The following is a 57,671-nucleotide window of genomic DNA, read 5'->3' on the forward strand; positions in this document are numbered from 1 at the left end:
AGGATTTAGCTTATACCCGACTACCATTGGCTTTTTATATAGCATCGCCTCAAGTGTGGCAGTTCCTGAGGCCAGTAAAACGGTATCCGCAGCTTGCATTGCCAGTGCTGACTGGCCGTCAAGCATAATTGGATTCAATTCCGGCGCGACTTCATTCAAGGCTTCCAAAAACTGTGCTCTGCGCTTTTCGTTTACCAAAGGCACGACTATTTTTAAGTTAGGTATTTTATCGACTAATTTTTTTGCAGTGGCAAGGTAAGTGCGGCTCAATAAGCCAACTTCAGAGCCCCGGCTACCAGGAAGCAGTGCTAAAACCGTATCATCTTGACTTAAGTTCAGCTGTGCACGCGCACCTGCGGTATCCGGCTCAAGTGGAATTTCATCCGCTAGCGTATGACCCACAAATGTACAAGGCACTTCATGTTTATCATAAAAGGCTTTTTCGAACGGCAGCAAAGACAGCACTAGGTTAGTCGCCTCGGCAATCTTATGGATGCGTTTTTGACGCCACGCCCACACACTCGGGCTTACATACTGAATGGTTTTAATTCCTGCCGCTTTCAACGGTTTTTCAACACGCAAATTAAAATCCGGCGCATCGATACCGATGAATACATCGGGTGGATTATCAATAAAGTAATTCACCAACTGCTTTTTAATTTTTAGCAAGCGAGGTAAGCGACCAAGCACTTCGACTAGTCCCATAACAGCGAGTTCATCCATGTCAAACAGGCTTTTACAACCCGCTTGTTGCATTTTAGGACCACCGATCCCGACAAAATTGGCATTGGGGTAATGAAGTTTTAGCGCGTTTATGAGGCCAGCACCGAGTATATCGCCCGATAACTCTCCTGCGACCACGCCAATGGTGATATTTTTTTCGTTAGCCATTGTTATTTTTCAGTATAAAAAAACGCCATACAAAATGTATGGCGTAAGTATAACCTGTATTGCGGTTCAAGTTTAGCGGATCAAACCACGATTAGAAGTCGCAATAAAATCAATCATTTGCTGAACTGCTGCGAACTCAGAAGCATCTTCTTTTAGCGCTTCTAACGCATCTTCTAAACGCAGCCCCTTACGGAACAACGTTTTGTATGCACGTCTTGTTGCCATGATTTCATCAGACTCAAAGCCGCGACGCTTTAAACCTTCAGTATTAATTGCAACGGGTCTCGCTGGCGTGCCAGTCGTTGTAACAAAAGGCGGCACGTCTTGGTTCACACCCGAGTACATACCAATAAAGGCATGTGAACCCACTTTACAAAATTGATGTACACCTGAATTACCCGCAAGGATAACCCAGTCACCAATATGTACATGTCCGGCTACACTTGCATTGTTAGCGAAAATCACATTGCTGCCAATGACTGCGTCGTGTGCCACATGGGTGTAAGCCATAAATAGGTTGTTGCTACCAATTCGAGTGATCCCTTCGTCTTGAATTGTGCCACGATGGATAGTCGCACACTCACGAATAACGTTGTTATCACCAATAATTAGCTTGGTTGGTTCATCCTTGTACTTTTTATCTTGGCAGGCTTCCCCTACTGACGCGAATTGGAAAATGTGATTGCCTGAACCAATCTCAGAAGGGCCTTTGATCACAACATGTGATTCAATCTTACAGTTATCACCAATGACTACGTCATTGCCAATATAACTATAAGGGCCTACAGAAACATTCTCGCCTAGACGCGCGCCTGATTCGATAATTGCGGTAGGATGAATAGCCATTAAAACTCTCTTCTAGCACACATAATTTCAGCTGAACACACAGTTTTGCCTTCTACTTTAGCTTCAGCACTGAATTTCCAGATGTTACGGCGTTCTTTTTCGAACTTAACGTGCAAATGCATCGTGTCACCCGGTAAAACAGGTTGTTTGAAACGTGCATTATCAATCGCCGCAAATAAGTATAGTTCATTCTCGCTGCGATTCTCGACCGTTTTAAAACCAAGTAAACCGGTTGCCTGAGCCATTGCTTCTAGGATCAACACACCTGGGAAAATAGGTTGTTCTGGAAAGTGACCCGTGAAAATAGGCTCATTAATCGTCACGTTTTTAATCGCGTGAAGATATTCGCCAGGCTTAAAATCTACCACTTTGTCTACAAGCAACATTGGGTAGCGGTGCGGAAGAAGTTTTAAAATCTCTTGGATATCAAAGCTGTTTAATTCGTTAGCCAAAATAGCTTCCTTATTCTACATCAGTATCTTTAAGCTGTGCTGTCAGCAGCTCAAGTGCCTTCAGGCGCGACTTAAAGTCAGATAAATTGCGTAAGTGTGCAATAGACTTACGCCACTCTTTATTCGTTTGGTGAGGTAAACCAGAAGAATAGATCCCTGGCTCAGTAATTCCTTTAGTAACCATGCTCATACCAGTAATGACAACCCCATCACAAATTTCGTTGTGACCATTGATTGCTGTCATGCCGCCAATTTGGCAGTACTTGCCGATTTTAACACTGCCCGCCAGTACCGTGCAGCCTGCGATGGCTGTACCGTAACCAACCTCGACGTTATGGGCAATTTGGATCTGGTTATCTAAAATGACGTTGCTATGAATAATGGTGTCTTCTAGCGCACCTCTATCAATAGAAGTACTCGCGCCAACTTCGACACGGTCGCCAATAATTACGGTGCCAACTTGAGGGATTTTAACCCACTCGCCTTTCTCGTTGGCGTAGCCAAAACCATCACTTCCTATTACGGCACCTGACTGGAATAGACATTGTTCGCCTATCTGCACTTCATGATAGACGGTTACGTTTGCCCAGAGTTTAGTCTTTGCGCCTATTTTGGCATGTTTTCCAATGAAACAGCCTGGCCCTATCTCAACATCATCACCAATCACAGCGCCATCTTCAATTACAGCGTTCGCACCCACACTGACGTTTGCACCAAGTGTTGCGGTATCAGAGATAACTGCTGTACGATGAACTCCTGATGCTGCGCTAGGTGTTGAGTCTAGCTTCTGTGCAAGTTTTGCATAGGCTACATAAGGATCTGCGATAATGAGTTTATTACCCGCAAAATAATCCGCGTCTTTTTCACTCAAGATCACGGCCCCCGCAGTCGTGCTTTCAAGCTGACCACGGTATTTGCTGTTGGCTAAAAACGCGATTTGGTCGTCTTTTGCCTGTGCGAGAGTGGCGATATTTCGAATTGATTTATCGCCATCACCTTGCAGCTGAGCACCTAGATACTCAGCAAGTTGAGATAAGGTGTGAAGTTTTGTCATTACTTATTGCTAACCGCTTTTACCACTTCTTCAGAAAGGTCGGCTACTTTATCAGGATTGAAGTAAATTGTCGTATCTTTTACTTTAACTTCGTCAAATTTACCTTTTTTAGCTACAGACTCAATCGCATCTACAATTAGCTTTTGTACTTTAGCAAGCTCTTGGTTTTGACGAACTTTAATTTCTTGCTCTAGTGGACGACCTTTTTCAGCAAGTGTCTTTTGCATGCCTTGGATCTTTTCACGAAGCGCTTCTTTTTGCTCTTCACTCATTGTCGTCGCTTCGCGTTTGAACTTTTCCGCTTCAAAACGAATATCACCTTGAATTTTTTCAAGCTCTTGACGACGCTCAGCAAACTCAGCTTGTAGTGTCTGCTCAATTTTCGCCATTTGTGGAATTTGCTTATACACTTCCTGCATGTCTACGATGCCTACTTTGTGTGCAAATGCGCTACCTGAAGCACCCATCATTAGTGCTGCTGTCATGGCTAGTGTTGATGATTTAATAAATTTTTTCACAATAAAACTCCTTAGAATGTATTACTGATGTTGAAGCTGATCGTCTTCGTATCGTCTTCTTCTTCTTTTTTGAGTGGGTAAGCGAAACTGATCAGCATAGGTCCCATAGGCGAGATCCACTGAATCGATAAACCCGTTGATACTCTAAACCTTGACGGATCAGAGAAATCAGAAAGTAGATTGTATTGATCTTCTGGCAAGTTGCTATAACGGTCTACATCAAACTCAGTATCCCATACGTTTGCCGCATCGACGAAGAAGCTCGTTCTTACCGAACTCGTGTTTTCTTCGTCTAGGAATGGCGTTGGTACGATAAGCTCAAGACCAGCTAGTGCTTTCGCGTTACCACCAATACGACCACCTAGATTTAGCGTATCAAATTGCTGCTCGCCGCCAATACAGCTACCTGGTGTACCATCTGGTTTAGGTGTGCCCGGAATACACTTAGGTGCACGCTGTACCGCTCGAGGTAGAATCGTGTTTCGGTCGAAGCCGCGTAGTTCTTGCTCTGAAATACGGAAGAATTCTTGGAATGGCAATACTTGCTCAAAGCCATTCGTCTCGCCATAACCATTACCATAGCCTAAACCCGCTCTCGCAGAGAAGACCCAACGATGGTCATTACTGATTGGCCAGTAAAAACGTGAATCATAATTAATCTTGAAGAAATTAAGATCTGAGTTTGGCGTGGTAACACTTAAGTTCAAGCTTTGACGAGAACCTGCTGTTGGGAACATACCACGGTTAACAGTTACACGTGACCATCCTGCACTTAACTCATATTTAGTAAAGTCATAATCTGCATTTGGATCGCTTTCGTTTAAGAAGCTCTCACGAAGTACTCGTGTTTGCTCAAAGTTTGAAATTTGCGAAAGGCTTTCTTCAATCCAACGAATACCAAAGTTAACACGGTTAATCGCATTAATTGGGAAACCAAAGTTGGTACCGATACCGTAGCTCGTCGATTTATAATCTACAATCCCAAACTCACTCGCATCAAACTTACTGTAGAAGATACTGCTGCCTTGCGACACGCCATCAGGCGTAAAGTATGGATCGGTATAAGATACACTATAACGCTCCGAACCACGCGAAGTGTTAATATTGAAAGCAACTTGGTTACCAGAGCCTAGAAAGTTTGACTCACTAACACCAATGTTGAACTGAAGGCCCGCATAAGAGCCATAAGCAACACCCGCTTGGAAACTACCAGCAGGCTGTTCTTTTACTTTAAAGTCAACATCAACCTGATCTTCAACACCAGGAATTGGCTTGACTTCAAACTCTACCGATTCCATATATGGCAAACGTTGAATTTGAAGCTTTGAACGCTCTAGGTTTTGGTTAGACAACCACGCACCTTCAAGCTGCGTCATTTCACGACGTAATACCTCGTCTGCTGTATTTTGGTTACCGTTCACCACGATGCGACGTACATATACGCGCTTTCCAGGATCAACAGATAGTGTTAATTGTACTTCTTTGTTTTCATCATCGATTTCTGGAACAGTTCGTACTTCAGCATTGGCGTAACCAAAACGCGCCAAATAACTCTTAATGAAATCTTCCGTTGCCGTCACAACTGAGCCGTTGTAAAGCTCACCTGCGCGAAGCGGCACAATACCTTTAATTAAGTCTTCACGACCTAATAAGTCACCAATGAAATCAAACCCTTTAACGGTATATTTTTCACCTTCGGTGATGTTTGCCGTAACATAAACTGATTCACGTTCTGGGCTTACTGAAACCTGTGTTGAATCGATGTTAAAACGTAAATAACCACGGTCTAGGTAAAAACTGCGGATCTTTTCTAAATCGCCTTCAATGGTTTGTTTTTGATAACGGTCATTAGAGAGGAAGCGCCACCAAGGCAAGTCCTGCTGAGATTCAATTAGGTTAAGAAGTTCTTCGTCCGAGAACAGCTCATTACCAACGAGGTTAATTTGACGTACAGAAGCAGCATCACCCTCTTCAAACTTCAGCATCAGCTTCACACGGTTACGTGGCAATTCAACAATGCTCACCTCAACCTTAGCGTTATATTTACCAATACTGTGGAAGAATTCCGTTAAGCCTTTTTCGATACTATCGAGTACCGTTCTATCTAACGGTTCACCTTGGCGAATATTTTGCTGCTCTAAACTCTCGTTTAGCTGCTCGTCTTTGATGTCTTTGTTACCATCAAATTCGATTGAGCTGATAGTTGGACGTTCTTTAACCTTAAAAATAATCTGATTACCATCACGGAATACCGCAATGTTGTCAAAGTGGCCAGACTTATACAACGCCTTGATTGTGCGTGAAATAGTAAACTGATCGACATTGTCACCAACGTTGATCGGAATATGTGTCAATGCAGCACCCAGTGCAACGCGCTGCAGCCCTTCTACTTTTAAATCTTCTACGATAAAGGAGTTTTGCCCTAAGGCAGCAAAACTAGCGCCCAGTAAACTGGTTACTGCAATGTGTTTTTTTATAGGCATTTTATTATCTTTATCCTTTACAACAATTTTGGCGCGATACGCTAAGGCCCATTACATCACAACATTCAAACGTTACAGCTTTTGTATTATGTTATCCGTTGTATGCTTGAACAAAAATGCAAACATTTAAACTGCATATAATGTGCGCTTTTTAGCACCGCACGGCTTAAAGCCGAGAAACATCATTAAATAGTGCAAAAAACGTTAAGGCAAGAAGAAGCGCTGCTCCAATCTTAAACCCAAACTCTTGTGTCTTTTCAGAGACTGGTTTTCTGCGAATTAGTTCAATTAAGTAATACATTAAATGCCCACCATCTAGGACAGGGAGCGGTAATAAGTTAAAAACTCCTAAATTCACGCTGATAAGCGCTAAGAAGCCTAAAAATGCAACTAACCCGTAACTAACACTATTTCCGGCACTAACCGCGATCCCCACAGGCCCGCTTAAGTTTTTTACCGAGACTTGGCCCGTGATTAAGTTGCCGATCATGTCGAAACTTAAGGCAATCAAGTCGTAAGTTTTACGAATGCCAAGCACCATACTATCTAGGATGCCGTATTGTCTAGTTTCAATATAACCATTTGGCCATTTTTCCATCACAGGCACAACGCCCAAATAGCCTTGTACGACACCTTCTGGTGAAGTTTTTGCCTGAGGTGTTATCGTTAGGGTTTGTGGCTGACCATCGCGCAGAATATCAATGCTTATGGCTTGATTTGCAGATTTTTGAACTCGGCCCACCAGCTGTTGCCACGATGCCAATTTGTCACCATTTATCGCAACCAGCGTGTCTTCTACTTGTAAGCCACCTTTGTCGGCAGCTGCACCTTCTTCGATATAACCGAGCTGCAGCGTCAGCGGTGGCCTATAAGGCGTAATGCCGACTGAGGTCAGTGGCGCTTCATCTTGCTTTTCCAGTTTCCAATCGCTCAAACGTAGCGTGCGAATAGCCAAACTACCTTTTTCATCTTGTACTTTGGCAACCAGAGATGGTTCACCTAAATGCGCCATCAATTCAAACGTGACGTCTTGCCATGAGTGTACTAACTCATCATTCAGTGCAATGATGTGGTCACCTGATTGAAATCCAGCATCCGCCGCGATACTGGTTGGTGTCACACCACCAACGACGGGTTTTACGGATTGAACCCCTACCATATACATTGCCGCTAACGCGACAATGGCAAACAAAAAGTTTGCAATGGGGCCTGCAGCTACCACAGCGATACGAGAAAGTACTGGCTTATTATTGAAGGCAAGGTGGCGCTCCTGCTCTGGCACATCATCAACGCGTTCATCGAGCATTTTGACATAGCCGCCAAGTGGAATTGCGGCAATAACGTATTCGGTTTGATGTTTGTCATACCACTTAACTAAAGGCTTACCAAAACCAATAGAAAAACGTAAGACCTTAACGCCGGCTTTTCTGGCAACCCAAAAATGGCCATATTCATGAACGGTAACTAAAATCCCTAAAGCAAGAATAAATGAGCCTAAGTGCCAGAAAAATTCAAACATAGTTACCTCAATGTGGCGATAATTTGCTGCGCTCGGTGGCGGGCCGTTCGGTCTGTTTCCATAATAGACTCAACGGATTCTAATACGCCAAGCTCACTTTGCTCAAGCGTTAAGGCATTGACTCGATAGATATCGCAAAACCCTATCTTATCCTCTAAAAATGCCGCAACAGCGATTTCATTTGAGGCATTCACTGTTGTTGTTGCGGCCTGACCACTACGACATGCGTCAATCGCTAATTTGAGGTTGGGATAACGGTTAAAATCTGGTTTGGTAAAAGTGAAATCGACAATCTGAGAAAAGTCTAATGGCTCTACACCGGCGTCAATTCTTTCAGGATAGGCAAGCCCATATGCAATCGGCGTTCGCATGTCTGGCTGCCCCATTTGTGCCAGCACCGAGCCGTCGCGATACTGCACCATTGAGTGGATCATACTTTGTGGGTGGATCACCACTTCAATATCGTCAGCCGAGCAGTTAAATAACCACTTAGCTTCAATAAACTCTAGCCCTTTATTCATCATGGTTGCAGAGTCGACAGAGATTTTTCTGCCCATAGACCAATTAGGATGCGCAACCGCTTCTTCGACTGTTACTGCAGCTAAGGTAGCCAATGGACGCTGCAAGAAAGGTCCACCAGAACCGGTTAATAAAATCTTACTAACACCGCTGTGACTTAGGTTTGAAGATTGTCCCGTTTGTATAGTCGTTGGTAGGCACTGATAAATGGCATTATGTTCACTGTCGATAGGGAGTAAAGTCGCACCATGCGCTTTTACTTTATCCATAAACAGCTGGCCACTCATTACTAATGACTCTTTGTTCGCCAGCAACACTTTTTTACCCGCTTCGACTGCCGCTAAAGTCGGTAACAACCCTGCTGCACCAACGATTGCGGACATCACGATATCCACATCTACGTGACGAGCCATCTCGGCCATTGCTTCAACGCCATGGAGTACTTCAGTGGTAGTGCCCGTCAAACGTTGAGAAAGTTGCTGAGCTGCGTGCTCAGAGCTCATAACCGCGTATTTAGGCTGATGACGTAAACAAAGCTCAGCCATCTTTTCCGCGTTTTGCCCTGCAACTAAGGCAAATACACGATATTGTTCTTTATTGCGGCTAACGACGTCTAAGGTTGATAGTCCAATAGAGCCTGTCGCTCCCAGTACTACCAAGTTTTGCTCGCTCATAGCACAACCGTCCAAGCGTAGCAAAAAGCAAAAATGGGTGCCGCAGCCGTTAAGCTATCAATGCGATCTAGGATACCGCCGTGACCTGGCAAACAACGGCCTGAATCTTTAAGACCTACTTCGCGCTTAAACATACTTTCAAGCAAATCACCAACGGCAGAAAATAGCGCGATAATAATGGTCATTACAGCGTAAATTGGCCACATATTGAGATCAATTGCGGCGAAGTGACAAAACACTAACACAAAAACAACCGCGGTGATCACGCCACCAACAAGACCTTCAATCGTTTTATTAGGGCTCACTTTAGGCATAAGCTTATGCTTACCTAAATTCTTTCCAGCGAAGTAAGCGCCAATGTCCGCGCTCCACACTATGCCCAATACCACCATGATCAGGACTGAGCCTATGTGCTCGCCATCTTCGTACCCGGCACTACGCATCACGTTTAACGCAAGCCACAGCGGGACTAGCGTCAGTACACCGGCGATGGAGCGCATCATGATCCCTTCATTCCAAGCACGAGCTGCTCGTGGATATTTCACCACCAAGAAAGTAGCGACCAACCACCACGCAAAAGCGAGCGTAAATACATAATTGGCATCAGCGACTAAGCGCCCTTGCTGCCATAAATCCTGTATCGGCCAATGGGTGTTAAGCAATAGAATTAACACCGCCATAACGCCAACGAAAGTAAAACGTTGACGCTTTTGACATAGGCCCGCAAGCGCCGACCACTCCCATGCACCAAGCAAAACGATCAGTGCGGCAATCGTACTAAACATTGCCAACGGTGTATAAAACACCAAAAGTAGAGCCAGAGGTGCAAGCACCGCTGACGTTAGAATACGTTGTTTTAACAAATTTGAACCCTTAACTTGTTGCGTCTTTCTCTGCGAGGAGCTGCTTTATCTGCTCTCCTGTGCATCCGAAGCGTCGCTCTCTAGACACGTAACAAGCAATGGCTTCAGAGAATGCTTGCTCGTCAAAATCAGGCCAAAGCGTGTCGGTAAAATAGAGTTCGGCATACGCAGCTTGCCATAGCAAGAAGTTACTGATGCGGAAGTCGCCTCCCGTTCTGATCAGCAAGTCGAGATTCGCTTGATCGGCCATCGTCATCTGCTCTGTCAAGGCATCTTCGGTTATATCACTTGGTTGCAATTCACCTGCTGCAACTTGTTTTGCGAGGTGTTGTGCTGCCTGTGTAATATCCCAACGTCCACCGTAATTTGCTGCAATGTTTAAGTTAAGCCCTGTATTGTCCTGGGTCAATGTTTGAGCTTCATGAACACGCTTTTGGAGGCTGTCAGGAAAACGAGAAAGATCGCCAATAATGGTTAGCTTTACGTTGTTCTTATGTAATTTTTTAACTTCTTTAGACAGCACATAAATAAATAATTCCATTAACGTGCTGACTTCATCTTCTGGCCTACGCCAGTTTTCACTACTAAAGGCAAATAGCGTCAGAGACTCTATACCTAACTTGGAACAGAATTGTACAGCACTGCGAACCGAATCTACGCCCTTCTTGTGTCCGAAGGCGCGAGGACGCCTGCGAGCTTGAGCCCAACGACCGTTGCCATCCATTATTATCGCAACATGTTTTGGCAATGATTGCTGCGAAATAACCTCTGCTTCTAAAACCATAATTCCAATTTAAGTGAAAAAAAACGCCGCCTAGTATACCCTAGGCGGCGCTTCAAACCTAATAAATTTGTCAGTGTACCTAGCCAAAAAAACGCTAACTGCTCAGAAACAAAGCAGAAATTTCTGCAATACGTAAACAGTGCGTAAATATAAACGCTAGGATAAAGACATTTAGATTTCCATCAACTCTGCTTCTTTCGCGCTTAGTTGAGTATCCATTTCTTTGATGAACTTGTCAGTCAATTTTTGGATATCATCTTCAGCTTGACGTGCTTCGTCTTCAGAAATTTCTTTGTCTTTTAGCAATGATTTAATATCACCATTTGCATCACGGCGAATGTTACGTACTGCAACACGACCACCTTCAACCTCACCACGTACGATCTTGATAAGATCTTTACGACGCTCTTCAGTTAGTGGAGGAAGTGGAACACGGATCACAGTACCTGCTGACATTGGGTTTAAACCTAAGTCAGAAGACATGATTGCTTTTTCTACCGCTTGTGCAAGCGATTTGTCGAATACGCTGATAGCTAGTGTACGAGAGTCTTCCGTCGTTACGTTTGCTACTTGGTTTAGCGGTGTATCTGCACCGTAGTAAGAAACAGAAATACCATCTAGTAGCGCAGGGTGTGCACGACCTGTGCGGATTTTAGAAAGCTGGCTTCCAAGTGCAGCCACACTTTTTTTCATGCGCTCTTGAGCGTCTTTTTTAATATCTTCGATCACAATACTTTCCTAGTCTGTTCTTGTTATGCCAGATTATACTCGCAATTTAGAGATTCGCTACTTAACTGCGAGTTGCTGAAATAGTCGTCAGATTATTCTGCTGCTTGAGAAGAGATAAGGGTACCTTCCTCTTCACCCATGATGACATTTTTCAATGCACCTGGTTTATTCATGTTGAATACGCTGATTGGCATATTGTGGTCACGTGCCAATGTAAATGCAGCTAAATCCATCACTTTCAATTCTTTGTCGATAACTTCGTTGTAAGTTAACGTGCGGTACAGCGTAGCATCTGGGTTTTTCACTGGATCGTCACTAAATACCCCTTCAACCTTAGTGGCTTTAATCACGGTATCCGCTTCAATCTCGATACCGCGCAAACATGCTGCTGAGTCCGTGGTAAAGAATGGGTTGCCCGTACCTGCAGAGAAAATAACAACACGGCCAGATTTTAATAGGCTAATTGCTTCCGCCCAATTGTACGCATCACACACACCATTTAGCGGGATAGCAGACATCAAACGTGCATTTACAAAAGCACGGTGCAGCGCATCACGCATCGCAAGGCCGTTCATGACGGTCGCTAGCATGCCCATGTGGTCGCCCACAACTCGGTTCATGCCCGCTTCTGCAAGTGAACCACCACGTAAGAAGTTACCGCCACCGATAACCAAACCCACTTCTACGTCGAGCTCTACTAACTCTTTGATTTCTTGTGCCATACGATCCAATACTTTTGGATCGATACCAAAGCCTTCATCTCCCATTAAAGCTTCACCACTAAGCTTTAAAAGAACGCGTCTAAAAACAGGTTTTTTATTGATAGTCATAATATCCGGGCCAATTAAAAGTGAGGTAAAAAATAACCGCGCTTATGCTAGACATAAATGCGCGGTTATTTTAGAGAATTTTCAGCAATGACGCAAAGCTAATGTCAGCTTTTACGTCATTAGGCATCACAATAAGTGATTACTGGCCTTTTGCTGCAGCGATTTGTGCTGCAACTTCTGCTGCGAAGTCTTCTTCTTTCTTCTCGATACCTTCACCTACTTCTAGGCGAACGAATGAAGAAACAGATGCATTCTTCTCTTTAAGGTAGTCACCCACTGATTTCTTAGGTTCCATGATGAAAGCTTGACCAGTAAGAGAGATCTCACCAGTGAACTTCTTCATACGACCAACAACCATCTTCTCAGCGATTTCAGCTGGCTTACCTTCGTTCATTGCGATTTCAACTTGAACCGCTTTTTCTTTTTCAACTACTTCAGCAGGTACGTCTTCTGGGTTTAGGTAGTCTGGCTTAGAAGCAGCAACGTGCATTGCAACGTGCTTAAGTGTTTCTTCGTCAGCATCACCAGCTACAACAACACCGATACGCTCGCCGTGACGGTAAGCAACTAGCTTGTCACCTTGGATGTAAGAAACACGACGGATGTTCATGTTCTCACCGATTTTAGCTACTAGTGCAACACGAGTCTCTTCAAACTTAGCTTGTAAGTCTTCGATAGTTAGTTGCTCAGCTACAGCTGCGTCAGCAATTTCGTTAGCAAATGCAAGGAAGCTTGCATCTTTTGCTACGAAGTCAGTTTGACAGTTAACTTCTACTAGTGCAGCAAAACCTTCGCCTTGCTTGATGATGATTGTACCTTCAGCAGCGATGTTGCCTGCTTTTTTAGCAGCTTTAGCAGCACCACTTTTACGCATGTTTTCGATTGCTTGATCGATATCACCGCCAGTTTCTGTCAGTGCTTTTTTACAATCCATCATGCCAGCGCCAGTGCGCTCACGAAGTTCTTTTACTAGGGCAGCAGTTACAGCCATTAGAATATCCTCAAATCTGAATTCAGTTCTTGATAAAACCAACCTTAGGTTGGCTGAATATCAAATCAAGTACAGCTCGCCTCAATTTGATAAAAATCCGTTATCTTTCAAGGTCTGCTTGGCAAACAACGGGATAAGCAGTTAATCGCTTATAAAGAATATCAAGTCTTCATCAATAATTTGATGAAGACTTGATGACAGCTAATACCTAATCAGGTAATTACTCAGCTTCAACGAAGTCGTCGTTTTCTGCTTGAGCAACGATGTTGCTTTCACGACCTTCTGTGATAGCAGTCGCTACTGCACCAGTGTATAGCTGGATTGCACGGATAGCGTCGTCGTTACCTGGGATGATGAAATCAACACCATCTGGGTTTGAGTTAGTATCAACAACAGATACTACTGGGATACCTAGGTTGTTAGCTTCACGGATAGCGATGTGCTCGTGGTCAGCGTCGATAACGAAGATAGCGTCAGGAAGACCGCCCATATCTTTGATACCGCCAAGGCCTTTTTCAAGCTTTTGCATTTCACGAGTAAGCATTAGCGCTTCTTTCTTAGTAAGCTTCTCGAAAGTACCGTCTTGGCTTTGAGTCTCAAGCTCTTTAAGACGCTTGATTGATTGACGAACTGTTTTCCAGTTAGTCAACATACCACCTAACCAACGGTGATTTACGTAGAACTGCTCACTTTGGATAGCCGCTTCTTTAACTGCTTCGCTTGCAGCGCGCTTAGTACCTACGAAAAGGATTTTGCCTTTGTTAGATGCTACGTTCTGTAAGAACTTAAGTGCATCGTTGAACATAGGAACAGTTTTTTCTAGGTTGATGATATGAACGCGGTTACGTGCACCGAAGATGAACGGCTTCATCTTAGGGTTCCAGTAACGTGCTTGGTGACCGAAGTGAACACCAGCTTGAAGCATATCGCGCATTGAAACGTTTGCCATTGTATATTTCCTCTAAAAGTTAGGGTTAGGCCTCCACATATCCCATAGCACCAACACGAAGTTTTTATAACTGCATGCACCCAAGTGTATGTGTCGATATGTGTGTGTGTTAATATTAATAAGTGTGTTGTCTTAACTACAAACATTCAATCTTATCGTGTGAGGAAGAATTATTTGTAAAAAGACGGCGCGCTTTATACCATATATAAAGAATTAACTCAATCTTATGCGTAAAATTTGTGCATAATAAATGTTCATCTAAATTGACTTGGAGTCTAAATGAGTGCTGTGATCAAAACCCCTGAAGAAATCGAAAAAATGCGTGTTGCCGGGCGTTTAGCCGCGGAAGTACTGGAAATGATCGAGCCGTATGTTAAGCCAGGGGTGACCACCGACGAATTAAACACCATTTGTCACAACTACATTGTTGATGAGCAAGGTGCTGTTCCTGCACCGCTAAATTATCACGGCTTTCCGAAGTCTATTTGTACCTCAGTTAACCACGTTATCTGTCACGGTATCCCAAACGATAAACCGCTAAAAGAGGGCGACATTATCAATATCGACATCACTGTGATCAAAGATGGGTATCATGGTGATACGTCAAAAATGTTTTACGTCGGGACACCAACTATCCAAGGTAAGCGCTTAAGCGAAATCACGCAAGAAAGTCTATACCTTGCGATCAAAATGGTAAAACCGGGCGTACGTTTGGGTGATATTGGCGCTGCAATTCAAAAGTATGCAGAAGGATTTAACTACTCTATCGTGCGTGAATATTGTGGTCACGGCATTGGTAAAGAATTCCATGAAGAGCCACAAGTAATGCACTACGGCAAACCGGGCACTGGCGAAGTGCTTAAAGCTGGTATGTGTTTGACTATCGAGCCTATGGTTAACGCGGGTAAGCGCCAATGTAAGCTACTAAAAGATGAGTGGACTGTCGTTACCAAAGACCGTAGTCTTTCGGCTCAGTGGGAACACACGCTGCTTGTCACAGATAATGGCGTTGAGATCTTAACGCTACGCAATGACGAAACGATAGACCGCGTTATTACGCATTCAGCTTAATTGCAAAAAGCATTTATCAAAGCCAGCCAGATTGCTGGCTTTTTATTGCGCAACTCACGCTACAGCGGTTACAACCCCTTTGTGTTTAGATATCAGTTACACGCAATGCTAGTTGCCCAATCCTTGACCCTTCACCTCCCCGTCACTCGCAATTCTTATTTATTTAGTGTAAAACAGGACTCTACTGTTTTTGCGCGCATGACACAGGATCCTAAGTGGCATTACCGAACAAAGTGAAGACGCTTCTTGACGAAGCACAAGAACTTACCGATTACCGTGATTGTCTTGCTTTTTTCTACAAATGGTTAAGCAATCAATTTGCCAAGCAACCCGTTAGAAATCTAATTAACTCTCGAGCCGAATTTATCGACCGATTGTTGATTAAACTGTTTAATGAAACCGGACTGGCGCACCAACCAGACTTGTCGTTAATCGCCATTGGTGGTTATGGCCGTGGTGAGTTACACCCGTTCTCTGATATCGATTTTTTGGTGCTAACCAAATCCGTTCCCTGTGAAGAAGTGACCAGCTGTTTAGAGCGTTTTGTCACTTATTTATGGGATTTAGGTCTAGATATTGGTCATAGCGTAAGAACCCATGAACAAGTCCTAGAACAAAAACAAAATGACGTTCACTTTGCCACAAGCCTGCTGGAAAGCCGCCTCATTTGTGGTAACCATATTGAGTATGAACACCTCAAACGGCATATCGTTGAAACCCCAATTTGGCAATCTAGTGACTTTTTTATCGCCAAGGTCAATGAGCAGAATATTCGCCATAAAAAATGCCATGGTACCGCCTATAACCTTGAGCCTAATATTAAAGAAAACCCCGGTGGCCTGCGCGACCTGCAAACCATTTTTTGGGTCGCTAAAAAGCACTTCCGCGCTGAAACTTTGGAAGAGTTAATCAATCACGGTTATTTGACCCATGAAGAATATCAAGAGCTGTTAGAGTGCATCGAAAACCTGTGGAACATTCGCTTTGCGCTACATTTGGCCGCGGGTCGCAGTGAGAACCGCTTACTGTTTGACCATCAACCACATGCCGCAGAGCTCCTCGGTTTTGGCTCTGAAGGTAAAGCCTCGGTCGAGCGTATGATGAAACGCTTATTTAGGATCATGAGCCGAGTGCGCGAAATGAACCAGATGCTGCTCTCCTATTTCGAACAAAGTATTCTTCCCGAGCAGTTAGAACAAGAAGCCGTGCCACTCGACAGAAACTTTGAGCGTATTGGCAATAAAATTCGCGTTAAGAATCCCTCTGTCTTTTTCCGTCGAGAGAATTTGTTTGTCCTCTTTGAACATATTGCAGACAACCCTAAAATCAATCAGATCGACCCAAGTACCATACGTACTATGCGCCAAGTCAGACGCCGTTTATTAGGCGATCTGCAAGATTACGCAGGCTGTCGTGACGCTTTTCTAAGGTTATTGAAACACCCTAATGGCATGGGGCGAGCGTTTACTCTGATGCATAAACACGGGATCATCGCCGCCTATTTACCGCAGTGGCGTAATATTTTTGGTCAAATGCAGTTCGATCTGTTTCACGCCTACACGGTAGATGAGCATACCCATAAGCTCATCAATAACATCTACCGCTATTTCGATAAAGAGCATATTAGTGAATTCCCGATTTGTTCTGAGATTGTTGCCCGCATGGACAAACCAGAGCTACTCTACTTAGCAGGGATCTTTCACGATATTGCCAAAGGCCGAGGTGGCGACCATTCCGAGCTTGGTGCCGTTGACGCCATGGCATTTACCAAAATGCACGGCTTTACCGCTTCCGACGCTAAATTAGTAGCTTGGCTGGTGCAAAATCACCTCCTGATGTCTGTTACAGCCCAGCGTAAAGATATTAACGACCCCGATGTTATTGCTGAATTTGCACAAAAAGTGAAAAACGAACGTCAGCTAGATTATCTCTATTGCTTAACGGTTGCCGACATTCGTGCCACCAACGACAACCTTTGGAACGACTGGAAAAATACCCTCTTACGCGAGCTGTATCTGCATACTCAGCGGGCATTGCGCTTGGGTCTTGAAAACCCAATGGATATGCGCGATCAGATCCGTGATAAGAAACGCCAAGCCAAGCAACGGCTGATTAATTTGGGCTACTTCGAAGAGTACATTGACCTTATTTGGTCACGCTTTAAGGCCAATTATTTTACTGCCTTTAGTGAACAGCAGATCTCTTGGCATACTGAACACTTATTACAGTCTGATGATTTAAGTCAGCCAAGCGTGATCGTCTCTGACAAGCCCATGCATGGCGGAACACAAGTATTCGTATACAGTCCTTATGAATCTGCGTTATTCGCCAAACTGGTCAGTGTAATTGGTTCTAAAAAAGCACAGATCCAGCATGCTCAAGTCATGACCACTAAAGATGGCTATGTTGTCTTTAGTTTTGTTATCCTAGAAGTGAATGGCGACCCACTCAGCACCGGCCGTGCAGCAGGGATCAGAAAAGGCTTGGAAACTTTACTAAAAGATCCAAAAAGAAAGATCCGGGTTAAGAAAAACCGCTCACAAAAGTTTAAAGACTTTAATATCAAACCGAAAATTATACTGCGCCCGCACGCACGCGACGATCGCAGCCTAATTGAAATTCAGGCCATTGATATTCCGGGGTTACTGACTAAAATTGCTGAGGTATTTCAGGCCTATTCACTACATATTCATGCCGCGCGCATTACAACCGTCGGCGAACGCGCAGAAGACTTTTTCGTCGTCTCAAACAAAGATTACAAGGCTCTAGATGAAGTACAAAAAGCAGAGCTTCATCGCGCCCTACTCAAAAAATTAAATGCTGAAACAGATTAACGAGGAATTTATGTCTGATTTAAAAACGACTATTGAAACCGCGTGGGAAAACCGCGATACCATTACTCCAACCACGGTATCAGACGAAGTAAAACAAGCGATTGTCAACGCTTTGGAAATGCTAGATTCAGGTGCAGCGCGTGTTGCTGAAAAAATTAGTGGTGAGTGGGTCGTACATCAATGGTTGAAAAAGGCGGTACTCCTATCTTTTAGAATTCGTGACAACCAACCAATGAGCGATGGCGTTAACCAGTTTTACGACAAAGTACCATTAAAATTCTCAGACTATACGCCAGAGCAGTTCCAACAAGGTGGTATGCGCGTAGTACCAAACGCGGTAGCGCGTCAAGGCAGTTTTGTCGGTAAGAACGTGGTACTTATGCCGTCTTACGTTAATATTGGTGCATATGTTGATGAAGGCACTATGGTAGACACTTGGGCAACCGTAGGCTCGTGTGCACAGATAGGTAAAAATGTACACCTATCTGGCGGTGTGGGCATTGGTGGCGTATTAGAGCCATTACAAGCCAATCCAACGATTATTGAAGATAACTGTTTCATCGGCGCACGTTCTGAGATCGTCGAAGGTGTGATTGTTGAAGAGGGCGCGGTTATCTCCATGGGTGTCTATATTTCACAAAGTACTCGTATTTACGACCGTGAAACAGGCGAAACCCATTATGGTCGCGTACCAGCCGGTGCGGTGGTAGTACCAGGATCGCTACCAAGCAAAGATGGCTCTCATAGCCTATACGCAGCAATTATTGTGAAAAAGGTAGATCAGCAAACCCGCGAAAAAGTTGGGATCAATGCACTACTTCGCTCACTAGACGACTAAATATCACGATAGTTTCACAAAGGGAGCTTTCTGCTCCCTTTTTCATCTATTACCAGCGGTAGTCCAGTGACACTAGAATGTTTCTTGGTCTTCCAGGAAAGTACCTTTCACCACTAAATGAAGTGTAATCGGCACGTTCAGCATAATGTTCGTCGGTTAGATTTTTCACTCTCACTGTCAACGCCAAATGCGGATTTACCTGCCACTTTCCTCGTAAACTCAGTAAATCGTGACCGGAATAACGATGAAGATTTTCGGGGTCAGTAAAATACTCTCCTACATGATGCCAAGCTAAAGACCAACTTAGGTTATCCAGTGCTTGCCAGTGTAATTGGGCGTTAATGACGTTCCTTGGTGCTGAATCTAGATCGTTGCCGTTAATATTGATGCCACCAAGAATATTATCTTGTTCATAGGTATGCTTAGCACGCGTTGCGGCGAGATCTAGTTGCCAATGTGCTGAAAATGAATAACTCAGCTCCAACTCCACACCTCGGTGTCTTGAGCGACCATCATTGATATAGAAAAAGTCACTATCTCGGAAGATCAAATTTTCTTTTTCCATGTCATAAATCGCGACCTGATAGCCAAGACTATCTGCACTCCCTTTTAGGCCAAGCTCGATATTGTCCGCCTTTTCTTCCTCTAGCGATGCTTTTACCTGCGCTCGCTGCAATTGGTAAAGCTCAGCAGCTTGTGGTGCGCGATAGCCTTTGGACACGTTAGCATAGGCAATATGCCGCTCAGTGAACGCATAGCTTAGGCCAAATTTTGGTGAAAAATAAGCAAAGCTATCTTTGCCACTGGCTGGGCGACTATAACGGCATCCTCCCATTGCACACACCGAACCATTTTCCTTGGTGCGCCCAGTAGGCAAAAAGTTGCGATAATCGTATTTCATTGACTCAAAACGAGCGCCCAGTTCAACGAACCAGTTACCTTGTTGCCAACTGAGATTTGCAAAAGGCGCGAGTTGCCTTGCATCTACCTCATAGTCGTAGTGTTTTCCTGTGGGAATAGTCGAGCGTAAAAATGCAGAGCCTTCAGTCGGCGTAGGCTGATACTGCAACATCTCGCCTTGGGTATATTCCGCATCCATTCCCCAATCTAGTTGTATTGAGTCACTTAATTCAGTGTGTATAAGCGTTTGCAGCCCCACACCAGTTTGACCATTTTCTTCAAACGGCTTACCCGGCAAGAAATGCTTAACAAATTCCATCTCTTGCCAGCGTACATAAGGTTTTATCAGTACGGTGTTGCTATCATCAACGTGCCCGGTTATCTCTGTCCAAGCTCTAAATGACTCCGCCTTTCTAAATGCTTCAGGGTTTTCGTTTTGCTTTGCCAATTGCTTATTTTTATAGCTATCCACTCCTGTTATATAACCCGCAGTTTGCTGATCTAAGTGGGTGTATGTTATTCCAGATACGACACCAATCTTCTCACCTTCATATTGGTGTTTGACGTTCAACTTTTGTTGCTCAACGCTTTCATCGTCACGATAACCCGAATCTTTTGTAAGGGTTAACGCTGCGCCCAAGCCAAGGGCTTTATCACCAGCTTGTATCCGAGTTCGGCTATAACCATAGGAGCCGATATCTAATGCTACCCTAGGTGTCTTTTGAATGCGGTTTGAAGTAATCACATTAACCACTCCATGCACCGCATTAGAGCCATACAATACGCTGTTTGGCCCTTTTAGCACTTCTATACGCTCAGCCGCTTCAAAGTGCGATTCAAAGAGTTCATTAATATTACAAAAGCCAGCGGCTCTGAGTGCAATACCATCTTCAGCCATTAAAATGCCGCCACATGCGCCTGCACCAGAGAGCACTTGTGAGCGTAATGCAGGTAGATACTCTTGACCATTACCATGTTGTATATTTGCGCCAGCAACAAGCCTCAACGCCTTTTCGATATGTGTGACGCCTACGTCATCTAATTGAGCTTCTGTGAGCAAAGAGAGGCTCACAGGGCGCTCTCCTGCCGTCTCAGCCAATCTGGATGCCGTAGTAGTGATGATTTCAAATTCGTTGTTCTCTGTCGCTTTGCTAAGTTGTGGTGTAACGGCACAACTTGCAAAGACCAACACCATTTTTTTCATTTTGATACCAATTGTATTAACTCGATTACAAGGCAAAAAGAAAGGGCTACACAGCCCTTTCGTTTTCTTTACCACTAAGCGTTATGCTTGTCTTGCCTCTAACATCAAACGCTTCATATCTCGCACTGCTTTTTCCAGTCCATCAATTGCCGCTCGAGCAACAATGGCATGACCAATGTTCAGTTCGTAGATTTCTGGCATTTGTGCAATCGGTTTAACATTATGGTAATGCAAACCATGGCCGGCGTTGACGATAAGGCCTAGGCCATGAGCATACTTAACGCCTTCACGAATGCGTTCAAGCTCCGCGGTTATTTCGGTGTCGTTCTCAGCATCAGCATAAGCACCGGTGTGGATCTCAATGTAAGGCGCACCGGTTTGCTTTGCAGCATCTAGCTGCTTTTTATCCGCATCGATGAACAAGCTTACTTTGATACCCGCATCAGCTAGACGCTGAGTTGCTGCTGTGATCCTATCTAGATTACCCGCAACATCTAAGCCACCTTCCGTGGTTAATTCTTCGCGCTTTTCTGGCACTAGGCAAACATATTCAGGTTTTACTTCGCAAGCGATGTCGAGCATTTCGTCAGTTACTGCGATTTCTAGATTCATACGTGTTTGGATGGTTTTTGCCATCACGTAAACATCGCGATCTTGAATATGGCGACGATCTTCACGTAGGTGAATAGTAATACCGTCGGCACCTGCGTGCTCAGCTACTGCAGCTGCATGTGCAGGATCTGGATAGCTGGTGCCTCGCGCCTGACGAAGCGTTGCAATATGGTCTACGTTGACGCCGAGTAAAATATCTTTCATCGTTTATCCCTTGATAATATGACGTAGCAAGTGGATTACCCACTTATTACCGCGATACCGATTTATACTTTTGATTAAATTGGTATTATTTCTTTGAAATAAATAGCTCTCTACTTTTCAGCCCTTGCTTACCAACCAGCGGTGCCATTAATTTTCGTGTTAATAGCTTAGCCGCCCTTCTCACGGCAAGGTCTTGGAAATCTTGATTGGCAATGGCCAATAACATACTGCCCGGTATCGTATCAGGTTCACGACCGACTGCAATAAAACCGTACTCAGATACGTACTTATACGCGGCTTTTGGCCGCACTGGATTACCTTCTGCGTCAAACTCCAGTTCCACCCCGAAACCCAGCTCACCTAACAATTGCAATTCAAAGCTGCGTAAGATAGGTTCCACATCTTCATCTTGGGCCAAACGTATTAAATGTAGCTGATAGAGCGAAAAGATCTGCTCTAGCGGTTCGTTGGTTGGCACCACGCGTTGTGTTAGCTCATTGAGATACAAGCCGCAATATAACTGCCGCCCAACGAGTTGGATTTGATTGTCTGTGGGTTCAAAACGATTTACGTATTTAAAATCGTATCTGCCTGCATATTGCAGTAAAAGTAATGAAAATGGCCGCAACTGGGCATTATGTTTGAGGGATTGCTTGCCCTTTACTCGGGCAAGCATTTTGAGTTGTCCAACGCCTTCGACCAGCACGTCAAGCAGTACCTGAGAATCGCTGTAAGGTCTGCGATGTAACAGATAGGCCTGTCGAAAGTCGCTATCCAATCAGTCTTCTCCGTACCCTAAGCTACGAAGAGCGCGTTCGTCGTCTGCCCAGCCAGATTTCACTTTAACCCAGCATTCGAGATAGACTTTATTGTCTAGCATGTTTTCAAGATCTTTACGCGCTTCGCGACCGATCACTTTGAGCTTTTCGCCTTTGTTGCCGATCACCATGCGTTTTTGCGATTCGCGCTCAACAAGGATCAATGCGTTTATCTGCCAAACACCGTTGTCTTGCCACTTAAACTGTTCGATCTCAACCGTCACCGAGTACGGTAGCTCATCGCCCATAAAGCGCATCAGTTTTTCACGCACGATCTCTGCCGCCATAAAACGCATTGAGCGATCGGTAACGTAATCTTCAGGGAAATAGAATTCACACGCAGGTAAACGCTTGTGCACTTCTTCTCTGATCATATCAACGTTCTTACCTTGCTTCGCAGAGATAGGTACGATCCCGATAAAATCACCCTGTTCACTCAACCACTGAATATGTGGCATCAACAAGTCTTTATCTTTTACCTGATCAGTTTTATTCATCACCACCAAGATAGGACGACCGCTGTCTTTAACTTTAGTCAGTACCATTTCGTCATCAGGCGTCCAATGCGTCCCTTCTACGACAAAAATAACCAGTTCAACATCGCCGATTGAGCTTGACGCTGCTCGGTTCATTAAGCGGTTAATTGCACGCTTTTCTTCAATATGAAGTCCTGGCGTATCAACATACACCGCCTGATAGTTACCCTCTGTATGGATCCCCATAATGCGGTGACGAGTGGTTTGTGGCTTACGCGAGGTAATACTTACCTTTTGCTCAACCAATTTATTTAATAGTGTCGATTTACCTACGTTAGGTCTACCGACAATGGCAATCATGCCGCAATGTGTATCAAGCGTCATTCTTTAATATCTTAAGCGCTTTTTCGGCAGCTTTTTGCTCAGCTTTACGTCGCGAGCTGCCTACTGAAATTATACTTTCCATCCCTTCCACTATACATTCGACCGTGAATGTTTGGTTGTGAGCTTGCCCTTTGGTATCTATTACAGTGTAGCCCGGTAAGGGTAATTTTCGAGCTTGTAGATACTCTTGCAGCAGCGTCTTCGGGTCTTTTTGGTTATGACCAGGTGAAATCGCAGTTAAGCGCGATTCGTACCAACTTAGTACCAAATCTCTACACACATCGATGTCAGAGTCTAAGAAAACGGCACCAATAATGGCTTCTACTGCATCTGCGAGCGTTGACTCACGGCGAAACCCGCCGCTCTTCAGCTCACCTGGACCTAGGCGCAGATAATCACCCAGCGCGAATTCCACACCGAATTCCGCCAGCGTTTGACCACGCACTAACGTTGAACGCATGCGGCTTAAATCACCTTCACGCGCTTTTGGAAACTTGTGATACAAAGCATTTGCAATCACAAAGCTTAAAATAGAGTCGCCCAAAAATTCGAGACGCTCGTTGTGCTGGCCTTTGTGACTGCGATGCGTCAAAGCCTGCTCAAGCAGCGCCTTATCAGAGAAGTTGTACCCTATTTTATTATAAAGTTCTTCTACGTTTCTTTTCATTTTTACTGAATACTACCTAGGCGTTCAAAACGAACACCAGTTGGAACCCACCCTGGCAAAATGCTGTCTGGGCCATTATCAAAATCAAAACTTAACCAAATAAATACCGCTCTTCCAACCAAGTTTTCATCAGGTACAAAACCCCACATACGACTATCTTGGCTGTTATTACGGTTATCACCCATCGCAAAATAACTTCCCTCTGGTACTACCCACTCATCGCGGCGAGTACCTGGTTGTTGATAGTAGCGATCTGTTAACTCTAACACTTCAGGATTAATTAAAATATCATGTTCTACGTTTGGCAAATGCTCGGTTAAACGCACTAACTGCATTGGGCCTTGCGTAAACTCATCACGATTTACAATATCTACATCAATCTTGTTATATTCACCACATGTCAACCCGTTAGCTTCGCTCTGCCCGTCTTCACACTTAGGTTTAATGTAAAGCTGACGATTGCGATAAACAATATGGTCGCCCGGTAAACCAACAATACGTTTGATGAAATCAATACGCTCGTCTAGCGGAAACTTGAACACCGCAATATCACCGCGCTCAGGTGTACCCGTCTCAACGATTTTGCTACGCCACACAGGGTCTTTAATCCCGTAAGCATATTTTTCCACAAGAATAAAATCGCCATCCAATAAGGTTGGCATCATTGAGCCTGATGGAATTTGAAACGGTTCAAAAATAAACGAACGGAAAATCGTGATCGCGGCAATCATAGGAAAAATTGATTTCGCGTTTTCAACAATGGCAGGTTCAGGTGCGATTTCCGCAATGATGTCGGCATCCAACTGAGTGTCAGACGCACCTTGCGCAATAGCAAGCCTAGCTTGTCTTTTTGGTGCATACACCAAATGATCGATCAACCAAATAAGGCCTGAACCGACCGTGAGTAGCACCAATAAAATTGAAAAATAACCTGCCATTTGTATTTCCTGTTACTTACCTACTTTCAATATTGCTAAGAATGCGTCTTGTGGCACTTCAACGTTACCAAGTTGCTTCATACGCTTCTTACCTTCTTTTTGCTTTTGCAGTAGCTTTTTCTTACGGCTCACGTCACCACCATAACATTTTGCGATTACGTTTTTACGTAACTGCTTAACTGTACTACGCGCAATGACGTGATTACCAATTGCAGCTTGAATAGCAATATCAAACATTTGGCGAGGGATCAATTCTCTCAGCGCTTCAGCTAACTGACGGCCACGCGTTTGTGAACCATCGCGGTGAACAATTATTGCAAGCGCATCAACGCGGTCGCCATTGATCAGAATATCCACACGCACCATGTCTGATGCTTCAAAACGCTTGAAGTTGTAATCTAGTGATGCAAAACCACGGCTGGTAGACTTCAACTTATCAAAGAAGTCCATGACCACTTCCGACATCGGCAGTTCATAGGTTACCGCAACTTGCTTACCGTGATAGTTCATCTTGGTCTGCATACCACGCTTTTCAACACACAGCGTGATCACGTTTCCTAAATATTCTTGCGGAACGAGAATATTTGCTTCAACGATTGGTTCACGAATTTCAATAATGTCGTTTACTGGCGGTAAATCAGACGGATTATCGATTCTCACCACACCGTGCTTAGTTTCTACTTCATAGATTACCGTCGGAGCTGTGGTAATAAGATCCATGTCGTATTCACGTTCAAGGCGCTCTTGGATGATTTCCATATGGAGCATACCAAGGAAGCCACAACGGAAACCAAAGCCTAGTGCTGTCGAGTTTTCAGGCTCGAAGAATAGCGATGCATCGTTTAGGCTTAGTTTGTTCAGTGCATCGCGGAAATTTTCGTAATCATCTGATGCAATAGGGAACATTCCCGCGTATACCTGAGGTTTTACCTTCTGGAAACCAGGTAAACGTTCAGCCGCAGAATCACGAGCCAAGGTAATGGTATCACCAACTGGTGCACCATGGATGTCTTTGATACCTGCGATAACAAAACCTACTTCACCCGTTTTCAACACCCCAGTATTGGTCTGCTTAGGTGTAAAGATACCAACCTTATCTACTTGGTGAGCCTGCTCTGTAGACATGATCTTGATCTTTTCGCCCGCTCTTAATTCACCGTTTTTAATGCGCACCAATGACACTACGCCTTGGTACGGGTCAAACCATGAATCGATAATCAGTGCCTGTAGTGGCGCATTTGGCTCACCTTCTGGTGGCGGAATATCACGTACGATCACTTCGAGCACTTCATCAATGCCGATCCCCGTTTTCGCACTACAACGAACCGCTTCTAATGCTTCAATACCAACGATATCTTCAATTTCTTCGGCAACGCGAAGTGGATCAGCCTGTGGTAAGTCAATTTTGTTTAGTACCGGAATAACTTCCAAGTCCATCTCAAGCGCGGTGTAACAGTTCGCTAGTGTTTGTGCTTCTACACCTTGACCCGCGTCAACAACCAATAACGCACCTTCACAAGCGGCAAGAGAGCGCGAAACTTCATAAGTGAAGTCAACGTGTCCCGGTGTATCGATAAAGTTTAGCTGGTAGGTTTCACCATCTTTTGCTTGATAGTTAAGCGTTACACTCTGTGCTTTGATGGTAATACCGCGCTCACGTTCGATGTCCATCGAATCCAGTACCTGCTGCTGCATTTCGCGGTCTGTTAAACCTCCACAAACTTGGATTAAGCGGTCTGATAGCGTCGATTTTCCATGGTCAATGTGGGCAATAATAGAAAAGTTACGGATATGCTTCATATACTGGATTCAATACTTCTGTTAGTCACAAATAGAGATTAAGGCCTCGATTTTACATTTTATTTAGTACAATCACCATCTATTTGCGTTATTGGTAGGCTAATTGGGTAAATTTTTATCACTTTTACCTGATGTTTGAGTTTATCCCCTTGGACTCTGGCGAAAAATAAACCGAGTGCTGCACTCGTAAATGCAATAAGTATCTGCAAGGGTTCATTGAGACCAAGTACGAGGGCTGCGATAAACATGCCAGCAAAAGCAAAAAGCAATGGCATCATGTAAACATAAAACGCATGTTTCACTACATTAGAGTCGTCTAATGCCAACTTAATTTTTTGGCCAATTTCGACAGATTCCGTCAAATCTACAGGGAATTGTTTTTTGTGGGTGCCAAAGAGTTTGGCAAATACTTGGGAGCCGCATTTGCCGTTACAGCCTTCACAAGCGGGTTTTGGCTGCGCTTCTAAGTAGACAGTTGCGCCTTTTATGGCGGCAACTGTCAGAGTTTGTTCTATCATAAAGGTCTTTTCACAGACTCAGCGATTGCTTTTGCGGTCATTGCTGGAATATTTCCAACTACGGATACGTCAAACGCACCTGTATTGTGTACGTACACCGTTGTCGCACCTGACGAAAGCGCTCCACTTGGGCGCTGGCCCGGTAAAGGACGTTGTACAAATACCGAAATATCAACAAGGCCGTCGGAAAACAAGTAGTAGTCTGCCAGCTCATTGTTTAAATCTAACTTATGTCTGTCAGATTTTAGCAGCTCAAAGCCCTGAGGTAACCAACCAATTTGCCAATTGTTTTTTGTGCCATTCTCAAGTGTCTTCAACAACCCAGATACGGCTTCAGGAAACTGTTTTTGTGAAAGTTCTAACAATTGCTCGGCCGGAGTTTCAGTCACGCTGATATGGGTAAGCTGAAGCTGCTCTAACAACTCGCCTTGTTGGTTTACGTAAGCGGATTTTAGCAACAGAGATGACTCGGTATCTATCCACAACCAATAGTTGTATTTAGCGTCGTCCTTTGCTTCTAACCTGACAAGCTGAGCAGGTCTGTCAACGATCCGGCCTTTACCACCTAAGACAAAATCATAGCTCTCTTTGAGGCTGTCGATATTTTTGAACAAAACTTCGGGAATAGGACCTGCTATCGAATCTGTTTGGATGGTGTAAGGCTCAGACTTTGGTTCAAAATAAGTCACTTTGTCACCAATGCGGATCATTTCAAGTCCTGCACCATTGAGCAAACTTAAAAGCTCAAATTCAGTCCCATCTTGGTTACCATGAAGCCAACGGTAAGGCTCCATAGATTTTCCTTTCACCACGACAAACGATGCATCAAAGTTTCTATGATGCACCGCTTCGGCCATGTCTTTTAGCAGTTGTTTGGCTGATACGCTTTCATTTGCCCACAGCCAACTAGAGAAAAATACACTTACTACAACTAACAGTGCTCTCATTTATTGCTCTTTTTCCTCTTGCTTTTCAACGGTATTGTTTTCACCAGATTGCTGCAGCGCATACGCCATACGTGACTGTCTTTGGTGCTCTAGCACCAATGCACCAATACGTTGCTGCTGTAACTCTCTAATGCCTTTAGCCGCTGATTCAAGCGCAGGCTCAGTTGATAAGCTCACAGGAGAAACGCCTCCAGCAAAAGGAGTAGATTGCAACTGTAACGTATCGCCCGCAGGTAAAGTCGCGTCAGTGCTTAGCGTATTGACCCCAAGCACAGCAAACAATGACACACTTGCCGCGATAGCCACTTGTGCAAACGGCTTACGCCATGCACTTAGCTCAATCACATTGCTCTTCGGCGTCGTTTCTTTCACTTGCTCAACGACCGGCTCACTATACGTTTGCTCTTGTTCAAGTGCCGCTGCAAAGCTGCTGGTGATATCAATGCAAGGTGTGTCTTGCTTTTGACTACGCATTACATCACCAATCAAGGCATACCGAGCAAACTTTTGTTCGTCTAAACGAACATCAGTTTCAGCGTTGAGTGACAGATCACCGTCAAAAATTTGCGATGTCGTTAAATCTTCTGTCACTTGTTTTTCAGCTTGTGCCATATTAAGACTCACCTATTAATGGGTTCAAATTGTTATCTATCGCTTCCCTTGCGCGAAAAATTCTCGAACGAACTGTACCTACCGGACAATCCATAATGACAGCTATTTCCTCGTAGCTCATGCCTTCGATTTCACGCAAAGTAATTGCGGTTTTTAAGTCATCAGGCAAGCGCTCGATAGTTTTGAAAATCACTGCTTTCACTTCGTCGCTTAACAATAGATTTTCCGGTGAAGCGTTCGATCTTAATTGGTCTGCACCATCATAAAACTCGGCTTCTTCCGCATCTACGTCGTTTGCTGGCGGCTTTCGACCAAGCGCCACCAAATAATTTTTTGAACAGTTAACCGCGATTCTATACAACCAAGTATAAAATGCGCTCTCGCCCCTAAAGTTAGGCAACGCTCGATAAGCTTTAATGAACGTTTCCTGTGCCACATCTGCCACATCGCCTTGATTCGCTACATAACGAGAAATCAGCGCTGCGACTTTATTTTGATACTTGGCAACTAACAGGTTGAATGCGTTTTTATCTCCCTGTTGAACGCGTTTAACTATATCTAGATCTAAATCCTGCTCGCTCATTCGAGCCGGTACTCCTCTTTTTGCTTTTCTAAATCGTATCTAGTTGCCATCATTCACAGCTACTCTGACTTAGTACTGAATAAAAAGTTCTGTTTTTTTGTATTTTTTTTTAAAATAAACGAATTCATCCATCTTTGCGTACTAGTTCTTGGCTGCTTTTTAGCATTATTCCATTAGCAGTCACACAAAATGTTCTAAATGATTCTCATTAAACGGAACAAACTCTCTGCCTTCTATGATAGCAGATGTGGTATAAATAGCAGAATTAAACGCAAAAACAGTAAAGATCTTCGAATATGAAAAATACGACTCACCACAATACTGATGTAGTCATTATTGGTAGTGGCGCTGCTGGACTCTCTCTTGCGCTCTCTTTGGCAAACCACTGTAATGTTACCGTGATAAGCAAAGGGGCGTTAAAAGAAGGCTCTACACTTTATGCTCAAGGTGGCATTGCCGCAGTATTCGATAAGAAAAATGACAGTATTGAATCTCATGTCGAAGACACGCTTGCGGCAGGCGCTGGTTTATGTGACCGCGATGCGGTGCACTATACCGCCTCAAATGCAAAGAATTGCTTGAAGTGGCTGATTGAACAAGGCGTGCCATTTGATATGGAAGTGGATAGCAAAGGGAAAGAGCGCTTTCATTTAACCCGCGAAGGTGGACATTCACATCGTCGTATATTGCACGCAGCTGATGCAACGGGTAAAGCCGTTCAAACCACATTGATTAGCCAAGTGCAGTTACACCCAAAAATTAATATACTTGAGCAATACAACGCCATCGATCTCATTAAAGATAAACATGGCGACTCAAGCGATATCAAAGGCGTTTACGTCTATAATCGCAAAGCGGATAGAGTTGAGAGCATCTCGGCTAAGTTTGTCGCCTTAGCAACGGGTGGCGCAAGTAAAGTTTACTTGTATACCTCAAATCCAGATGTTTCTTCGGGTGACGGCATCGCAATGGCGTGGCGTGCGGGTTGTCGTGTGGCCAACATGGAGTTTAACCAATTTCATCCAACTAGCTTATACCACCCTGAGCTACAAAACTTTTTAATAACCGAAGCCATGCGTGGTGAAGGCGCGCTGCTTAAACGTCCTGACGGCACACGCTTTATGCCTGACTTTGATGAGCGCGAAGAACTCGCCCCTCGCGATGTAGTCGCCCGTGCCATTGACTATGAGATGAAACGATTGGGCGCAAATTGCGTCTATCTGGATATCTCACATAAAGACAAAGAGTTCATCATTGAGCACTTCCCTACGATTTATGCTAAGTGCCTAAGTGTTGGTTTAGATATCACCAAAGAGCCAATCCCCGTAGTGCCAGCGGCGCATTATACCTGCGGTGGTGTTATGACTGACTTTAACGGTCGTACTGACATCGACAATTTATATGCAATCGGCGAAGTGGCTTACACAGGTCTACATGGCGCAAACCGCATGGCGAGTAACTCGTTATTAGAATGCATTGTGTTTGCCCACGCTGCCGCAAAAGATATTTTAGCTAAAATCGATAATTGTCCTGAGCCATCTAAGTTACCAGATTGGGATGAAAGCCGTGTCAGCGACTCGGACGAAGAGGTAGTGATCACCCACAACTGGCACGAACTTAGATTGTTTATGTGGGATTATGTTGGCATTGTTCGCTCAACTAAACGGTTAGAACGTGCGCTACGCCGCGTTGAATTATTGCAGCAAGAGATCCACGATTATTACGCCAACTTTAGAGTGAGTAACAACCTGCTTGAATTACGTAACTTAGTACAAGTAGCTGAACTGATTATTCGCAGCGCGTTAGAACGTAAAGAAAGTCGTGGACTGCACTATACCATTGACTTCCCAGACATGGCTGAAAACTCGACACCGACCGTTTTGTCACCGACAAAATAATAATATTTGCATGTAGAGCATGTGCTGATTTTTATCGCCATGCTCTGGTCGCTGTTTCTAATTGGCTTGCAGCGCAGTGCGGCAAAGTAAACGCCAGTCCGCTTCAGGTATTGCCTGTCGAGTCAAAAATATCTGCTGCTTAGCTTGGTTCGCATCCATGATTTTTAGCGCTATTTGACTATCAAACCATATGGTCGCACCAATAAGCTGCCCTTTGAAATTTATCGTTTGCGACTGTATTTCAATGAAGTTTTCCTTCGGGAGCATGAGTACAGTACCCGCCTTTGGTGTATGAGATAGAACAGTTTGCCAACTGCAATAACCCGTCACGGCAAATACGATTGCGACTAACCACCACAGCGCAGGAAACAGCAGAAAAAGGATAAAAGTGAGGCAAGAAAAAAGAACCACAAAGAAGGTGTGGTTCTGAAGATTGTGTTGAAAGTCGATTCTATACGCGGATCCGATCAAGGATTAACTTAACCATGCGTTTTAGCTCTGGATCTGGACATTCTTCATGACCCATAAACCAAGCGAATAAATCTGGATCCTCACAGGTAACTAGACGCTGAAACACGTACTTACCTTCGTCGGATAGCGCGTCATAAGCCTGCTCAACAAACGGCTCTAAAATAACGTCCAGCTCTAACATGCCACGACGGCAAGCCCATTTAACTCGAGCTTTAGGCAGTAACTCAACCATAAACTGATTAACCCCTCATAAACTATTGAGAAAATTATACCCACTGTGCAGGACATATGCCATAAAACTTATAGAAATGGCACATTGAAATCGTCCGTCCCTATCTCCACTTATGATTTTACGGTAACATTACGAAAACACTTTAATAGGGATCAACATTATGTCAATTGCTCGTGCTTATGCGCTTCCGTTCAAGGTTATTCGCATTTCAGGACAAGATAAACTTAGCTATTTGCACGGTCAGGTTACTCAAGACATTAACCTTATCAAAGAAGATAATTTTATGTGGTCTGGGCATTGTAGCCCTAAAGGCAAACTTTGGTCTGTGTCGCGCTTAACTCGCTATCAAGACGACTACTTAATGCTTGCAGGTGTAGCCGAAGCTGAAGCATCACTTCGTGAGCTAAAAAAGTACGGCGTTTTTGCCAAAGTCGACATTGATTTTGCTGACTGCGAAGTCTTTGGCTTAATGACTCAGGACAGTAAAGCGCTTGCTACTGCCTTTGACGTTGAGCTTTCGTCTGACGCAAGTGCTGTGGATGTTGCCAACGGCAAGCTGCTAAAACTCGCAGACGAGCGCTTTGTTTTCATCGCGTTCGAAGGCGCAAGTTTACCCACGGACGTGGAACAACAAAGCAATCCAGCACCGTTTATTGCGGCCAGCATTTTAGCAGGAGAGCCAAGCCTTGATGCCGATCACGTGGACGAATTTGTACCACAAATGGTTAACCTTCAAGCCCTTAACGGGATCAGCTTTAAGAAAGGTTGCTATACTGGTCAAGAAACCGTAGCTCGTATGCGCTATCTTGGTAAAAACAAACGTGCCATGTACATAGTGACAGGAAAAGCTGCAGAGCGCATCGAAGAGGCAGACATTGAACTGCAGATTGAAGACAACTGGCGTCGTGGTGGCAAGGTTATTCAACAAACCTTTGATGCTAGCAGCGGCCGTTATTATGCGCTAGCTGTGATGCCAAATGACACACCACAAGACGCGGTGCTAAGAGCAAAAAATTCACCAGAGGTGAGTCTTACTATTCAACCTCTACCTTATTCTTTAGAAGACAACTAACGGGATCTTATATGATTATTGGCCCTAACTCGGTAGTGACAATCCACTACTCAGTTCAAGACAAAGACAACAACACGATTGATAGCACATTTGATGATGAGCCTGTAATAGCGATGCTTGGCTCAGGCTATCTGATCCCAGGTCTTGATGATGCCCTTCAAGGCAAACAAGCTGGTGACACTTTCAGTGTGACCATAGAGCCACAAGAAGGCTATGGTGAACGCTTTGACGAACTGACTCAGGCGGTTCCCAAATCAATGTTTGAAGACATGGAAATCGAAGTGGGTATGCAATTTAGAGCTACCACTGATGAAGGCGACCAAATCGTTGTGATTATTGGTATCGAAGACGAAGAAGTCATTGTTGACGCGAACCACCCACTTTCTGGGATCACACTGAATTTTGACGTTGAAGTGCTTGAAGTACGTGAAGCTACAGCTGAAGAAGTTGCCCACGGCCATGTTCATGGCGAAGGCGGTTGTGGTCACGACCACTAAGATAAGTCGAGTTACTAATAGAAAGCGCTGATCATTCAGCGCTTTTTTCTTGTTTAAGTTTACTTTCCATTGCCGTAACCAAGTTGGCTTGGTCATTAGTACCTAAGCGATATTTCGTGCCATCCTTCATCACCACTTCGAGCGCCTTGAATCCGGCAACTGTGTATACCCAACCGTCTGTACTGATCCGCATGCCAATGCCATGACGTAGAGAATTAGTCACAGGCTGAACATAATCAATATCTTCAAACTTTAAGGTCATTTTGGCGACCGATGGTCCAAACCACCAGCTTAACGTTTGTTGCTCTTGGTTCACTTGAATGGTTAAGCCGTAAAAAATAAACGCAACAAGCGCGAGGATCACCAAAAAGCCGACAAAGGCAAGATTGCTACCAGTTAGGAAAATTGCCAATATGGTAAAACTGGCGATAAAGGCTAGAAACAGCCATATAACCCATGCAAACTGTGTATTTTTATACATCGATAATCTTCTTAATCAAAGCTGTAAACTAATGTAGCACCAAGTTCGGTGTCTACCTTTTCTTTTTCATTTTCTGGCTGCGAATTATAACGGTAAATAAACGCAAACTTCAGCGCAATTCCGCCAATCACTTGTGTAACTAGCGCAGATTCAGCAAACAATCGGGAGTTTAAACCTGACAGCGATTGCTCAAAACTCACGTCTTGATTAAAGCGGGTACGCTTTGAAACGTTTCTTTCCCACTGCAATGCCATACGCAAAAGCTGGCCTTGCTCCGTTCTATCTTCTTCCGGTTCAAGCTCGATTTCGTTATCCACACGAGAGATAGACATACCGGGACCGATGTCGATATCTACCGTGTTCTTTCGTCCCTCGTACACACGATTGCCATAACCAAGCGCAAATGTCGTGGTATATTCCTTGCCATTAAACCTGTCACGCTCATAGTCGCCGTACATAAAGAACGAAGCGTTATCGTCCCCTAATTTGTAGTTACCTTGCGCAGAGCCAAAGTAGCGCGATGCTGAGACATCTTCGACATCCGTTTCTGTATTGTGTTCGCGGCGATAAAGGCCATTAAATTTAAATTGATTACGCCACTTGGGGAAATCTTGGTAGAGATTACTTTTTAACTTAAATGACGTGTTTTGCGTATTACCTTTGTTAACGATAAAGCCAAATTCAACGTCACCGTACAGCATTTCGCCCTTATGTTTTTGATGAATTTCGTCATCGGGCATTTTGCCATATTCGTGAAAATCTTCGAATGGATCCGTAGCTAAGCTTGGTAGCGAAACCAAGCCAATTGCAAATAAGGCGAAAGTTCTAAAAAACGGCACTGACAACTACTTTCCGGTTATTGCTTCCAAATGATATGACAAAACGGCGCATCTAAATCTCTGCTAATTAGGATTTTTGCGTACACCTGATCCGAGTCATCAAACTCGATACCGACCAAAACCTGAACGAAGTGCTCTGGTTCTGCTTCTTGTTCATACGCAGTGATGCTTGACCAACTCTCGTCCGGCTCACTTTCTTCAATGAAGCCACGATCTTCGCGATGTTCGTTGAACATATTAATATCGTGTTCTTCAAGATTATCCGGGGCCAACTCAAGGAAGATATCATATGCTTGGTGAGTGGCTTCTTCGATGCTACAAAGTCTCGCTGTCATGGACGCTAGCCTGTTGTTTTAAAATTGGCGCAATGATAGCAAAATGAGGTAAAACATAAATACTTAGTCGCGATAATCAAACAGAAAATAACGCTAAATGACGAACAAATTATCGGTAAAAGTTGAATGTTACGTCGCTTTTGAGTTATTACTCTAAAACTATCGCATAAAACCCGCAGGGAGCATCTCATCATGATTTCATTTTCCGAAGCGAACAACATCGCATTTGTGACCTTATCTCGACCAGAAAAACAAAACGCGCTGTCTGTTGACATGTTTGTTGGTTTAGATAATGCGATAAAGAAAATTAGAAAAAGCAAATCAATTAGGGCTGTCGTTCTCCAAGGTGAAGGCGCACATTTTTGTGCTGGTCTAGATGTAAAAAGCGTGCTGAATAAACCTTCTGGGATCATCAAGCTACTTAAAAAGTGGTTACCTGGCAATGCTAACTTAGTACAAAGAGTCGTACTCGGCTGGCAAACTTTGCCAGTTCCTGTCATCGCCAAGATCACAGGCAATTGTTTAGGCGGAGGCTGTCATATTGCATTAGGTGCTGACATTCGTTTAGCCGACAGCAGTGCGCAGTTTGCCATTATGGAAGCTAAATGGGGACTTTGCCCTGACATGGGTGGCAGCTTACTTTTGCCTGCCACAATGAACAAGGATAAGGCACTGATGATGACAGTCCATGCACAGCGAATAGATGCCCAGCAAGCACTAAAGGACGGTCTCATTACCGAGCTCTGTGATAATGTTGACACTAGACTCTCAGAATTACTGACTCAATTTAGCGCACGCTCGCCAGATGCTATTGCAGCAATTAAGAAAGTGTATAATCGAGCCTACAACCAGCCGGCCCGTAAACTGCTATGGTTAGAAACGTGGTCACAAATCAAATTGCTCGCAGCTAAAAATACCAAAATTGCGATGAAGAATGCCTCTGTAGCAGATGAGAATAAAAAGCCATTTTTGCCTCGCATGAAGTGGTAACGCTAGGTTGAATGCTTGTTTGCCCAAAGTATAATAGTCATCGCAATACGAGAGCGTACAATTAGGCATCATACATGTTAGCGCCATTGCAGTGCTGAGGATTTACATTTAATGGTACACAGAGCGAAGTTGATATTACGATTTGCACTAGGCTTTGCCATCATTTTGGCGTGTCTCTTCAGCGCCAAATGGATAATTCAGCTTAGTGCTTTACAGATCCCAGCCGCCCTACTTGGCATGGTGTTTCTTGTCATACTTCTTGCCACAAAAATCATTAAAGTAGAATGGTTAGCCCCCGCAGCAGAGCCCATCTTAAAATACATGGCGCTGTTTTTTATTCCAGCGGGAGTGGGCTTGGTAGAGCATCTCAGTTTGTTTCAATCCCACTGGCTTATGCTGCTGTTATTGCTAGTTGGTGTTCCAACAATAAGTCTTGTATTGTTAAGCCCTATCGTTAAGAGCATCAAGTTTCGTGATTAATATGATTATGGCGTCAGCGCTCACTGTGCTGTTATTTTTTAGTGCACGCAAACTATATCAGCGTATCTCCTTACCGATATTGAACCCTGTGCTGATCTGCATTTTGGCCATTTCGGCATTTCTACTATTCACTAAGTTCGACTACAAGGTATATCAACAAGCAACGCTACCAATTCATTACTTGTTAGAGCCAGCTGTCGTTGCACTCGCTTACCCCTTGTATAAACAATTTCACCAAATTAAACCGGTATTTTTTGCATTGTGCTTAACCAGTTGGTTGGGTGTTTCACTGTCTACGTTAAGCGCTTTTCTTATTTGCCAGTTTTTCGCAGCCGATCCACAGCTCTCAGCTTCAATGGCGGCCCTGTCGGTTACAACACCAATCACTCTACTCATTAGTGATTATCTCGGGGGGATCCCCGCTATTGCAGCGATTATGGTGATACTAATTGGTGTATTTGGTGGCGTGTTTGGGCTACATATCTTGCACTGGTGTAAAGTTGACCATATGCAAGCGAAAGGCACTGCGCTTGGTGTTGCTTGCCATGCGATAGGCACAGCCGCAGCGATAGAGCATCACCCCATGGCTGGCGCTTTTGCTTCAGCGGCGATGACAATTACCGCCATGATAACTGCACTTTGGGTGCCTTTGTTTTATCATTGGTTGGCTACTCTAATTTAATAACTCGGGATATGACTGTGATCAATCAAGAAATCGAGCAAATAGAACACTATTACAACATTATTCGAGAGTATCTGGTGACGTACAGTTTCCAATTGCTCGCTGCGATATTCATCTTCCTTCTCGGTTTGTGGTTATCAAGAAAGCTGTCTAAAGCGACTGAAAACTTGATGCTAAAACACAATATCGATCCTGCTTTAACCAACTTTATTGGCAATGTGATCAAGGTGCTTATCATTGCCATGTTTGTGATTATTTCTCTTGGCAAGGTTGGCATCAGTATTACACCATTTGTTGCCGCCATCGGTGCCGCGTCTTTAGGTGCAGGTCTTGCACTGCAAGGTATGCTAGCAAATTATGGCGCAGGGCTTGCCATCATTGCTACCCGCCCATTTGTGATTGGCGATACCATCAGCATCAAAGGCGTTAACGGCCAAGTTAAAATGATTGAGCTTGGACATACCACGCTCATCAACGAAGACAAAGTAGAGATCACAATCCCAAATAAACATGTAGTGGGAGAAATTCTCCATAACTCGTTTGCAAACTCTTTGGTTAAAGGTGAAATAGGGATAGCTTATGATGCTGATTATCAAAATGCATTAACACTTATCAATCAGGTACTCGCTGATAATGCTAAGGTCAGTCAAGACCCTAAGCCGCAGGTGGGGATTGAGGAATTTGCCGACAGTGCCGTGATATTGAGCTACCGCTACTGGGTGCCTACGACTTCACTTATCGAAACTAAATTAGAAGTGAATAAAGCGGTGTTTGCCGCAATTAAAAATGCGGAAATCGAAATTCCATTCCCGCAACGAGTGGTTAAAATCATTCAGTGAGTAAACTCAATAACGGCTAGCACCCTAGCCGTTATTCTACCCTCAGTTTTCATCAGGCTTTCCCATAGAAAAGCCACTGCGTAAATGAAGATCGCGCTGTGGAAACGGGATCTCGATTTGATATTTTCGAAAGGCATCATCGATAGCCCAGAGGTAATCAGAAACCAGCGCTGTTGGTCGCTTTACCTGCTCAGGTTGCACCCAAACTCCAAGCGTGAAATTCAAGCTACTATCACCAAACCCTGTCATCCATACTGTTGCTTCTCGCCCCGGCGTATTCAAGGTATATTGGACATTTTTGGCCGCTTCCAATGCGGCACGCTTCACCTTCTCTTTGTCGCTGCCGTAGGCCACCGAAAAAGGAATACGGAAACGACGATATTTATCCGACATTGTCCAATTGGTAATTGTATTTGACACCATTTCCGAGTTTGGAATAAGCAGGTCGACGTTGTCATTTGTACGGATCCAAGTTGAGCGCATGTGAATGGCGATGACTTCTCCCACCACCCCGTTGGTCAGCTCAACAAAGTCCCCAACTTTGACGGTTTTCTCTAGCAGTAATACCAGACCAGAGACAAAGTTATTCACTAGACCTTGTAGGCCCAAGCCAATCCCAACGCCGAGTGCACTGGCAACAAGCGCTAATTCAGTGATCTCTATTCCTAAGGCGGTCAGCGCAATAATAAGACCAATAAATAACACGATGTAGTGAATGATCCTTCCTATCACATAGGCTGAGGTATGCTGGATCACCCCTTGCCTTGAAGCAAGACGATTAAATGCTAGTCGCAGGATCTTAGAGATCACCAAAGTCGCAACGATCACAGCGATAAATGAAAGTGCCTCTCCCACCTCTAATGAAAATTTACCTAATGAAAATAGCTTTTGGTCAAGCCACGGAATATCTACGTCTATATCTATTGGTGCTTTTATCATGGTTATATTTTTTGTTATCTCGTGAAGTTAAGTGTGTGTGGCTAGCAGCAAAAATACAAGTTTTAAAGACGCCTAAATCATGCTTTGTTCAAGCTACTCGCTTGACCTTTTACAGGGCTCGTGACTAAATAAAGGACAAATAAATAACAATAATACTACTGCGGATTGGTAAAATACGTCATGAAAAAATCCCTACTCGCTTTAACCACTTGTCTCGCGCTTGCGTTGCCAGCTTATAGTCAATCGCTTGCGGACCTTACCACGCTCGAAGCACAAACCAAAATACAAAATCGAACTTTATCAGCAACGCAACTCACTGAGTTTTATTTAAAAAGGATTTCACAACTTGACGACAGTGGCCCTATGCTCAATGCAGTGATCACGCTCAATCCCAACGCTTTACAAGACGCTAAAAAGCTTGATGCCGAACTACGCGCGGGAAAATACCGAGGGCCACTTCATGGCCTGCCAGTTATTGTTAAAGATAATATCGACACCAGAGCGCCAATGGCAACAACTGCAGGTGCGCTCGCACTGCAACACAACGTCAAAACCCAAGCGGCACCACTTATCATCCAGTTAGAACAAGCCGGCGCTATCATCCTTGGCAAAGCCAATTTAAGTGAATGGGCAAACTTTAAATCAAGTTTCAGCTCGAGCGGCTACAGCACGCTTGGGGGTCAAACCAAAAACCCGTATGTGTTAGACAGAACACCATGTGGCTCAAGTTCAGGCTCTGCTGTTGCAGTCTCCGCAGGTCTTGCACTGCTCGCTATTGGCACGGAAACTGACGGTTCTATTGTTTGTCCTTCAGCACATAATGGTGTTGTAGGTATTAAACCGACTGTCGGTTTGGTTTCTGGTGAAGGCATTGTTCCTATCAGTCATAGCCAAGATAGCGCTGGCCCTATGGCAAAATCGGTGATGGGTGCCGCTTTGTTACTCAATGCTATCGTTATCGATGCAAAACAGCCGATTGACTTTACCCAAAGCTTAAATACTGCCAGTTTCAAAGGCAAACGAATTGCTATCACCAGTCATGTAGGTCAATTTCCACCTGCAGTTCAAGCGGTATTTGCAAAAGCCGTTGCGACCATGAAAGCAAATGGCGCAGAAATAATTGAAGGGTTAGACTTACCTGAGCTGGAAGCTTTAGGCTCCGCCGAATTGGATATTTTGCTCTATGACTTCAAGCATGATCTCAATGCTTACCTTGCCACGACACCAGAGCAGGTAAAAGTAAAGAACTTAAACCAGCTCATCCAATTCAACCAGCAACACCCTTCCACCATTAAGTACTTTGATCAATATTTGATAGAGGAAGCAGCAAAGAAAGGCGATATCACTGAGCACCGATATCAAGAGGCCCAAGCTTTGGTTAAAAAATTTGCCCGCCAACAAGGCATTGATAAAATAATGCAAGAACATCGTCTTGACGCATTTATCGCACCAACGAATACCCCAGCTTGGAGTATCGATATCATTAACGGTGATAATTTCTCCGCCTCCTCGTCATCTCCCGCCGCGATTGCAGGATATCCAAGCATTACCGTACCGATGGGTTTTCATCATGAGCTACCGCTGGGTATTTCTTTCTTCGCTGAGGCTTATAGCGAAGCGAAACTAATCAAGCTTGCCTATGCTTTCGAGCAGTTGACTAATGCACGCAAAGCGCCTGAGTTTAAGGCGACATTAACGCCTTAGCAGCACAAATAAAAAGCCTCCGCACCACTGCAGGAGGCTTTCTGTTAAAAATAGCGATAATACCGCATTTCTTTATGCTCCTTTGTATTCAAGGTAACATTTCAGCTCAATTAAACTAGTTGTACATAAGGCCTCAAAATCAGTGATTACATCTGGAGTTGGTAGCTGTTTGTTGCTTTCACACTCTCTTTGTAATTTAGAACTAAGCTGACCAAGCTTTGAGCACCCTAGGTTCATCGCAGCTCCCTTAACTTTGTGAAAAAGCTTAGCCAACTCACCGACATCACCAGAGGTGAGGCTAGACCTTAAATTAGAAATTTCTTCATCAATGCTGCGCTCAAAACTTTTAGATAAGTTACACAGAAGTGCTAAAGGCAAAGAGTTTAGTCTATCAATGTCCAATAACTCAGAGTCTGGTTCTCTAGTCACCTTAGGTGTTGCTTCACACTCACTACTCTCAATTGGTGGTGTGCTAACTTGTTCAGACCGTAGTTTTTTCGAGCACTTTTGCAGACAAGAGACCAAGTCAGCTTCTACAACTGGTTTAGTCAAGAAATCAACCATACCTACAGCTAAGCATTGCTTTTTATCTGCAACAGTTGCATTAGCTGTCAGAGCCACTATTTGAGGAGCTTGATCGCCATAAATACGGAACACTTCGCGCGTAGTTTGCAATCCATCAAGTACTGGCATTCTCATATCCATTAATATGAGATCATATTGCTTCTCGCAAAGCTTATCTAAAGCAATTTGTCCATTTTCAGCAAAGTCCGCTTTGTAGCCACATGCTCCAAGATAGTGCTTCATAAGCTCAATATTAACGAGATTGTCTTCTGCTACGAGGATCTTTAGTGGATAATTTTCTGCTAAATAAGGTAACTGCTCAATCGCTTGGGTGCTTTCACTATTGGATTCATGGCGATAACCTGCAAACAATGTGCTCATCAAGGCATCATAAAATGCCGATAACCTAAAAGGCTTATATGCTATATGCTCAAAAAGGTTTCGCGCGTTATTAGGTAGCGTTGTTGATGACGAAAATAGCATCATTGGTGGCCCATATATCAGCTTTTCTTTTAATTGCGCAGCAAGCTCAATACCATTTACTTCCGGCATTTGGTAATCAAGAATCACCAAGTCTGCTGATTGCGCATCTGACACTATCGCTTCTATATCTCGAGGGTCCTGAAAGGTAGAAACTTTCATTCCCCATAATTCAAGATTGTGCTTAATCACTTCAAGGTTTACTGACAAATCATCTACCGCTACAACGGTTTTCCCTCTTAAAGCAGGGAGTTCACCTTGAGTATAAGGACTGCTTGTTGTTGGGTTAACTCTAACGGGTAGAGTGAAAAAAAACTCTGACCCCTTGCCTTGGCGGCTGTTCCATCCAATTTCTCCTCCTAAAGCTTCTACGATACTCTTACAAATTGCCAGCCCCAGTCCTGTCCCTCCATATTTTCTTGTGGTGGCACTTTCAACTTGGGTGAACACATCAAACAATTTATGCTCGCCACTTTTAGGAATACCAATTCCAGTATCTTTTACCGAAAATCTGAGCACGGTATGAGGTAGCTCAACACCTGTTTTAGAGACATGTATTTTTACATATCCCTCTTTGGTAAACTTAATTCCATTGCTAATCAAGTTACAGAGAATTTGAGTAATGCGAGTTTTGTCAGCAATACATGTAACTTGCGCATTAGCTTCAATGTTATAGACAATTTCAAGGCCTTTTTCTTGGGCTTTATTTGCATATAACATGACACAATTTTCAACTAGTTCATTCAAATCAAAAGAAATATTCTCAAATTCCATCTTCCCTGACTCAATTTTTGAAAAGTCCAAAACATCGTTAATCAAAGACAGTAAATGCTCACCACTATTGTGGATCGTTTGCAAAAAGTCAGCTTGCTTTTTGGAAAGGGACTCTCTTGCAAGTAGGCTCGTCATACCTAAAATACCATTCAGCGGTGTTCGTATCTCATGGCTAATATTCGCAAGAAATGTAGACTTAGCCTGATCCGCTTCCTCAGCAGCGCGGCGCGCGCGCTCTTCTTCGGTGATATCGTCTAGCACTACTAAAATTTGTTGTTGTTCATTGTGTTGAAACTGCTCTAAAGTGATAGTAAAAGTACGCAGTGATGTCCCTTCTTGAGGGCACCATAAGGTTTTAACGAGTCTATTATTGTTCTTTTCTTTTAATTTACTGACTAATGTATCTTGGCTAGCTAAATAGCCGCTCAACTCATTTTTTAGACTACAGTCCAAAGCAGGCTTATTAACCGCTTTCAAATCCGGTAAACCATTGGAAATAAAAATAGCGCTAGGCACTGAATTCAATACTGTTTCATTGAAGCAGCGCCAATATTCTGATTGAGCCATTGTGTATTGTAACTCAATCTCCTTTCGCTTTAGCTCAACAAACACATTCACCTTAGCAAGTAGAATATCTTCGTTAAGTGGTTTGTGAATGAAATCGACTGCACCTAGTTGATATGCCTCAATTAGGTCTTCTCTTGATTGCTCACCTGCTGTGATGAAGATGATCGGTGTGGCAACTAAGGCTGGGTCATCCCTCATTAAGCTGGCCACTTCGAATCCAGACATATCAGGCATGTTTACATCTAACAAGACTAAGAAGATATCAGGGTGCTTTACTAACTTTTTCAATGCTTCATTACCGCTAGCCGCTTCAATACGTTCTGCAGCCACATTTTTCAATAACTTTTGCAGCACAATAATGTTTTCTTTGCGATCATCAACGAGAAGTATTTTTGGTAAATTAGTATCCATGACTTGCTCCTGCAATAAGTTGTGCTATCGAATAGTGGCTAAGTTCAAGATCAATTTTTGTCGTACTTTTTGCCGCACTTACCATCTGCGGGAACTCACAAAGTTCAGGTGCAAGTATAGTTGTTAAGGCGTTGACCTGACTCAGCCCTAACATACCCTGTACACCATCTTCATTGGCACCAGAGAGTAAAATCCCAATTGCTCGATGTTGGTAAACATTGGCAATACTTAAAAACAGATTGTCAATGGCAGGGCAACAGCCATGGATAAGTTCACCAACACCTAATCGAATACAGTGATCCGTTGAAATGCTGATATGTAGGCGTGAGGGGGCGATGTATATGTGGTTCTTTTCTAAGGGCGCACCATCTATTGCAATAGAGACAGGGTAACGGATCAAGTTAGATAACGTCTGCTGCAGCGCTAGCCCACCTATTTCACTAGAGTGTAGTACTAAAACCAGCGGCGGTATTATTTCTCCATTGAGTAAGCGACATATAGAAATAAAATCAGACGTCGCACCGGCTGAGCCACCGATACCAATGACTTGACATACATCCTCAATTTCGTTTGTACACCGAATTTCCACTCGATAACTCCTTAAATTGCCGTGAATTAAGTAACGACTCCGACTCTCCGACAACCAAATATGCGTCTTTTTTCATCGCTTTTGAGATTGTTAACAGCACTTCATCCTGCGCGTGTTGAGTGTAATAAATAAGCATGTTACGGCAAAATACTAAATCAAACTCGCCCTCAGGTAAGGCTTTCGTCACATCACAAACAGAAAAAATAGTATGTTCTGTTAGGGCGGGATTAAAATGAACCACACCAGATTGATACTCAAAGTAATTGCGAAATTCCTGTTTTCCACCAGCGCTAAAATAATTGCACGTAAATTCTTTAAAATCTGAAATTTTGTATATCGACTTCTTTGCGACACTAATCGCCCTCGGACTTATGTCATAGGCAAAGCTACGTGTTTTCCCCAACATACCCAGTTCAAGCAACATAATATTTGCACTAAGAACCTCTTCACCTGTTGAACAACCAATATGCGCAATCTTATATTGTTTATTGCTATCCCAGTTTTGAGAGAGTAAAGCCCGAAGATATTTGAATACATGCGGTGCCCGAAACATGCTAGTAACGTTGATCGTTACTTCGGCGAGCACATCACTACACTCCTTTTCACCAGATAAGATTTTTGGAATCAACTCTGTGATATGCGACACGCCTAACTCGTTTCCAGCTTTAATAATTCGCTGTTGTAAAAAGTCATCAGAGTAACGTACAAGTGCATAACCATTCTTGTATTCCAATGCTCGTACTACAAGATCTATTGAAAACGCATCACTTTGCATTACGCTATTTACTCTCTATTGCAACCAAACATGTAACACTGACATTAAGCGTTTGCTATCAACAGGTTTTGAGATAAAGTCATTCGCACCCACATCAATACATTTAACTCGCTCAGTTGCCATCGCTTTTGCAGTAACGGCTATTATAGGTACTGTTTGCCATTTATCGTTTTCCCGTATTTTTGCAATAGCTTCATAACCATCCATCACGGGCATCATGATGTCCATCATCACCAAGTCAAACTCTTGCTCTGTCATTAACTCTAGCGCTTCTGCGCCATTACATGCCTTGCTTACTTCAATTCCCTCTTTGTTTAACACCTTAGCTAAAGCAAAGGTATTGCGCATATCGTCATCAACTAGCAACACTTTTTTACCCTTTAAGCTATTAGTATTATGTTGATATTGATACAGCAGCTCCCTTTGCATCTCTGGCAACTCTGATTCTAAGCGATGCATAAATAATGTTGTTAATTGAATTAAATGGGCTTCTTGCGCATCTTCGGATACCACAAAATGTCCCTGATACGCCTTGAGTTGTTGGCTTAGGACTTCAGGCGATTGCGCGTTGTATAACAAAACTTTCGGTGGGATATCGTATTCTAATATGGCATCAAACAATTTCATCAGTTGCTCAGACCGAATACTGGTTACGTCGATTAAAATTAGGTGGGGCTTAATCTCCTTGAATAGCTTACAGGCAGTGGTAATATCATGACAAGATTCGAGTGCGACGTTTTGCTGTTCAAACACCGTTTGCAACCGTTTCAGTTCAACCAATGACGCAATCATTAAAAGCTGCATAACATGCTGTTGATTTTCAACAGAGATCTGATTAGCAAGCCGCTCAATATCGTCGTCTTTCAATGGTTTATTCGTTATCCCTAAAGCACCAAGCTGAAGCACATTTTCAACATTTATTTCAAGCCCAGTGATGATTTCAACCGGTATTCTCATCGTTTCGGGGTGACGCTTTAACCTTTCTAGCAGACGAACGCCATCTTCGTCTGGCAGACCAACATCCAGTAAAATACCATCAGGTAACATAGACACAGCCAACTTGAAGCCATCCGCCGCACTGTGTGCTAGAGCTGAGTTAAAGCCTTGTTTAGCTACCATCTGTGCAATTATTTTCGCTAACTGAACATTATCCTCTATTACGAGTATTACTTTCTCTGCTTTAGAGGGCGCTTCAACAGATTGCTCTGTTTTAGTCATTCCTTCATTACTCTCTAGGACAGAACCAGCTTGCTCACCAGCTAGCATTGAAGTCGATTCTTCGCCTATCTTACCGGAGATATCTTCTAGATTATCTGACACAGATGAATGCGTTTGCTTTGACGAACGAATATCAACATTACTGGCGCTCCCATTAAATGGTAATATCAGCTTGAAAGTACTACCTTTACCAACTTCACTGTCAACAGATATCAGTCCCCCTAGCAACTCGGTCAACTGTCTTGAAATTGTCAGCCCCAGACCAGTACCACCAAACTTTCGACTAGTAGAGCCATCTTCTTGCTGAAAAGCCTCAAATATTAATGACAATTTAGACGTGCTAATCCCTATACCAGTATCTCTTACAGTAAACTCAAGCGCATCGCCCATATCCTCCAAGGTTATTTGCTCGGTACTAAGAGTGACTTTTCCTTCACTAGTAAACTTAATTGCATTACTCAACAAGTTTTTCAAAACTTGCTCTACACGCTTTCTATCAGAGTTGATAAGCGCTCCTTGGCAATGATCATTAATTTCGAAGTGAATATTTTTCCCATTTGCCACTGGAGTAAACATTCTTTTCATGTTTTCAAGCAGTAAGTTAACTGAAAATTCCTCTTTAATGATCTCCAACTTACCAGCTTCTATTTTTGATAAATCTAAGATTTCATTGATCAAACTGAGTAAGTCATTACCGCTTTGGTGAATAATGGTTGCAGATTCGACATCTTCGTCTGTTAGCTGCCCACTCTCATTGTTCATAAGCCCTTTTGCCAATAACAACAAACTGTTAAGTGGTGTACGTAACTCATGCGACATATTCGCTAGAAACTCGCTTTTATATTTGCTCGCAAGTTGAAGCTCATCGGCCCTTGCTTCGAGCTCAGCTTTCAAGGTGTTAAGTTTGAGATTTCGCTGCTCTAACTCTTCCTTTTTCTGTTCTAATTCAACGGTTTTCTGCTCTAAATCAACATTACTTTGCTCTAATTTATCTTGCTTTCGTTCTAAGTCCGCTTGGGTCGATTGAAGTGTTTGCGTTTGCTCTTCCAATAAACAGCTCTGCTTTTGCGTTTTTTCGAGTAGCTCATCCACCTTTTGCCGCGCTTGCAAAATATTCAGCATAACAGCAATAGACTCACTCGATTGAGCGAGAAACTCTTGAATGACCTCATCTTGCTTTTCGCTATATGCAATCTCAATAATACCTTTTAGATCTTCTTCAATTAACAATGGCAAAAAAATGATTTCCGTTGGCTGAGCTTTACCTAAGCCAGAACTGACCTCAATATAGCCTTCAGGTACAGGGCTAAAGGTCACTATTGTCTTTTCTTTCATGACTTGCCCAACTAACCCTTCGCCAACCTCAAATGTATGTGTCGACTGCTTCCTATTGTCAAAAGCATAGCTAGCTTGCAACTGGCACTTATCCTGTTCAACGAGATATATGCCGCCAACACATGCTTTTGTATATCTCGCAAGATAATGTATTGAAGCTTCAGCCAACAGAGCTGTTTTATCGATGCTACGCAGCTCAACATTTAGCTGATTTAGGCCATTTTTAATCCAGCTCTGGGCCCTATTCTCCATCTCGCTCCGTTGCAATGACTCAAGCATGTCACGCAACGCCGATGAGAGTCGATCTTTGGGTCCTCGCTGCTGTATATCAATATTATAATTATGCTTGGCTATCTGGTTTGCCTGCTGCTCAACTTGCTTAAAACTCAAACGCATATCCGACAACGTTTGAGCGATTAAATCTCGCTCGCTTCTTTGCGAAAACTCCACATCCAGCTCTCCTTGAGCCATCAGTTGTGCTTTAGCTAAAATCGCTTTGAGATTATCAGATACTGTATTTACGGCTGTGGACAATTCATGTAATTCGTCATTGCTTGATAGAGTAAGTCGTTCACCATCAAGGAACCCCTGAGCAAGCTCTTCTGATTTATGTTGAATTGCACCAATAGAGCGGGTGAGAAAACGTGAGAACCCCAGTGCAACAAAAAGAGATAGAAGTATTGCAACCAAGGTGGTTACCCAAATAATATTGAGGATGGCATTTTCAGCATCAAATAAAGCTGTCACATGCTCTTCTTCTTGAATAGACATCATCTGTTCGAGTTCATCGACCGTTAGATTAATATCATTTACTAAAGGGATTGCACGATTCGTTAAAATAAATTGCGCTTTGTTCCAGTTTTTTTTATTTCTTTCCGCCACTATGTTTTTTGCACTATCCACATATATATCTTTGAGGCGTAGAATATTCAACCACGATGCGGAACTGCTTATCGTTGATTGATAGCTAGTATCTATACTGTCAATAACACTGCTAAACTCACTCAGCTTGCTGTAAAGCTCTGACTCGCCACCATCAAAGTCACCAGAGAGATAATAGCCAAGTTGAGTTTCAATTAACGTCGTAATATAGCGAAGGTTAGCGAGTTGAATAGAAGCCTGTTGCGGCACTTTATTCGTGTTAATTAACGTTGACAGACTTTCTTGTAAGCTTTGAGAAGAGGGTTTAAAACTATTTGTAAATAAGTCTTTCGAGAGCGTATTTTCACGACTCCAAGCGATATTCTCGATTTCGTATTGGATCTCCCTAAACTGCTTCAGCTGTGCGTTCAATTCGTCGAGTGAAATAGCTATACGACCACTTAACTTCATTTCAGATAAACGTGCCGTTTGCCTATCAATAATCCGCCAAGACTTAGCTCTTTTTGCGATAAAATACTTGCTTTCAGTCTCTATATTCCCCAACAGCATATAACCACGTAGCAACGCGAGAGAAGTTTGTAATTCAGTTTCTATTACACCTAACGATCTGACCATTGGTAGCACATGATCAGAAAGGTACTCTCGCATCGTTTTTACATCTACCGTTTTTTGATAGATAAAAACCGAAGAAAATACCACTATCAATAAAATTGAAGAAAATGTAACGGTAAGTTTATGTGCCAGCTTCATTGATGTTCCCTTTGCTTTGTTCATCCAATACAGATAGGAATGTAGCCTCAGGCATTGGCTTATAAAACAAAAAGCCCTGATACATCTCAACACCAAGCTGAGTCAAAAAAGTAAATTGATCGCTATTCTCGACCCCTTCTGCAACCACCTTCAAATTCAACGCATGTGCCATATTGATGATGGCGGTAGCGATTGCCACATCGTCTTTACTGTGTGGTAAATCATCGACGAAGGATTTGTCGATCTTCAGCTTTTCTATAGGTAGCCTTTTTAAATACGCCAGTGAAGAATAGCCGGTGCCAAAGTCATCTATTGAGATGGTAATACCTCGGTCTTGAAACTCTTTTAAAATGAGCACAGCACTTTCAACATCATGTAGTATTGTTGATTCGGTTATTTCTAACTCAATGTGCTGCGACGAAATATTCCATTCATCCATAGTACTAAACATAAAGTCACATAATCGCGGGTCCAAAAACTGTTTCCCAGAGAGATTAAATGCAATTTGGATCGTTAAGCCGGCGTCATTACATTTAGCCAAGAAACAACATAATTGCCGAAAAAGTAACTTACCTAGACCAATGATTAGGCCTGACTGCTCAGCGATCGGAATAAAATCAGCGGGCGAAATAAATTGGTTATTTTGATTTCTCCACCTTACTAGAGCTTCTGCTCCTTGAATTGTTCCATAGGCATCAATTTTAGGTTGATAATAGAGCTCAAATTCATCGTGCTCGATGGCATGATGAATCGCTTCCTCTAGCTCTACTCTGTCTTTTAAAGATACCTGTTGCGTAGGTTTGAAGACTCGGACTCTATCACCATCTTGTTGAATTAGACCCGCTAATGCAATTTCAGCATCACGCAAAATATCATGTGAGTATCGATATACATGCGTATCAAAAACTAACGACGCAGAAAAGCTAATATGAAGCTTTTTTTCACCTGCTAATAAAGGCACCATCATCGTTTCCAATACTTCCTCATTCAGCCATAGCAACACCTCGTTTATAGGAGCAGGGTTTTCTATAACAAACGCTAGTTTATCGTTTGCTACTCTGGCTAAAGTGCTTTGAGGCTGTAGTACACTCGTAACTCTATTTGTAACTTCAACGGCCATGTGATCGCAAAAGTGGTGACCATAACTGTCACTGATCAATTTATAGCGATCGATAGAAATCAGCACCACAGCAAAGCTAGTAAGCTGCTTACTTTTCCTCGCTTGAATGTACATATCAAGCTTATCGAGAAAAGCCGAAGTATTTAGAGTTTGAGTCAGTGGATCCAGTACTTTGCGTTCAGTAATATCACTTATTGAACCGGCCATTCGGTAGGGCTTACCATTATCAAAACGTAAAGCGGAACCGCGCATCAACAACCACCTAAATGCGCCACTTTTATTTTGCATTCGACATTCATATTCAAAGTAGTCTGTCACTCCAGACAAATGTGCACGCAAGGCTCGTTTAAAACCAAGCATGTCATCGTCATGTAAGCGCGTTACAAATGTGGAAAAGTCTGGCTCTACTTCGCCCTCTTCTAGCCCTAATATCTGCTTCCATCTAGCGGAAAGGTAAATCTCATCTGTGGTAATAAACCAGTCCCACAGAGCATCATGTGCTCCTTTTGCTGCAAGCGCGAAGCGTTCATTTGCAACATCAACATCCTGCTTTAGTCTCTTAATAGTCAAAATGGTACCAATACGAGCCATTAGTACCTGAATGTTTATAGGTTTAGCTACAAAGTCGTTAGCTCCTAATTCTAAACACTTCACAACATTGTTAGTCTCATCATCACCGCTAATCATGACAACAGGCAGTGAAATAGCAGAGTGTTTTGCTCGTATAGAAGTAAGTACTTCAACCCCTGATCCATCTGGTAGACCAATATCCATCAGAACAATATCAAAACGATTTTTTGCCAGACAATCATACGCCATAGCAACACTGTCTCCAGCGACAATCTGCTCAAATTCATATATTTTTAAGCATTCGACAATTAACTCTCGGCTTACGAGGTCATCATCAATAACTAAAATGCTCACTTTTTTGTAATCTGGCATAATCCTTCTAACATCCTTAATTCGTAATGCTCAGAGTGATCAACATTAGACTTGCGTTAAATTCACTTCCAATAGCCAGCTATTGGTGCGTAAACTCGCCTTGCCATCTCAAAAACTCCTTGGTTAGATAAGGAAATAATTTAATATACATTTACAAACAATGAGTTAACTCATTCCTTACCCAATCCTAGAGTTAGTTATCTAACTTCCCGCGATTCTAACTTCAAAGATGAGCATATTGAGATCCCCAATACTATTATTAGAGATTAGTCTAAAAAGTGTATGTTGATAAATATTTAACCAACTAAGTCTGCAAGCTTTAACTGCTGATGAAAGAGTTGGTTGTCCTCTTTCCAATATAGATATGAACTATCTAACGATAGTTAAGTACATAGTATCTTTGTACGAGGGTGCTAATATCTCCGCCTCTAATGTAGAGGAAAAAGATAAAATACTTTGTGAAAATATTAGAAGTGAGTTTTAGTTAAAGGCTGTGATAGGGCCTGTTTATCCTGCAAGTTTGTTTTTGCAGCAGTTTGATTGGTATTTTACAAGACAGAGCCTGCGTAGCATAGCTATTCCATGTGAGTCAGGCGACAAAGACTTTGTGCTCCTACAAAGTTACCTTACCCCACATCCTTGTGGGGTAACACAGAAAAATGTCAATTTAGCGCAGTCCTTTGGGTTCACCTGAGTCCGCTTTGTTCATTGTTGCTCAACTTTTGCCTAGATTACTAGGCGGTAAGTCGAGTGTCGCGATCAAAATACACTCAGAAGAACAAAAATCGAACAAAAAAGATCAACAGGCCCAAGAGAATAGTTCGAATGACATCAGCCTATTTGATTACATAGATCAGCATAATACTAGAGGCTACTTATCTCGCAATTTTTTAATAACCCTACTCCAGCGTCCTGTGTCACCAAGACAGCTAGAGCGGCTATTCATTAGCCTAAACTACGGTTAATTAAGCTTTACGCCAAGTTGTTTTACCCGCGCTATCTTCTAACACAACGCCTAAGGCAGTTAGCGCATCACGCGCCTCATCCGCAGCAGCCCAATCTTTATTTTCACGAGCGCTGCGGCGCTTTTCAATCAATGCTTCGATTTGCGCTACTTCGTCGTCGTCTTGTTCGCCCTGTAAGAAAGATTCGGGGTCTTGCTGCGCAATACCTAAGACTTCCGCTAGTTTCACAAGAATAAACGCGTGCTCACCAGCAGCTTTTGCGTCACTATCTTTTAAGCGATTCACTTCTTTTGATAATTCAAAAATCACTGGCAGTGCTTCTGGCGTGTTGAAGTCGTCGTTCATTGCTGTCTCAAAACGTTCAACGTAAGCATTACCTTTAAGTTCGACCTCCACCAGCTCCACGCCACGTAGCGCAGTGTAAATACGCTCAAGCGACGAACGTGCTTGTTCAAGGTTTTCTTGTGAGTAGTTTAGCTGGCTACGATAATGACCATTGATCAAGAAATAGCGTACTGTTTCTCTATCAAAGGCTTTTAGCACTTCACGTACGGTAAAGAAATTGCCAAGAGACTTAGACATTTTCTCTTTGTTAACTTGTACCATGCCGGTGTGGATCCAAGTGTTCACATAACGGCCGTTATTTGCGCAGCAAGATTGAGCGATCTCGTTTTCATGATGCGGGAATTGCAGATCTGACCCCCCACCGTGAATATCAAAAAATTCACCCAAATGCTTTGAACTCATTGCGCTACACTCAATGTGCCAACCTGGACGACCTTCGCCCCACGGAGATTGCCACGCAGGCTCACCCGCTTTGGCTTTTTTCCACAATACAAAGTCAAGTGGATCATCTTTGTCTTGCGCTACTTCAACGCGTGCACCCGCCTGTAGCATTTCTAAATCTTGCTGAGATAACTGACCATATTGCTCAAACGTTGAAACATCAAACAATACATCCCCATCCTTCGCAACGTAAGCATGGCCTTTTTCAATCAAGCGCGCGATCATCTCGATGATTTCGTCCATATGCCCTGTTACCGTCGGCTCAATATCCGCAGGTAGCATATTCAACGCAGTAAAGTCTTCATGCATGGCTTTGGTCATGCGAACGGTTAGATCATTAATCGACTCTTTGTTTTCCGCGGCGCGTTTAATGATTTTGTCATCCACGTCAGTAATATTACGCACATACGTGACGTCATAACCTAAATAACGTAAATAACGGTTCATTACGTCAAATGAAACGTAAGTGCGTGCGTGTCCTACATGACAGAAATCATAGATAGTGATACCACACACGTACATATCAACCTTGCCTTCTTTGAGCGGTTTAAAAGGGGCTTTTTGGCGAGTGAGTGTGTTGAAAATCTGCAACATGTAGTTTTCTTCCTAAGTACGGTTCATTTTTTAACAAAAGTGCTTTTAATCATACCACCTGCATAGCAGCGCCTCTAGATTTTAATAACGAATTACGGCAGTTTTTTGATTTTTTACGCTGATTTTTAAGGAATGCTTTTTCACAAAAGCCCAGTTGATATAAAATAGGGTTTTATCATTCAACACGATGGACACTAACATGGTTGTTTTAGAAACAAATCACGGCGAAATCCGTATTAATCTTTTCGCTGACAAAGCGCCTGAAACGGTAGCTAACTTCCTAAACTACGTAAACAGCGAGTTTTATAACGGTACTATTTTCCACCGTGTAATCGACGGTTTTATGGTTCAAGGTGGCGGATTCGCATCGGGTATGGAACAAAAGCCAGTTGAAGCACCGATCAAAAACGAAGCAAACAACGGTGTTGCAAACAAAGTGGGTACCCTAGCCATGGCACGTACGCCAGATCCACACTCTGCAACTGCACAATTTTTTATCAATGTTAACGACAATGACTTCCTTAACTTCTCTAGCGAAACATCGCAAGGTTGGGGTTACTGTGTATTCGGTGAAGTTGTTGAAGGCATGGACGTAGTAAATAAGATTAAAGGTGTTGCTACTGGTTCTTCTGGTTTCCACCAAGACGTACCGCTTGAAGATGTGATCATCGAAAAAGCATACGTTGCTGAGTAATATCCTACTTTTTATTCAAGGCCAGTATTTATGCTGGCCTTATTAGTTTTGAGGTCCCATGGGTAAAACCTATTTTATCGCCGACTTGCATTTAACCGAGCACCGCACTGATATCACCGCCGCTTTTTTCGCTTTTCTCGACCATCATATGACCGCCGATGTCGACGCTTTATATATTCTGGGTGATTTTTTTGAAGTGTGGATTGGAGACGATGAAAAAGACCCCTACGCCCTAAGTATTGCACAAAAACTGCGAAGCTTGAGTCACCTTGGCATTCAAGTCTTTTTTATTCACGGTAACCGTGATTTTTTAATCAAACAAGCCTTTGCTGACGAATGCCAAATGACTTTGCTACCTGAACAAGCGGTGATAGATCTATACGGCACACCAACGGTGATTTTGCACGGCGACGAGATGTGTACACAAGACGAAGCCTATCAAAAGTTTCGTAAGAAGAGCCGCGGCTGGTGGTGGCCAAGACTGATGCTTGCTATGCCACTTTGGTATCGTCGCAGAGTCGCTGCAAATGCAAGACGTAAGAGCATTGAAAACCAAAAAGGCAAGCCCCTCGAGATTCTAGATGTCACCGAAGAAGCAGTGGCTGAAATGTTCGCAAAACATGGCGTAGACAATATGATCCACGGCCACACCCACAGACCAAAGGTGCACACATACCAAGGCGGTAAGGTACGCACTGTGCTTGGCGATTGGTATTCACAAAGCTCATATATCGTCGTTGATGACAGTGGCAAACAGCAGCTCCTTTGCCACCCTTTTGAATAAATTTAGTGCTTAAATAGGCGCACCTGAGTGGAACTTGAAATCAAGGTCCTGTGAGCTGATAAGTTCGTTTTCCACTTGCTGAAATAGTTGAATGCGCCCAGCTACGTCACAGCGCTTAGGATCGGTTGCGTTGGCCACTTGATGCGCTAAATCAATATAGTCTTGGTAATGTCTGGCTTCTGAGCGCAATAGCGACACATAAAACTTAGCAATTTCTTGATCTAAGTGTGGCGCAAGTTTGGCGAAACGTTCACATGAACGAGCCTCAATGTAAGCACCAATGATTAGTTTATCAACCAGGGCTGCGGGTTCATAAGTGCGAATGTGTTTAATCATTCCAGACGCATAGCGAGATGCTTGTACGTACTCGACGGGAATATCACGTGCCCTTATGATCTCTAGTACCTGTTCAAAGTGATGTAGTTCTTCTTTGATAAGCCTCACCATCTTACTCAAAATATCTTGATTGTAAGCATATTCAGGTCGTGCAGTTAGCTCACCAATCAATTCATTTTTACTGCCTGAAAACTCGCCATCACCAACACTGCGATAAATAAAATCTTCGTAAGGTTGCAACCAACTTAACAAGGTTTTTGCAGACGCATCATCTATTGCATATTTACGAATTAAGAAGGCCGCGCTTTGTGCCGCTTTTAACTCACAATGCATATGATCGATAAGCAACAATGGTAAGTGCTCGCTTTGTTTTGCTTTTTCAATCCAAGCTTGCGGGGTTTCACAGCCTAAAAATTGGTTAATAGGCGCAAGTAAATCTGTGTACTTTTCTAACATAACAACAAAAGACTAATGTGTTTGCGCCATTTTATCATAACTTCTCGCTGCAAGGTGCACCACAAGGCTATTCCCCAAGAAGTTTTAGATCATTCTGAAAATAGTAATATTGCTATTCAACTACATTTTCTTGACAAAAATTAACTCATCTCTCATAACTTAATTGAATTGTACAAAAATAGTACAAACCTATATTTGAGGGGCTAACTATGATCTTTAATCATCTATGGGGCTTATATGCTCACCCGCACGAAGAGTGGCAAACAATTGATAACCGTCACGAAAGCATGTTTTACAGTTTGTCACATATTGCACTTGTTGCGCTTATCCCAAGCATTATGGGGTATTATTCTTCGGTCTACTTAGGCTGGAGTGTTGGTACTGGGGATGCTGTCTATTTAACTCATGAGTCGGCAATATTAATTGGTGTTGCAATGTACTGCGCATTAATTGCAGGCGTCTTTATTCTGGCGTATCTCGCCCACTGGATGGCCATCACTTTTGGCTCAACGCCGACCTATACACAAACTCTAGAATTATCGGCTTACACGGCAACGCCAATGTTTATGTCGGCTTTTGCGGCATTTTATCCTGAGCTTTGGTTTGTCGTATCGGTTGGGATGGTTGCACTGGCGTACTCCGTTTACCTGCTTTATACGGGCGTGCCTATTCTTATGCATATTCCTGAAGAGCGTGGGTTTATTTATGCCAGCTCGGTTGTGACTTGTGGCCTAGTGCTGTTAGTCATCATTCTTGCTGCAACCGCTATCTTGTGGACTAATGGCATAATTAGCCCTACGTTTACGTAACCTGAGGGCGAGATAAGAAATAGATTAATCTATTTCTGCTAACGCTATTTATATTTGGTTGGAAAATGAAAAGACAAATCTTTTCTTGGCTTTTATCCTAAATGATGAATAAAAACGGCGCTTGTTTAGCGCCGTTTTTATTTTGTAGGTCGAAACATAACATGGGGTTGTCGATATTTATCGACATTTACCTTAGCAATATTTGCCGACATTTACCTTACCGATATTTGTCGACATAAATGTCGACCTACTGTGCGAATACTTCGTCGGTTTTAGCGGCACAGATAAAATCGTTTTTATGAAGACCTTTAATAGAGTGGCTCCACCACGTTACCGTCACTTTACCCCATTCGGTAAGTAGACCTGGGTGATGGCCTTCTTCTTCAGCCATATCACCCACCTTGTTTGTGAACGCAATTGCTTGTTTAAAGTTTTTAAACTTGTAAACACGCTCAAGCTGCATAATACCATCGCGTACTTCAGGTACCCAATCAGGGATCTGTTTGATTAGAACCGCTAGTTCTTCATCTGATACTTTAGGCGCATCCGCACGACACGCTTCACATTTTTGTGCACTTAAATCAGACATTGATAATTCCTTAACTTGCTAGTTTTTCTTTTGGCGGAAACTTAGGTTCAAATAACCCTAGCTCTTTTGCTTGTTCAACCAGCGACATGATATCCATTTTAGAGATCTCAAATAAGTCGTTGATTGAGTTAATTGTATAGTAAACAGGTTGCATAATGTCGATGCGATAAGGTGTACGTAACACATCTAACACTTTAAGCGGATTAATTTCTGGTTTGTCGGAGTAAACATATTGAGTCTCACCTGGGCTTGATAGCACACCGCCACCATAGATACGTAGACCT

Annotated in this window: 54 protein-coding genes (2 of these 54 cut by a window edge); 14 read left to right on the top strand and 40 right to left on the bottom strand. The window is 43.3% G+C overall.

The window, feature by feature from the left end; genetic code table 11:
* The 14 genes from lpxB to rpsB form a co-directional block, all read right to left on the bottom strand.
* A protein-coding gene (gene lpxB / locus MHN30_RS12960) for a lipid-A-disaccharide synthase (protein WP_010371362.1) crosses the window boundary here: on the bottom strand, positions 1-891 show its 5' portion. It extends 264 nt beyond the left edge of the window; 891 of the gene's 1,155 nt are visible here — the first part of the coding sequence; its start codon is at positions 889-891; the stop codon falls past the left edge of the window.
* Between the two features lie 72 nt (positions 892-963).
* A complete protein-coding gene (gene lpxA, locus MHN30_RS12965; protein WP_017216085.1) occupies positions 964-1,737 on the bottom strand; it encodes an acyl-ACP--UDP-N-acetylglucosamine O-acyltransferase in 774 nt (257 codons plus the stop codon).
* Positions 1,737-2,189 carry a 3-hydroxyacyl-ACP dehydratase FabZ gene (gene fabZ, locus MHN30_RS12970; RefSeq protein WP_010371351.1) on the bottom strand — a complete coding sequence of 151 codons (453 nt, stop codon included), beginning with the start codon at positions 2,187-2,189 and terminating at the stop codon, positions 1,737-1,739. Before fabZ ends, lpxA begins: the two co-directional genes overlap by 1 nt.
* A 10-nt stretch (positions 2,190-2,199) precedes the next feature.
* The gene (lpxD, locus tag MHN30_RS12975; RefSeq protein WP_039497143.1) at positions 2,200-3,243 is read right to left on the bottom strand and encodes a UDP-3-O-(3-hydroxymyristoyl)glucosamine N-acyltransferase; all 1,044 of its coding nucleotides are present in this window, start codon (positions 3,241-3,243) and stop codon (positions 2,200-2,202) included.
* Positions 3,243-3,761, bottom strand: coding sequence for an OmpH family outer membrane protein (locus tag MHN30_RS12980; protein ID WP_010371344.1), 519 nt, complete (start codon positions 3,759-3,761; stop codon positions 3,243-3,245). The genes lpxD and MHN30_RS12980 overlap by 1 nt, the downstream gene beginning before the upstream one ends.
* 11 nt (positions 3,762-3,772) lie before the next feature.
* Positions 3,773-6,244, bottom strand: coding sequence for an outer membrane protein assembly factor BamA (bamA, locus tag MHN30_RS12985; RefSeq protein WP_130163788.1), 2,472 nt, complete (start codon positions 6,242-6,244; stop codon positions 3,773-3,775).
* A gap of 166 nt (positions 6,245-6,410) precedes the next feature.
* Positions 6,411-7,763, bottom strand: coding sequence for a sigma E protease regulator RseP (gene rseP / locus MHN30_RS12990; protein WP_239359916.1), 1,353 nt, complete (start codon positions 7,761-7,763; stop codon positions 6,411-6,413).
* 2 nt (positions 7,764-7,765) lie between these two features.
* Complete coding sequence (gene ispC / locus MHN30_RS12995; protein WP_239359917.1) at positions 7,766-8,956, bottom strand: 1-deoxy-D-xylulose-5-phosphate reductoisomerase; 1,191 nt, start codon at positions 8,954-8,956, stop codon at positions 7,766-7,768.
* The gene (locus tag MHN30_RS13000) at positions 8,953-9,819 is read right to left on the bottom strand and encodes a phosphatidate cytidylyltransferase (protein ID WP_239359918.1); all 867 of its coding nucleotides are present in this window, start codon (positions 9,817-9,819) and stop codon (positions 8,953-8,955) included. Before MHN30_RS13000 ends, ispC begins: the two co-directional genes overlap by 4 nt.
* 10 nt (positions 9,820-9,829) lie before the next feature.
* Positions 9,830-10,603, bottom strand: a complete 774-nt coding sequence (locus MHN30_RS13005; RefSeq protein WP_017216092.1) for an isoprenyl transferase — start codon at positions 10,601-10,603, stop codon at positions 9,830-9,832.
* Between the two features lie 171 nt (positions 10,604-10,774).
* A complete protein-coding gene (frr, locus tag MHN30_RS13010; RefSeq protein WP_010371327.1) occupies positions 10,775-11,332 on the bottom strand; it encodes a ribosome recycling factor in 558 nt (185 codons plus the stop codon).
* A gap of 92 nt (positions 11,333-11,424) precedes the next feature.
* The gene (gene pyrH / locus MHN30_RS13015) at positions 11,425-12,162 is read right to left on the bottom strand and encodes a UMP kinase (protein WP_010371324.1); all 738 of its coding nucleotides are present in this window, start codon (positions 12,160-12,162) and stop codon (positions 11,425-11,427) included.
* Positions 12,163-12,301: 139 nt separating this feature from the next.
* Positions 12,302-13,153 (bottom strand): translation elongation factor Ts, encoded by an 852-nt coding sequence (gene tsf, locus MHN30_RS13020; RefSeq protein WP_010371321.1) that lies wholly within the window; start codon positions 13,151-13,153, stop codon positions 12,302-12,304.
* 220 nt (positions 13,154-13,373) lie between these two features.
* A complete protein-coding gene (gene rpsB, locus MHN30_RS13025) occupies positions 13,374-14,102 on the bottom strand; it encodes a 30S ribosomal protein S2 (protein ID WP_010371318.1) in 729 nt (242 codons plus the stop codon).
* A gap of 279 nt (positions 14,103-14,381) precedes the next feature.
* On the opposite strand from rpsB, the gene map reads away from it, so the two are divergent.
* The 3 genes from map (at position 14,382) to dapD (ending at position 18,845) form a co-directional block, all read left to right on the top strand.
* On the top strand, positions 14,382-15,173 hold the full coding sequence (gene map / locus MHN30_RS13030; protein ID WP_039497131.1) for a type I methionyl aminopeptidase: 792 nt from the start codon (positions 14,382-14,384) through the stop codon (positions 15,171-15,173).
* Between the two features lie 215 nt (positions 15,174-15,388).
* Positions 15,389-18,007, top strand: coding sequence for a [protein-PII] uridylyltransferase (glnD, locus tag MHN30_RS13035; protein ID WP_130163785.1), 2,619 nt, complete (start codon positions 15,389-15,391; stop codon positions 18,005-18,007).
* A 10-nt stretch (positions 18,008-18,017) separates the two neighbouring features.
* Positions 18,018-18,845, top strand: coding sequence for a 2,3,4,5-tetrahydropyridine-2,6-dicarboxylate N-succinyltransferase (gene dapD / locus MHN30_RS13040; protein WP_039497128.1), 828 nt, complete (start codon positions 18,018-18,020; stop codon positions 18,843-18,845).
* Positions 18,846-18,894: 49 nt separating this feature from the next.
* Here dapD and MHN30_RS13045 read toward each other — a convergent pair whose 3' ends face one another.
* The 11 genes from MHN30_RS13045 to rpoE form a co-directional block, all read right to left on the bottom strand.
* The gene (locus MHN30_RS13045; protein ID WP_239359919.1) at positions 18,895-20,949 is read right to left on the bottom strand and encodes a TonB-dependent receptor; all 2,055 of its coding nucleotides are present in this window, start codon (positions 20,947-20,949) and stop codon (positions 18,895-18,897) included.
* 81 nt (positions 20,950-21,030) lie between these two features.
* Positions 21,031-21,765, bottom strand: coding sequence for a pyridoxine 5'-phosphate synthase (pdxJ, locus tag MHN30_RS13050; protein ID WP_130163783.1), 735 nt, complete (start codon positions 21,763-21,765; stop codon positions 21,031-21,033).
* A gap of 85 nt (positions 21,766-21,850) precedes the next feature.
* On the bottom strand, positions 21,851-22,543 hold the full coding sequence (recO, locus tag MHN30_RS13055) for a DNA repair protein RecO (protein ID WP_239359921.1): 693 nt from the start codon (positions 22,541-22,543) through the stop codon (positions 21,851-21,853).
* Positions 22,544-23,443: a GTPase Era gene (era, locus tag MHN30_RS13060; protein WP_045989845.1), complete on the bottom strand. Its 900-nt coding sequence runs from the start codon at positions 23,441-23,443 to the stop codon at positions 22,544-22,546.
* On the bottom strand, positions 23,433-24,110 hold the full coding sequence (rnc, locus tag MHN30_RS13065) for a ribonuclease III (protein ID WP_010371291.1): 678 nt from the start codon (positions 24,108-24,110) through the stop codon (positions 23,433-23,435). Before rnc ends, era begins: the two co-directional genes overlap by 11 nt.
* Before the next feature lie 2 nt (positions 24,111-24,112).
* The gene (gene lepB / locus MHN30_RS13070; protein ID WP_010371286.1) at positions 24,113-25,048 is read right to left on the bottom strand and encodes a signal peptidase I; all 936 of its coding nucleotides are present in this window, start codon (positions 25,046-25,048) and stop codon (positions 24,113-24,115) included.
* Between the two features lie 12 nt (positions 25,049-25,060).
* On the bottom strand, positions 25,061-26,848 hold the full coding sequence (gene lepA / locus MHN30_RS13075) for a translation elongation factor 4 (RefSeq protein WP_239359923.1): 1,788 nt from the start codon (positions 26,846-26,848) through the stop codon (positions 25,061-25,063).
* A 59-nt stretch (positions 26,849-26,907) separates the two neighbouring features.
* Positions 26,908-27,366, bottom strand: a complete 459-nt coding sequence (locus MHN30_RS13080; RefSeq protein WP_010606761.1) for a SoxR reducing system RseC family protein — start codon at positions 27,364-27,366, stop codon at positions 26,908-26,910.
* Entirely contained in the window at positions 27,363-28,313 is a 951-nt protein-coding gene (locus MHN30_RS13085; RefSeq protein ID WP_010371273.1) for a MucB/RseB C-terminal domain-containing protein, read from the bottom strand. Before MHN30_RS13085 ends, MHN30_RS13080 begins: the two co-directional genes overlap by 4 nt.
* Positions 28,314-28,925 (bottom strand): RseA family anti-sigma factor, encoded by a 612-nt coding sequence (locus tag MHN30_RS13090; protein WP_239359925.1) that lies wholly within the window; start codon positions 28,923-28,925, stop codon positions 28,314-28,316.
* A gap of 1 nt (position 28,926) precedes the next feature.
* Positions 28,927-29,508: an RNA polymerase sigma factor RpoE gene (rpoE, locus tag MHN30_RS13095; protein ID WP_010371267.1), complete on the bottom strand. Its 582-nt coding sequence runs from the start codon at positions 29,506-29,508 to the stop codon at positions 28,927-28,929.
* Between the two features lie 296 nt (positions 29,509-29,804).
* On the opposite strand from rpoE, the gene nadB reads away from it, so the two are divergent.
* Positions 29,805-31,406, top strand: coding sequence for an L-aspartate oxidase (gene nadB / locus MHN30_RS13100; RefSeq protein ID WP_222240926.1), 1,602 nt, complete (start codon positions 29,805-29,807; stop codon positions 31,404-31,406).
* Positions 31,407-31,463: 57 nt separating this feature from the next.
* On the opposite strand, the gene MHN30_RS23905 is transcribed toward nadB, so the two are convergent.
* A complete protein-coding gene (locus MHN30_RS23905; protein WP_338139156.1) occupies positions 31,464-31,817 on the bottom strand; it encodes a protein YgfX in 354 nt (117 codons plus the stop codon).
* Between the two features lie 40 nt (positions 31,818-31,857).
* Complete coding sequence (locus tag MHN30_RS13110; RefSeq protein ID WP_010371260.1) at positions 31,858-32,109, bottom strand: succinate dehydrogenase assembly factor 2; 252 nt, start codon at positions 32,107-32,109, stop codon at positions 31,858-31,860.
* A gap of 160 nt (positions 32,110-32,269) precedes the next feature.
* Here MHN30_RS13110 and ygfZ point away from each other — a divergent pair, with 160 nt between their 5' ends.
* Together ygfZ and MHN30_RS13120 are read left to right on the top strand one after the other, a co-directional pair.
* On the top strand, positions 32,270-33,181 hold the full coding sequence (ygfZ, locus tag MHN30_RS13115) for a tRNA-modifying protein YgfZ (protein WP_130163781.1): 912 nt from the start codon (positions 32,270-32,272) through the stop codon (positions 33,179-33,181).
* A gap of 11 nt (positions 33,182-33,192) precedes the next feature.
* The gene (locus MHN30_RS13120) at positions 33,193-33,678 is read left to right on the top strand and encodes a peptidylprolyl isomerase (protein WP_010371256.1); all 486 of its coding nucleotides are present in this window, start codon (positions 33,193-33,195) and stop codon (positions 33,676-33,678) included.
* Positions 33,679-33,709: 31 nt separating this feature from the next.
* Here the strand turns inward: MHN30_RS13120 and MHN30_RS13125 are convergent, their stop codons facing one another.
* The 3 genes from MHN30_RS13125 to MHN30_RS13135 are packed head-to-tail and all read right to left on the bottom strand — an operon-like array spanning position 33,710 to position 35,333.
* Positions 33,710-34,159 carry a hypothetical protein gene (locus MHN30_RS13125; protein WP_130163780.1) on the bottom strand — a complete coding sequence of 150 codons (450 nt, stop codon included), beginning with the start codon at positions 34,157-34,159 and terminating at the stop codon, positions 33,710-33,712.
* An 11-nt stretch (positions 34,160-34,170) separates the two neighbouring features.
* Positions 34,171-34,998: a DUF481 domain-containing protein gene (locus MHN30_RS13130; protein WP_010371252.1), complete on the bottom strand. Its 828-nt coding sequence runs from the start codon at positions 34,996-34,998 to the stop codon at positions 34,171-34,173.
* Positions 34,999-35,015: 17 nt separating this feature from the next.
* Positions 35,016-35,333 (bottom strand): DUF440 family protein, encoded by a 318-nt coding sequence (locus tag MHN30_RS13135; protein WP_010371248.1) that lies wholly within the window; start codon positions 35,331-35,333, stop codon positions 35,016-35,018.
* 192 nt (positions 35,334-35,525) lie between these two features.
* Here MHN30_RS13135 and MHN30_RS13140 point away from each other — a divergent pair, with 192 nt between their 5' ends.
* The 4 genes from MHN30_RS13140 (at position 35,526) to MHN30_RS13155 (ending at position 38,324) form a co-directional block, all read left to right on the top strand.
* Entirely contained in the window at positions 35,526-36,323 is a 798-nt protein-coding gene (locus tag MHN30_RS13140) for a crotonase/enoyl-CoA hydratase family protein (RefSeq protein ID WP_239359929.1), read from the top strand.
* Between the two features lie 111 nt (positions 36,324-36,434).
* Positions 36,435-36,803, top strand: a complete 369-nt coding sequence (locus MHN30_RS13145; protein WP_010371242.1) for a CidA/LrgA family protein — start codon at positions 36,435-36,437, stop codon at positions 36,801-36,803.
* Between the two features lies 1 nt (position 36,804).
* Positions 36,805-37,485 (top strand): LrgB family protein, encoded by a 681-nt coding sequence (locus MHN30_RS13150; RefSeq protein ID WP_211200811.1) that lies wholly within the window; start codon positions 36,805-36,807, stop codon positions 37,483-37,485.
* 17 nt (positions 37,486-37,502) lie between these two features.
* The gene (locus MHN30_RS13155) at positions 37,503-38,324 is read left to right on the top strand and encodes a mechanosensitive ion channel domain-containing protein (RefSeq protein ID WP_130163777.1); all 822 of its coding nucleotides are present in this window, start codon (positions 37,503-37,505) and stop codon (positions 38,322-38,324) included.
* A gap of 42 nt (positions 38,325-38,366) precedes the next feature.
* Here the strand turns inward: MHN30_RS13155 and MHN30_RS13160 are convergent, their stop codons facing one another.
* Positions 38,367-39,263: a mechanosensitive ion channel domain-containing protein gene (locus tag MHN30_RS13160; RefSeq protein ID WP_239359931.1), complete on the bottom strand. Its 897-nt coding sequence runs from the start codon at positions 39,261-39,263 to the stop codon at positions 38,367-38,369.
* Between the two features lie 180 nt (positions 39,264-39,443).
* Between MHN30_RS13160 and MHN30_RS13165 the strand changes: the two genes are divergently transcribed.
* Entirely contained in the window at positions 39,444-40,967 is a 1,524-nt protein-coding gene (locus tag MHN30_RS13165) for an amidase (protein ID WP_239359933.1), read from the top strand.
* A 72-nt stretch (positions 40,968-41,039) separates the two neighbouring features.
* Here the strand turns inward: MHN30_RS13165 and MHN30_RS13170 are convergent, their stop codons facing one another.
* The 6 genes from MHN30_RS13170 to cysS form a co-directional block, all read right to left on the bottom strand.
* Complete coding sequence (locus tag MHN30_RS13170; protein WP_239359935.1) at positions 41,040-43,763, bottom strand: response regulator; 2,724 nt, start codon at positions 43,761-43,763, stop codon at positions 41,040-41,042.
* Positions 43,753-44,352 (bottom strand): chemotaxis protein CheB, encoded by a 600-nt coding sequence (locus tag MHN30_RS13175; RefSeq protein ID WP_130163773.1) that lies wholly within the window; start codon positions 44,350-44,352, stop codon positions 43,753-43,755. The genes MHN30_RS13170 and MHN30_RS13175 overlap by 11 nt, the downstream gene beginning before the upstream one ends.
* A complete protein-coding gene (locus MHN30_RS13180) occupies positions 44,324-45,127 on the bottom strand; it encodes a CheR family methyltransferase (RefSeq protein WP_130163772.1) in 804 nt (267 codons plus the stop codon). Before MHN30_RS13180 ends, MHN30_RS13175 begins: the two co-directional genes overlap by 29 nt.
* Before the next feature lie 15 nt (positions 45,128-45,142).
* Entirely contained in the window at positions 45,143-49,312 is a 4,170-nt protein-coding gene (locus MHN30_RS13185; RefSeq protein WP_239359939.1) for a response regulator, read from the bottom strand.
* Positions 49,296-51,374: an EAL domain-containing protein gene (locus tag MHN30_RS13190; RefSeq protein ID WP_130163770.1), complete on the bottom strand. Its 2,079-nt coding sequence runs from the start codon at positions 51,372-51,374 to the stop codon at positions 49,296-49,298. The genes MHN30_RS13185 and MHN30_RS13190 overlap by 17 nt, the downstream gene beginning before the upstream one ends.
* A gap of 965 nt (positions 51,375-52,339) precedes the next feature.
* A complete protein-coding gene (cysS, locus tag MHN30_RS13195) occupies positions 52,340-53,719 on the bottom strand; it encodes a cysteine--tRNA ligase (RefSeq protein ID WP_039497102.1) in 1,380 nt (459 codons plus the stop codon).
* 199 nt (positions 53,720-53,918) lie between these two features.
* On the opposite strand from cysS, the gene MHN30_RS13200 reads away from it, so the two are divergent.
* Positions 53,919-54,413, top strand: coding sequence for a peptidylprolyl isomerase (locus MHN30_RS13200; protein ID WP_010371206.1), 495 nt, complete (start codon positions 53,919-53,921; stop codon positions 54,411-54,413).
* Between the two features lie 58 nt (positions 54,414-54,471).
* Positions 54,472-55,197, top strand: a complete 726-nt coding sequence (locus MHN30_RS13205) for a UDP-2,3-diacylglucosamine diphosphatase (protein WP_222240932.1) — start codon at positions 54,472-54,474, stop codon at positions 55,195-55,197.
* A 9-nt stretch (positions 55,198-55,206) separates the two neighbouring features.
* Here MHN30_RS13205 and miaE read toward each other — a convergent pair whose 3' ends face one another.
* Complete coding sequence (gene miaE / locus MHN30_RS13210) at positions 55,207-55,989, bottom strand: tRNA isopentenyl-2-thiomethyl-A-37 hydroxylase MiaE (protein ID WP_130163767.1); 783 nt, start codon at positions 55,987-55,989, stop codon at positions 55,207-55,209.
* Between the two features lie 209 nt (positions 55,990-56,198).
* Here miaE and MHN30_RS13215 point away from each other — a divergent pair, with 209 nt between their 5' ends.
* Positions 56,199-56,798 carry a Yip1 family protein gene (locus MHN30_RS13215; RefSeq protein ID WP_010606742.1) on the top strand — a complete coding sequence of 200 codons (600 nt, stop codon included), beginning with the start codon at positions 56,199-56,201 and terminating at the stop codon, positions 56,796-56,798.
* Between the two features lie 247 nt (positions 56,799-57,045).
* Here MHN30_RS13215 and MHN30_RS13220 read toward each other — a convergent pair whose 3' ends face one another.
* Complete coding sequence (locus MHN30_RS13220) at positions 57,046-57,387, bottom strand: 4a-hydroxytetrahydrobiopterin dehydratase (RefSeq protein ID WP_017216111.1); 342 nt, start codon at positions 57,385-57,387, stop codon at positions 57,046-57,048.
* Positions 57,388-57,397: 10 nt separating this feature from the next.
* On the bottom strand, positions 57,398-57,671 hold the 3' portion of the coding sequence (gene phhA, locus MHN30_RS13225) for a phenylalanine 4-monooxygenase (protein ID WP_045989993.1). The gene runs 524 nt beyond the window's last position; the window shows 274 of its 798 coding nt (coding positions 525-798); the start codon falls outside the window, past its right edge; its stop codon occupies positions 57,398-57,400.

This window comes from Pseudoalteromonas sp. OF7H-1 (assembly GCF_022347825.1).
GTDB classification, from domain to species: domain Bacteria; phylum Pseudomonadota; class Gammaproteobacteria; order Enterobacterales; family Alteromonadaceae; genus Pseudoalteromonas; species Pseudoalteromonas maricaloris.

Coding starts and splice junctions, on each gene's coding strand:
- MHN30_RS13085 (WP_010371273.1), bottom strand. CDS start 28,313: ATGAGAGCACTGTTAGTTGTAGTAAGTGTATTTTTCTCTAGTTGGCTG.
- dapD (WP_039497128.1), top strand. CDS start 18,018: ATGTCTGATTTAAAAACGACTATTGAAACCGCGTGGGAAAACCGCGAT.
- tsf (WP_010371321.1), bottom strand. CDS start 13,153: ATGGCTGTAACTGCTGCCCTAGTAAAAGAACTTCGTGAGCGCACTGGC.
- MHN30_RS13180 (WP_130163772.1), bottom strand. CDS start 45,127: ATGCAAAGTGATGCGTTTTCAATAGATCTTGTAGTACGAGCATTGGAA.
- rseP (WP_239359916.1), bottom strand. CDS start 7,763: ATGTTTGAATTTTTCTGGCACTTAGGCTCATTTATTCTTGCTTTAGGG.
- rpsB (WP_010371318.1), bottom strand. CDS start 14,102: ATGGCAAACGTTTCAATGCGCGATATGCTTCAAGCTGGTGTTCACTTC.
- rpoE (WP_010371267.1), bottom strand. CDS start 29,508: ATGAGCGAGCAGGATTTAGATCTAGATATAGTTAAACGCGTTCAACAG.
- MHN30_RS13080 (WP_010606761.1), bottom strand. CDS start 27,366: ATGATAGAACAAACTCTGACAGTTGCCGCCATAAAAGGCGCAACTGTC.
- lepA (WP_239359923.1), bottom strand. CDS start 26,848: ATGAAGCATATCCGTAACTTTTCTATTATTGCCCACATTGACCATGGA.
- MHN30_RS13200 (WP_010371206.1), top strand. CDS start 53,919: ATGGTTGTTTTAGAAACAAATCACGGCGAAATCCGTATTAATCTTTTC.
- rnc (WP_010371291.1), bottom strand. CDS start 24,110: ATGAAAAGAAACGTAGAAGAACTTTATAATAAAATAGGGTACAACTTC.
- ygfZ (WP_130163781.1), top strand. CDS start 32,270: ATGTCAATTGCTCGTGCTTATGCGCTTCCGTTCAAGGTTATTCGCATT.
- MHN30_RS13110 (WP_010371260.1), bottom strand. CDS start 32,109: ATGGTTGAGTTACTGCCTAAAGCTCGAGTTAAATGGGCTTGCCGTCGT.
- MHN30_RS13150 (WP_211200811.1), top strand. CDS start 36,805: ATGATTATGGCGTCAGCGCTCACTGTGCTGTTATTTTTTAGTGCACGC.
- MHN30_RS13140 (WP_239359929.1), top strand. CDS start 35,526: ATGATTTCATTTTCCGAAGCGAACAACATCGCATTTGTGACCTTATCT.
- MHN30_RS13170 (WP_239359935.1), bottom strand. CDS start 43,763: ATGGATACTAATTTACCAAAAATACTTCTCGTTGATGATCGCAAAGAA.
- lpxD (WP_039497143.1), bottom strand. CDS start 3,243: ATGACAAAACTTCACACCTTATCTCAACTTGCTGAGTATCTAGGTGCT.
- MHN30_RS13120 (WP_010371256.1), top strand. CDS start 33,193: ATGATTATTGGCCCTAACTCGGTAGTGACAATCCACTACTCAGTTCAA.
- MHN30_RS13220 (WP_017216111.1), bottom strand. CDS start 57,387: ATGTCTGATTTAAGTGCACAAAAATGTGAAGCGTGTCGTGCGGATGCG.
- MHN30_RS13045 (WP_239359919.1), bottom strand. CDS start 20,949: ATGAAAAAAATGGTGTTGGTCTTTGCAAGTTGTGCCGTTACACCACAA.
- pdxJ (WP_130163783.1), bottom strand. CDS start 21,765: ATGAAAGATATTTTACTCGGCGTCAACGTAGACCATATTGCAACGCTT.
- ispC (WP_239359917.1), bottom strand. CDS start 8,956: ATGAGCGAGCAAAACTTGGTAGTACTGGGAGCGACAGGCTCTATTGGA.
- lpxA (WP_017216085.1), bottom strand. CDS start 1,737: ATGGCTATTCATCCTACCGCAATTATCGAATCAGGCGCGCGTCTAGGC.
- map (WP_039497131.1), top strand. CDS start 14,382: ATGAGTGCTGTGATCAAAACCCCTGAAGAAATCGAAAAAATGCGTGTT.
- MHN30_RS13145 (WP_010371242.1), top strand. CDS start 36,435: ATGGTACACAGAGCGAAGTTGATATTACGATTTGCACTAGGCTTTGCC.
- pyrH (WP_010371324.1), bottom strand. CDS start 12,162: ATGACTATCAATAAAAAACCTGTTTTTAGACGCGTTCTTTTAAAGCTT.
- era (WP_045989845.1), bottom strand. CDS start 23,443: ATGACGCTTGATACACATTGCGGCATGATTGCCATTGTCGGTAGACCT.
- MHN30_RS13190 (WP_130163770.1), bottom strand. CDS start 51,374: ATGCCAGATTACAAAAAAGTGAGCATTTTAGTTATTGATGATGACCTC.
- MHN30_RS13160 (WP_239359931.1), bottom strand. CDS start 39,263: ATGATAAAAGCACCAATAGATATAGACGTAGATATTCCGTGGCTTGAC.
- MHN30_RS13090 (WP_239359925.1), bottom strand. CDS start 28,925: ATGGCACAAGCTGAAAAACAAGTGACAGAAGATTTAACGACATCGCAA.
- MHN30_RS13125 (WP_130163780.1), bottom strand. CDS start 34,159: ATGTATAAAAATACACAGTTTGCATGGGTTATATGGCTGTTTCTAGCC.
- MHN30_RS13215 (WP_010606742.1), top strand. CDS start 56,199: ATGATCTTTAATCATCTATGGGGCTTATATGCTCACCCGCACGAAGAG.
- miaE (WP_130163767.1), bottom strand. CDS start 55,989: ATGTTAGAAAAGTACACAGATTTACTTGCGCCTATTAACCAATTTTTA.
- MHN30_RS13135 (WP_010371248.1), bottom strand. CDS start 35,333: ATGACAGCGAGACTTTGTAGCATCGAAGAAGCCACTCACCAAGCATAT.
- nadB (WP_222240926.1), top strand. CDS start 29,805: ATGAAAAATACGACTCACCACAATACTGATGTAGTCATTATTGGTAGT.
- lepB (WP_010371286.1), bottom strand. CDS start 25,048: ATGGCAGGTTATTTTTCAATTTTATTGGTGCTACTCACGGTCGGTTCA.
- cysS (WP_039497102.1), bottom strand. CDS start 53,719: ATGTTGCAGATTTTCAACACACTCACTCGCCAAAAAGCCCCTTTTAAA.
- MHN30_RS13185 (WP_239359939.1), bottom strand. CDS start 49,312: ATGAAGCTGGCACATAAACTTACCGTTACATTTTCTTCAATTTTATTG.
- MHN30_RS13005 (WP_017216092.1), bottom strand. CDS start 10,603: ATGGTTTTAGAAGCAGAGGTTATTTCGCAGCAATCATTGCCAAAACAT.
- bamA (WP_130163788.1), bottom strand. CDS start 6,244: ATGCCTATAAAAAAACACATTGCAGTAACCAGTTTACTGGGCGCTAGT.
- MHN30_RS13205 (WP_222240932.1), top strand. CDS start 54,472: ATGGGTAAAACCTATTTTATCGCCGACTTGCATTTAACCGAGCACCGC.
- MHN30_RS13165 (WP_239359933.1), top strand. CDS start 39,444: ATGAAAAAATCCCTACTCGCTTTAACCACTTGTCTCGCGCTTGCGTTG.